64 protein-coding genes, 2 tRNA genes and 1 rRNA gene (1 of these 67 only partly in view) are annotated in these 56436 nt (G+C 40.7%); 21 read left to right on the top strand and 46 right to left on the bottom strand.

Annotation, left to right across the window (positions count from 1 at the left end):
- The 6 genes from GJU41_RS22745 to GJU41_RS22720 all read right to left on the bottom strand — a co-directional run.
- A protein-coding gene (locus tag GJU41_RS22745) for a transglutaminase TgpA family protein (protein ID WP_070875263.1) crosses the window boundary here: on the bottom strand, positions 1-1533 show its 5' portion. Its footprint begins 651 nt before the window's first position; the window shows 1533 of its 2184 coding nt (coding positions 1-1533); its start codon is at positions 1531-1533; its stop codon lies beyond the left edge, outside the window.
- Entirely contained in the window at positions 1530-2648 is a 1119-nt protein-coding gene (locus GJU41_RS22740; RefSeq protein WP_224771490.1) for a DUF58 domain-containing protein, read from the bottom strand. Before GJU41_RS22740 ends, GJU41_RS22745 begins: the two co-directional genes overlap by 4 nt.
- A gap of 101 nt (positions 2649-2749) precedes the next feature.
- Positions 2750-3712 (bottom strand): AAA family ATPase, encoded by a 963-nt coding sequence (locus tag GJU41_RS22735; protein WP_070875265.1) that lies wholly within the window; start codon positions 3710-3712, stop codon positions 2750-2752.
- A gap of 312 nt (positions 3713-4024) precedes the next feature.
- Positions 4025-6151 carry an SA1320 family protein gene (locus GJU41_RS22730; protein WP_070875266.1) on the bottom strand — a complete coding sequence of 709 codons (2127 nt, stop codon included), beginning with the start codon at positions 6149-6151 and terminating at the stop codon, positions 4025-4027.
- A gap of 23 nt (positions 6152-6174) precedes the next feature.
- The gene (locus GJU41_RS22725) at positions 6175-7107 is read right to left on the bottom strand and encodes a DUF1672 family protein (RefSeq protein ID WP_083328101.1); all 933 of its coding nucleotides are present in this window, start codon (positions 7105-7107) and stop codon (positions 6175-6177) included.
- A 314-nt stretch (positions 7108-7421) separates the two neighbouring features.
- Positions 7422-8471 carry an NAD(P)/FAD-dependent oxidoreductase gene (locus tag GJU41_RS22720; RefSeq protein WP_070875267.1) on the bottom strand — a complete coding sequence of 350 codons (1050 nt, stop codon included), beginning with the start codon at positions 8469-8471 and terminating at the stop codon, positions 7422-7424.
- 211 nt (positions 8472-8682) lie between these two features.
- Here GJU41_RS22720 and GJU41_RS22715 point away from each other — a divergent pair, with 211 nt between their 5' ends.
- The 7 genes from GJU41_RS22715 (at position 8683) to GJU41_RS22685 (ending at position 16878) form a co-directional block, all read left to right on the top strand.
- Entirely contained in the window at positions 8683-9528 is an 846-nt protein-coding gene (locus GJU41_RS22715; protein ID WP_070875268.1) for an ABC transporter ATP-binding protein, read from the top strand.
- Complete coding sequence (locus GJU41_RS22710) at positions 9479-10396, top strand: iron-hydroxamate ABC transporter substrate-binding protein (RefSeq protein WP_070875269.1); 918 nt, start codon at positions 9479-9481, stop codon at positions 10394-10396. Before GJU41_RS22715 ends, GJU41_RS22710 begins: the two co-directional genes overlap by 50 nt.
- A 72-nt stretch (positions 10397-10468) precedes the next feature.
- Positions 10469-11467: a FecCD family ABC transporter permease gene (locus tag GJU41_RS22705; protein WP_070875270.1), complete on the top strand. Its 999-nt coding sequence runs from the start codon at positions 10469-10471 to the stop codon at positions 11465-11467.
- Positions 11464-12471, top strand: a complete 1008-nt coding sequence (locus tag GJU41_RS22700) for a FecCD family ABC transporter permease (RefSeq protein WP_070875271.1) — start codon at positions 11464-11466, stop codon at positions 12469-12471. Before GJU41_RS22705 ends, GJU41_RS22700 begins: the two co-directional genes overlap by 4 nt.
- 222 nt (positions 12472-12693) lie before the next feature.
- Positions 12694-14454, top strand: a complete 1761-nt coding sequence (locus GJU41_RS22695) for a cache domain-containing sensor histidine kinase (protein WP_070875272.1) — start codon at positions 12694-12696, stop codon at positions 14452-14454.
- Positions 14455-14473: 19 nt separating this feature from the next.
- Positions 14474-15619, top strand: coding sequence for a response regulator (locus GJU41_RS22690; RefSeq protein WP_170292892.1), 1146 nt, complete (start codon positions 14474-14476; stop codon positions 15617-15619).
- Positions 15616-16878, top strand: a complete 1263-nt coding sequence (locus GJU41_RS22685; RefSeq protein WP_070875274.1) for an ABC transporter substrate-binding protein — start codon at positions 15616-15618, stop codon at positions 16876-16878. The genes GJU41_RS22690 and GJU41_RS22685 overlap by 4 nt, the downstream gene beginning before the upstream one ends.
- 282 nt (positions 16879-17160) lie before the next feature.
- Here the strand turns inward: GJU41_RS22685 and GJU41_RS22680 are convergent, their stop codons facing one another.
- From GJU41_RS22680 to GJU41_RS22670, 3 genes are read right to left on the bottom strand one after another with little or no spacing between them, the layout of a single operon-like run.
- Positions 17161-17487: an antibiotic biosynthesis monooxygenase family protein gene (locus GJU41_RS22680; protein ID WP_070875276.1), complete on the bottom strand. Its 327-nt coding sequence runs from the start codon at positions 17485-17487 to the stop codon at positions 17161-17163.
- Positions 17462-18052 carry a GNAT family N-acetyltransferase gene (locus GJU41_RS22675; protein WP_070875277.1) on the bottom strand — a complete coding sequence of 197 codons (591 nt, stop codon included), beginning with the start codon at positions 18050-18052 and terminating at the stop codon, positions 17462-17464. The genes GJU41_RS22680 and GJU41_RS22675 overlap by 26 nt, the downstream gene beginning before the upstream one ends.
- 42 nt (positions 18053-18094) lie before the next feature.
- Positions 18095-18328, bottom strand: a complete 234-nt coding sequence (locus GJU41_RS22670; RefSeq protein ID WP_070875278.1) for a cyclase — start codon at positions 18326-18328, stop codon at positions 18095-18097.
- A gap of 193 nt (positions 18329-18521) precedes the next feature.
- Here GJU41_RS22670 and GJU41_RS22665 point away from each other — a divergent pair, with 193 nt between their 5' ends.
- Positions 18522-19982 carry a glycoside hydrolase family 68 protein gene (locus GJU41_RS22665; RefSeq protein WP_070875279.1) on the top strand — a complete coding sequence of 487 codons (1461 nt, stop codon included), beginning with the start codon at positions 18522-18524 and terminating at the stop codon, positions 19980-19982.
- 77 nt (positions 19983-20059) lie between these two features.
- On the top strand, positions 20060-21628 hold the full coding sequence (locus tag GJU41_RS22660) for a glycoside hydrolase family 32 protein (protein ID WP_070875280.1): 1569 nt from the start codon (positions 20060-20062) through the stop codon (positions 21626-21628).
- Positions 21629-22492: 864 nt separating this feature from the next.
- On the opposite strand, the gene GJU41_RS22655 is transcribed toward GJU41_RS22660, so the two are convergent.
- Positions 22493-23209, bottom strand: coding sequence for a hypothetical protein (locus GJU41_RS22655; RefSeq protein ID WP_070875281.1), 717 nt, complete (start codon positions 23207-23209; stop codon positions 22493-22495).
- A 553-nt stretch (positions 23210-23762) separates the two neighbouring features.
- Here GJU41_RS22655 and GJU41_RS22650 point away from each other — a divergent pair.
- Positions 23763-24251, top strand: a complete 489-nt coding sequence (locus GJU41_RS22650) for a hypothetical protein (RefSeq protein WP_154319685.1) — start codon at positions 23763-23765, stop codon at positions 24249-24251.
- Positions 24252-24445: 194 nt separating this feature from the next.
- On the opposite strand, the gene GJU41_RS22645 is transcribed toward GJU41_RS22650, so the two are convergent.
- The 5 genes from GJU41_RS22645 to GJU41_RS22625 form a co-directional block, all read right to left on the bottom strand.
- Positions 24446-24769, bottom strand: a complete 324-nt coding sequence (locus tag GJU41_RS22645) for a hypothetical protein (RefSeq protein WP_154319684.1) — start codon at positions 24767-24769, stop codon at positions 24446-24448.
- A gap of 367 nt (positions 24770-25136) precedes the next feature.
- Positions 25137-25886 carry an ABC transporter permease gene (locus tag GJU41_RS22640; protein ID WP_154319683.1) on the bottom strand — a complete coding sequence of 250 codons (750 nt, stop codon included), beginning with the start codon at positions 25884-25886 and terminating at the stop codon, positions 25137-25139.
- Positions 25887-26648, bottom strand: coding sequence for an ABC transporter ATP-binding protein (locus GJU41_RS22635; protein WP_070875285.1), 762 nt, complete (start codon positions 26646-26648; stop codon positions 25887-25889).
- A gap of 128 nt (positions 26649-26776) precedes the next feature.
- Positions 26777-27130: a DUF1048 domain-containing protein gene (locus tag GJU41_RS22630; RefSeq protein ID WP_070875286.1), complete on the bottom strand. Its 354-nt coding sequence runs from the start codon at positions 27128-27130 to the stop codon at positions 26777-26779.
- A 45-nt stretch (positions 27131-27175) separates the two neighbouring features.
- Positions 27176-27496 (bottom strand): PadR family transcriptional regulator, encoded by a 321-nt coding sequence (locus GJU41_RS22625; protein ID WP_070875287.1) that lies wholly within the window; start codon positions 27494-27496, stop codon positions 27176-27178.
- Positions 27497-28025: 529 nt separating this feature from the next.
- Between GJU41_RS22625 and GJU41_RS25125 the strand changes: the two genes are divergently transcribed.
- Positions 28026-28412: a helix-turn-helix domain-containing protein gene (locus GJU41_RS25125; protein ID WP_224771489.1), complete on the top strand. Its 387-nt coding sequence runs from the start codon at positions 28026-28028 to the stop codon at positions 28410-28412.
- Between the two features lie 34 nt (positions 28413-28446).
- Here the strand turns inward: GJU41_RS25125 and GJU41_RS22615 are convergent, their stop codons facing one another.
- Together GJU41_RS22615 and GJU41_RS25120 are read right to left on the bottom strand one after the other, a co-directional pair.
- Positions 28447-29250 carry a hypothetical protein gene (locus tag GJU41_RS22615; RefSeq protein WP_154319681.1) on the bottom strand — a complete coding sequence of 268 codons (804 nt, stop codon included), beginning with the start codon at positions 29248-29250 and terminating at the stop codon, positions 28447-28449.
- 97 nt (positions 29251-29347) lie between these two features.
- Positions 29348-29737 carry a helix-turn-helix domain-containing protein gene (locus GJU41_RS25120; RefSeq protein ID WP_224771488.1) on the bottom strand — a complete coding sequence of 130 codons (390 nt, stop codon included), beginning with the start codon at positions 29735-29737 and terminating at the stop codon, positions 29348-29350.
- Between the two features lie 151 nt (positions 29738-29888).
- Here GJU41_RS25120 and GJU41_RS22605 point away from each other — a divergent pair, with 151 nt between their 5' ends.
- The 5 genes from GJU41_RS22605 to GJU41_RS22585 all read left to right on the top strand — a co-directional run bounded on the left by GJU41_RS22605 (position 29889) and on the right by GJU41_RS22585 (position 32679).
- Complete coding sequence (locus GJU41_RS22605; protein WP_154319680.1) at positions 29889-30266, top strand: hypothetical protein; 378 nt, start codon at positions 29889-29891, stop codon at positions 30264-30266.
- A gap of 13 nt (positions 30267-30279) precedes the next feature.
- Positions 30280-30483 carry a hypothetical protein gene (locus GJU41_RS22600; RefSeq protein ID WP_154319679.1) on the top strand — a complete coding sequence of 68 codons (204 nt, stop codon included), beginning with the start codon at positions 30280-30282 and terminating at the stop codon, positions 30481-30483.
- Complete coding sequence (locus tag GJU41_RS22595; RefSeq protein ID WP_154319678.1) at positions 30476-31621, top strand: FtsK/SpoIIIE domain-containing protein; 1146 nt, start codon at positions 30476-30478, stop codon at positions 31619-31621. Before GJU41_RS22600 ends, GJU41_RS22595 begins: the two co-directional genes overlap by 8 nt.
- Entirely contained in the window at positions 31618-32271 is a 654-nt protein-coding gene (locus GJU41_RS22590; protein ID WP_154319677.1) for a replication-relaxation family protein, read from the top strand. The genes GJU41_RS22595 and GJU41_RS22590 overlap by 4 nt, the downstream gene beginning before the upstream one ends.
- Before the next feature lie 72 nt (positions 32272-32343).
- Positions 32344-32679, top strand: a complete 336-nt coding sequence (locus GJU41_RS22585) for a hypothetical protein (RefSeq protein ID WP_154319676.1) — start codon at positions 32344-32346, stop codon at positions 32677-32679.
- A 99-nt stretch (positions 32680-32778) separates the two neighbouring features.
- On the opposite strand, the gene darG is transcribed toward GJU41_RS22585, so the two are convergent.
- The 15 genes from darG to GJU41_RS22515 all read right to left on the bottom strand — a co-directional run bounded on the left by darG (position 32779) and on the right by GJU41_RS22515 (position 42240).
- Entirely contained in the window at positions 32779-33819 is a 1041-nt protein-coding gene (gene darG / locus GJU41_RS22580; protein WP_154319675.1) for a type II toxin-antitoxin system antitoxin DNA ADP-ribosyl glycohydrolase DarG, read from the bottom strand.
- Positions 33820-33833: 14 nt separating this feature from the next.
- Positions 33834-34472: a type II toxin-antitoxin system toxin DNA ADP-ribosyl transferase DarT gene (darT, locus tag GJU41_RS22575; protein ID WP_154319674.1), complete on the bottom strand. Its 639-nt coding sequence runs from the start codon at positions 34470-34472 to the stop codon at positions 33834-33836.
- Positions 34473-34669: 197 nt separating this feature from the next.
- Positions 34670-34846, bottom strand: coding sequence for a hypothetical protein (locus GJU41_RS22570; protein WP_154319673.1), 177 nt, complete (start codon positions 34844-34846; stop codon positions 34670-34672).
- Between the two features lie 59 nt (positions 34847-34905).
- Positions 34906-35223, bottom strand: a complete 318-nt coding sequence (locus GJU41_RS22565; protein WP_154319672.1) for a hypothetical protein — start codon at positions 35221-35223, stop codon at positions 34906-34908.
- Positions 35224-35343: 120 nt separating this feature from the next.
- Positions 35344-35988 (bottom strand): hypothetical protein, encoded by a 645-nt coding sequence (locus GJU41_RS22560; RefSeq protein WP_154319671.1) that lies wholly within the window; start codon positions 35986-35988, stop codon positions 35344-35346.
- 202 nt (positions 35989-36190) lie between these two features.
- On the bottom strand, positions 36191-36622 hold the full coding sequence (locus GJU41_RS22555) for a hypothetical protein (RefSeq protein ID WP_154319670.1): 432 nt from the start codon (positions 36620-36622) through the stop codon (positions 36191-36193).
- On the bottom strand, positions 36622-37248 hold the full coding sequence (locus tag GJU41_RS22550; RefSeq protein ID WP_154319669.1) for a hypothetical protein: 627 nt from the start codon (positions 37246-37248) through the stop codon (positions 36622-36624). The genes GJU41_RS22555 and GJU41_RS22550 overlap by 1 nt, the downstream gene beginning before the upstream one ends.
- Before the next feature lie 93 nt (positions 37249-37341).
- Complete coding sequence (locus GJU41_RS22545) at positions 37342-37677, bottom strand: P27 family phage terminase small subunit (protein ID WP_154319668.1); 336 nt, start codon at positions 37675-37677, stop codon at positions 37342-37344.
- Between the two features lie 198 nt (positions 37678-37875).
- Positions 37876-38268 (bottom strand): ArpU family phage packaging/lysis transcriptional regulator, encoded by a 393-nt coding sequence (locus tag GJU41_RS22540; RefSeq protein WP_154319667.1) that lies wholly within the window; start codon positions 38266-38268, stop codon positions 37876-37878.
- Positions 38265-38720: an ArpU family phage packaging/lysis transcriptional regulator gene (locus GJU41_RS22535; RefSeq protein WP_154319666.1), complete on the bottom strand. Its 456-nt coding sequence runs from the start codon at positions 38718-38720 to the stop codon at positions 38265-38267. The genes GJU41_RS22540 and GJU41_RS22535 overlap by 4 nt, the downstream gene beginning before the upstream one ends.
- A 40-nt stretch (positions 38721-38760) precedes the next feature.
- Positions 38761-39048: a hypothetical protein gene (locus GJU41_RS22530; RefSeq protein WP_154319665.1), complete on the bottom strand. Its 288-nt coding sequence runs from the start codon at positions 39046-39048 to the stop codon at positions 38761-38763.
- Between the two features lie 15 nt (positions 39049-39063).
- Positions 39064-39258 carry a hypothetical protein gene (locus GJU41_RS22525; RefSeq protein WP_224771486.1) on the bottom strand — a complete coding sequence of 65 codons (195 nt, stop codon included), beginning with the start codon at positions 39256-39258 and terminating at the stop codon, positions 39064-39066.
- Positions 39259-39380: 122 nt separating this feature from the next.
- Positions 39381-41711, bottom strand: a complete 2331-nt coding sequence (locus tag GJU41_RS22520; protein WP_191559218.1) for a phage/plasmid primase, P4 family — start codon at positions 41709-41711, stop codon at positions 39381-39383.
- Between the two features lie 69 nt (positions 41712-41780).
- Positions 41781-41912 carry a hypothetical protein gene (locus GJU41_RS25330; RefSeq protein ID WP_263596936.1) on the bottom strand — a complete coding sequence of 44 codons (132 nt, stop codon included), beginning with the start codon at positions 41910-41912 and terminating at the stop codon, positions 41781-41783.
- A 40-nt stretch (positions 41913-41952) separates the two neighbouring features.
- Positions 41953-42240: a helix-turn-helix domain-containing protein gene (locus tag GJU41_RS22515; protein WP_154319662.1), complete on the bottom strand. Its 288-nt coding sequence runs from the start codon at positions 42238-42240 to the stop codon at positions 41953-41955.
- 163 nt (positions 42241-42403) lie between these two features.
- Here GJU41_RS22515 and GJU41_RS22510 point away from each other — a divergent pair, with 163 nt between their 5' ends.
- The gene (locus GJU41_RS22510; RefSeq protein ID WP_170292891.1) at positions 42404-43030 is read left to right on the top strand and encodes a helix-turn-helix domain-containing protein; all 627 of its coding nucleotides are present in this window, start codon (positions 42404-42406) and stop codon (positions 43028-43030) included.
- A 16-nt stretch (positions 43031-43046) separates the two neighbouring features.
- A complete protein-coding gene (locus tag GJU41_RS22505; RefSeq protein WP_170292890.1) occupies positions 43047-44219 on the top strand; it encodes a site-specific integrase in 1173 nt (390 codons plus the stop codon).
- A 96-nt stretch (positions 44220-44315) separates the two neighbouring features.
- Here the strand turns inward: GJU41_RS22505 and groL are convergent, their stop codons facing one another.
- Positions 44316-45944: a chaperonin GroEL gene (gene groL, locus GJU41_RS22500; RefSeq protein ID WP_070875288.1), complete on the bottom strand. Its 1629-nt coding sequence runs from the start codon at positions 45942-45944 to the stop codon at positions 44316-44318.
- Positions 45945-45994: 50 nt separating this feature from the next.
- Positions 45995-46279: a co-chaperone GroES gene (groES, locus tag GJU41_RS22495; RefSeq protein WP_070875289.1), complete on the bottom strand. Its 285-nt coding sequence runs from the start codon at positions 46277-46279 to the stop codon at positions 45995-45997.
- Positions 46280-46573: 294 nt separating this feature from the next.
- On the opposite strand from groES, the gene GJU41_RS22490 reads away from it, so the two are divergent.
- Together GJU41_RS22490 and GJU41_RS22485 are read left to right on the top strand one after the other, a co-directional pair.
- The gene (locus GJU41_RS22490; RefSeq protein WP_070875290.1) at positions 46574-47305 is read left to right on the top strand and encodes a CPBP family intramembrane glutamic endopeptidase; all 732 of its coding nucleotides are present in this window, start codon (positions 46574-46576) and stop codon (positions 47303-47305) included.
- A gap of 2 nt (positions 47306-47307) precedes the next feature.
- A complete protein-coding gene (locus GJU41_RS22485) occupies positions 47308-47505 on the top strand; it encodes a YdiK family protein (protein ID WP_070875291.1) in 198 nt (65 codons plus the stop codon).
- Positions 47506-47530: 25 nt separating this feature from the next.
- On the opposite strand, the gene tatC is transcribed toward GJU41_RS22485, so the two are convergent.
- The 4 genes from tatC to moaC are packed head-to-tail and all read right to left on the bottom strand — an operon-like array spanning position 47531 to position 49646.
- Positions 47531-48280, bottom strand: coding sequence for a twin-arginine translocase subunit TatC (gene tatC, locus GJU41_RS22480; RefSeq protein WP_070875301.1), 750 nt, complete (start codon positions 48278-48280; stop codon positions 47531-47533).
- Between the two features lie 18 nt (positions 48281-48298).
- The gene (locus GJU41_RS22475; RefSeq protein WP_070875292.1) at positions 48299-48475 is read right to left on the bottom strand and encodes a twin-arginine translocase TatA/TatE family subunit; all 177 of its coding nucleotides are present in this window, start codon (positions 48473-48475) and stop codon (positions 48299-48301) included.
- Between the two features lie 17 nt (positions 48476-48492).
- The gene (locus tag GJU41_RS22470) at positions 48493-49134 is read right to left on the bottom strand and encodes a redox-sensing transcriptional repressor Rex (protein WP_070875293.1); all 642 of its coding nucleotides are present in this window, start codon (positions 49132-49134) and stop codon (positions 48493-48495) included.
- A complete protein-coding gene (gene moaC / locus GJU41_RS22465; protein ID WP_070875294.1) occupies positions 49131-49646 on the bottom strand; it encodes a cyclic pyranopterin monophosphate synthase MoaC in 516 nt (171 codons plus the stop codon). Before moaC ends, GJU41_RS22470 begins: the two co-directional genes overlap by 4 nt.
- Positions 49647-49799: 153 nt before the next feature.
- Between moaC and GJU41_RS22460 the strand changes: the two genes are divergently transcribed.
- Positions 49800-51716, top strand: a complete 1917-nt coding sequence (locus GJU41_RS22460; RefSeq protein ID WP_154319660.1) for an ABC-F family ATP-binding cassette domain-containing protein — start codon at positions 49800-49802, stop codon at positions 51714-51716.
- 243 nt (positions 51717-51959) lie between these two features.
- Here the strand turns inward: GJU41_RS22460 and tsaD are convergent, their stop codons facing one another.
- The 8 genes from tsaD to rrf all read right to left on the bottom strand — a co-directional run bounded on the left by tsaD (position 51960) and on the right by rrf (position 56426).
- On the bottom strand, positions 51960-52979 hold the full coding sequence (gene tsaD, locus GJU41_RS22455) for a tRNA (adenosine(37)-N6)-threonylcarbamoyltransferase complex transferase subunit TsaD (RefSeq protein ID WP_154319659.1): 1020 nt from the start codon (positions 52977-52979) through the stop codon (positions 51960-51962).
- Positions 52976-53401, bottom strand: a complete 426-nt coding sequence (gene rimI / locus GJU41_RS22450; RefSeq protein WP_070875302.1) for a ribosomal protein S18-alanine N-acetyltransferase — start codon at positions 53399-53401, stop codon at positions 52976-52978. Before rimI ends, tsaD begins: the two co-directional genes overlap by 4 nt.
- A 49-nt stretch (positions 53402-53450) precedes the next feature.
- Positions 53451-54140, bottom strand: coding sequence for a tRNA (adenosine(37)-N6)-threonylcarbamoyltransferase complex dimerization subunit type 1 TsaB (gene tsaB, locus GJU41_RS22445; RefSeq protein ID WP_154319658.1), 690 nt, complete (start codon positions 54138-54140; stop codon positions 53451-53453).
- On the bottom strand, positions 54121-54594 hold the full coding sequence (gene tsaE / locus GJU41_RS22440) for a tRNA (adenosine(37)-N6)-threonylcarbamoyltransferase complex ATPase subunit type 1 TsaE (RefSeq protein WP_154319657.1): 474 nt from the start codon (positions 54592-54594) through the stop codon (positions 54121-54123). Before tsaE ends, tsaB begins: the two co-directional genes overlap by 20 nt.
- A gap of 9 nt (positions 54595-54603) precedes the next feature.
- A complete protein-coding gene (gene thiL / locus GJU41_RS22435; protein WP_154319656.1) occupies positions 54604-55587 on the bottom strand; it encodes a thiamine-phosphate kinase in 984 nt (327 codons plus the stop codon).
- Between the two features lie 370 nt (positions 55588-55957).
- Positions 55958-56033, bottom strand: a tRNA-Asp gene (locus GJU41_RS22430).
- A gap of 3 nt (positions 56034-56036) precedes the next feature.
- Positions 56037-56113: transfer RNA gene (locus tag GJU41_RS22425), tRNA-Met, on the bottom strand.
- Positions 56114-56310: 197 nt separating this feature from the next.
- A 5S ribosomal RNA gene (rrf, locus tag GJU41_RS22420) occupies positions 56311-56426 on the bottom strand.
- Between the last annotated feature and the right edge of the window lie 10 nt (positions 56427-56436).

Below are 56436 nucleotides of genomic sequence, written 5' to 3'. Positions count from 1 at the left end.
CGCTCCATCAGAATACCCTTTTACCCACCGGGCAGGAATATCTGCAGCCCGAAGCAAAACAATCATCGAGGTTGAAAAGTTATCACAATATCCTTTGAAAGTTTCAAAAAGGAATTGATCCACGTAATCCTCTTCCCCCCTCGGTACAGCGACGTCAGTTGTTTCATAAGTAAACTGCGACCCTCCGAGGTAGGTTTCAATGGATTTTGCTTTATCATAGTAATTTTCGTTATCGGATGTTAATTCCAATGCCAAATCGCGGACCCGCTTAGGAAGCTCTTCAGGCAGCTGAGTATAACGGGCACGAACATCCTCTGGTACACCATTATTTGATGTAACATTACGGAGCTCATCAATTTTAAAGTCCGGAAACTCATAGGCTGCCGTGTAGGATCCTGGCGAAAAGTTTCCTCTGTTCTCTGCCAGGCGCGGAGTCATGAGCCCGGTAAGAGGATTTACGTCTAAAATTGAATCCATGGGAAGAGTGACGGACTCAATTCCAGCAGGATATATGACATGGTCATATCGGTATCGATTATCAATCTCTACACTTGCTGTTAGCGGAACTGTGTCTACTCCTTCTTCCGTCGATAAAATGGTGATATTTTCAGGATCCATCTGAACAGAATCCGCATCAGGATCTGATACATCCCAGCCTTTTCCCGTGTAGACATCCTTTGTTTCCACTCTCCAGTAATGACGGTCTTCAGCAACTGCAGTAAAAACAGGGGTATCATCTGCGACAAAAGCTCCGCCAAGCTGTTCATCATTCGGGCCATAGCCAATTTTGTTAACCGTGCCATTCGGTCCTTCCTCCTGACTCCCATATGCCGTCAAATATGGAACAGGATCCGGCCATTGCGGTTCAGCCTTTGGTGCGAGAAAACCGACAAGAACAGCACAGCCGATTAAAGCGGAAAGCGGCAGCACCCATTTCAACGTCATATAACGCTCTCTCTTAATCCTTTCAAGAACCTTGATTCTTTCCAGATAAAGCAGCCCGATCAGCACAAAGCCAATGACGACAATTCTTACAATGGCAAAGCTTGCATCATACTCCGTAAATGTATCAAGCACAGTCACATAGACAATCGTAATGATAAAAAAGAACATGATGCGTTTTTGAAAGATGATCCAGTAATTAATCAGATACACTAACAGCCATAAAAGGACAAAGAACAGCAGCGTTCGGAATGGAGAGGAAATCTCCATCCATCTTGCTTCCATCATAACGGCCGCATTATTACTAATATCTCCCAAAAATAATCCCAGCCATGCAGGACTGAAAAAAGATCCCTCAAAAAACAAAAGATGCTGGACAAACAGAATGTATAGGATTTTCACTAAAGCCCCTATATACCAGCGAGCCTTAATGGATATGAATAAAAAGCTGAGGCCAATAAAAAGGACAAACACTGCGGTATTCCCTGTTTCCGTGAAATCCTGAAGCGGCCTCAGCCATTCCCACAGCAGCAGGAACGCAAATCCATAGTAGATATAGGCGGATGTCTGTTTTTCAAAGTTTTCACTCACAGCGTACTCACCTCTTTGAATGCTTCTTCAAATCTGCCTGCACTTACTGCTTTAATCATAATTCTCCGTTTCATCAGCCGTTCCATCATCACTTTTTCTTCGCTTGAAATCCGGTCTCCTTCTTTTTTTATCAGGAACACAAACGTTGAGTGATTCCGGCTTCCGATCAGTTCAAGCTTTCTGACTAAATCGAGTGATAAGCTTGCCGTTACAAGCAATGGCGTCACATTTTTTGATTGCCAAGCCGGCAGTTCGCTTTCCGTTACATCTGCAAACGACCGGCTGCTGTCACAATCGACTTTTGCCAGGTGATAGTTAATCTGCTGCAAGTGCTGTTCCGTTTCTTGCAAGTTATACACCGTTTTTTCCCGTCCGACGGAAACAAAGCCCATTTTTGCCCCGCTTTTTATAATCGCTCTTGCAAGCGAGGCCGAAAACGTGACGAGTTCTTCAAAAGCCTCAGAGTTTACCCGATCCATCATCACCACGACATCATGACTTTGCATTTGTTCAAACTCTTTCGTCATGATACGGTCTCTTCTTGCAGTTGCCTTCCAATCAATCCACGAAAAACGGTCACCAGGCTGATACTCCCTTATCCCGATTGCCATTGTGGTATCCTGCCAGAATTTCGCTTTAGAATTGGTTGCTCCCTGCTCAAACTGCTTCTCATGTTGACGGTAAGTCAAGTCTACTGAATGAGGATAAACGAGGAAGTAATTTTCCGCTTCAAATGTCATCTCTTTATCGATAAGGCCAAACAAATCTCCCGTTCGGACCCGCACTTCTGTAAAGCGGTGCTCGCCCCTTGGCATTCGCTTCAATTCATATTGCATGGTGATCGTTTTTTTTAACCATGGAAACAAAAGCCTCTTCGGTTCTTTCATTAATTTCTGCTCTGACAGCTTCTCAGGCAGAATGTCTTCTACTATTAAATAGAACAATGGAAAAGGCACGTTCCTTTTTATCGTGATTGTCCCGACTAACTGTTCCCCTACTGAAAATTGCTCCTGATTAATGGAGCGTGTTACTTGAAACGTTCTGATTGGGTAAATAGCAATCAACAGTGAATAAATGGAGATCGGCAGAAAGCTGTAGAATAAAAACCAGCTCACAAATCCCCCCTGAAACATGGCATATGCATATGTGACTGCCGTAAAGAACAAAAGGCTCACGAGCTTCCAGACATAGCGGATTTTAAGAAAAAAGGATTTCATTAACGGCTCATCGACCTTTGCACCGGCACAGAAGTTCTTGAAATGATTTCAGAGAGCAGATGTTCAGCAGACTTCCCTTCATATTTCGCTTCTGATTTTAAAATCATCCGGTGAGGAAGCGTATTTGGGGCAAGATATTGGATGTCGTCCGGAATAACATAGTCACGGCCATACAGGAAGGCATAGGCTTGAGCGGATTTCATAAGTGCGATGGATCCGCGGGGACTTGCTCCTAAGTAGACGGAAGGATGCTTGCGCGTCTTAGTGACCAGCTCGACTATATATCGTTTCACTGTCTCATCTACATAGACTGACTGGATTTCTTTTTGAAGCTCGACTAATTCTTCTTTAGTAATGACTGATTGGATATGATGGATGGGTCTTTCTTTTTCTGCGAGGTTCAAAATTTCAAGTTCTTCTCCAGGAGTTGGATAGCCCATTCTGATTTTGAAAAGAAAACGGTCAAGCTGGGCTTCCGGCAGCGGATAAGTGCCTTCGTATTCGATCGGATTCTGCGTAGCCATAACAAAGAACGGACGCCCGAGTGATTTCGTTACACCATCAACCGTCACATTTGCTTCTTCCATTCCTTCTAAAAGCGCCGATTGGGTTTTAGGCGACGTACGGTTAATTTCATCCGCAAGGACGATATTTCCCATAATTGGACCCGGGCGGTATTCAAATTCAAGTGTTTTCGGATTATAAATAGAAACTCCTGTTACATCAGACGGCAATAAATCAGGAGTGAACTGGATTCGTTTAAAATCTGCTCCCACTGATTTGGCAAGAGATCTGACCATCATGGTTTTACCGACGCCAGGGACATCTTCAAGCAAAACGTGGCCCTCAGCCAATATGGCAACAAGACTGAGCACGGCAACATCCCGTTTTCCGACCATGACGCGTTCTATATTTTCAATCACTTTACCGAGTTTAGGATGCATCATTTCATTTTGAGCCATTCTATTCCTCCTAGAACTAGTTATCGATAAGTTGCTTAACTATAATAGAGTTCTGAACGAAGCGACAAATTCCTGTTTGTTTTTACATATTTAATCTTTTCTTAACAAACCCGAAAAGCGGAGCCGACTGTTCAGCTCCGACAGGCAGATAAGGATCCGACAGTAAAGGCGCTTTTTGCCTTTGCTGGCGGATCCGTTCTGACCGAGGAGTTAGGAGGTGGAGCTAGACACCAATGTGCAAAATTTTATACTTTCTTATCTCTTGAAAAAAAACCGCTTCACTGGATTGAAGCGGCTTTCATGTCTACGCTTTTAGTTCATAGTCCCGCGGTCGACCTGCTCTCCCAGAATCCCCATATTGGACGTCACCTTTTGAGAAACGTCGCACAGAGCCTCGATGGCATTTGCTTTGTTTTGTCCGAGCTGCGTAACCACATCTGAAAATGTCATTTCCATTTCTCTTAGAATGGCAAAAGCCGCAAGATTGTATAATTGGACATTTGCATAACTCGTTGCATTGAAAATGGCTTGATCGAGGTACGGCCGGAAGTTTGAAACAAGGGTTGGAAATTGAATCATCAGCCTTTCCGCCCCATCTCTGATCCCTTCAACAGTAGCAGCCATCTCATCCAAGGGTTTAAGCGTGTTATGCACATATGCCGTAATTTTGTCATCAAAATCCGTAAACATGCCGATTAGTTTTCCAGGCAGTGTATGGTTCACTCCAAGGTATGCTGCTCCTTTTATTGCTGAAGAAATACCTTCAAGAGTGAGCTCAATCAGCTCCGTTAGCGTTTTTAAAGCAACGATGAACGGGAAAACCTTACTATAAGCAAAACCCGTAAACGCTGTGAACGCCAAATCAAGCTGTACCTCTTTGATGCGCATGCCCACTTTCAAATAAGGAGATTCCTCTAAAACAAAGGAGGTTGTTTTTGGGACAGGACCTGCTTCATCTGCTGCCTCAGTACCTGCTCTTATGCTTTCACCAATTGAATGATCTCTGCTCTCAAATGAATCAGCTGTGCCATTTACTTGAGTTTTAAATTGTTCAATATGTTCAACCAGTTTGTCTTTGTTTCCATTTATTATGTCAAAATGAGCTCTAAGCTCTCCTACTACCGCATCATACCAAAGGTCCGTTCCGCCTTTAAATAGATCCGGAATCAGGTCAGAAATCACGTTCCCGAGCATTCGAGAGAGTCCGTCTACTTCATCCCTCATCTCACAAAGCTGATTCCTGGCTTTTCCGAATAATCCTTCTACACTCACATCCACATTAAACACGTGCTCCATAAGTTCCGCCGGCGGGGAATTTAAAACAGAGTTAAGAGATCTGCAAGAACCTTCCGCTCGCTCCAGCAAAGAAATCAGATCATCTATTTCTCCTTTTAAACGGCTGCCTGCAGATGTAATCCCAATAAAAATAGGATCACCAATCGAATTTTCAAATGAATCCTCAAAAATCTGCTGCAGCATAGAAATCCGCTGATACAGCCTGATCCCCTCATCATCAATAATTTCTGCAGAATTTGCGAGATAATCATTTGCTGTTGCAACCCTTGCCTTCACCTGACTATCGATCCTTTCCGCAAGCAACATGAGATTTTCTTTATTGATTTCAATGTAATCTGTATTTCCTCCGTAGAGAGGACTTCCGGTCCAGAGGCTCGTCACGATATGTGCATCGGCATCTATAAAGATCTCTCCCGCTCCTGGCTGCCCTGGCATCCCAATTTTATAAGATTGAGACCCGTCATCTTTTCGCAAGTACCCTGTGTGATTTGTCCCTAAATGTTCAAACGCAGGTACTGGGATTCCATTGAAAATTTCATACTGATGGCCGGGAATTCGTGAATGAAGGTCAAGACCAGAGAGCCCTTTTGTTAAAGGGTCATAGCTGCTGAAGTAATTTGTAATATGGCTGTATTCCATGTCAGGTTCCATCATGCCTGCAGGAAGAAGGGCAGGGTTCAGAGTCACTGCTTTTACATCAGGGTGTTCAATGGCGACTGACCCCACAAGAGCTCCGCCGAGGGAGTTCCCTGACATCGACTTGATTCCGCCTGCTCTCTGATACTTTTTATCCATCTCATTAAAGTATGCTCTCGCATCTGCGATTTGTGCGGGAGTCAGATCGCTCATCAGCTGGAAATCTGTCAGGAGATCTTGTTTTTGACTCGGGTTTGTGCCGACGTAGACGACGGTATATTCTCCAGTTTCATAGTTTTGAACTGTTAAAGCGTCCAAACCGCTTTTTTGATTATATTTAGTGTTAACTACTGTATAGTTTCTTCCGTTTACAGTGATCGTCTCATCTACATCAAAGCTTCTATATGCATGGTAACCCGCTAGTTCTACTAAATCTTTATCACTTATTGTGGAATCAACACCGTTAACTTCATTAACTTTAACAGTCGATATACCAGGTTTTTTCATAGTAGAGACTCCTTTTTCATTACCTATTCTTTTACAATATAATCCGGGTTCGAACGCTCTAACGTATTGTCCTTCGTCCCTATACCGTTCGTTTTATCGATTAAATTATCATTAAGATAGACCGAATAAGAACCACGGGGGAATCCATCCCTATCTTCAAGATCATTTACAACCTTTTCAAAAACCTTTTGATCAGGCTTTGCACCTTCTTCTTTCATATAGAGATATAGAGTAATAATGACGCCTTTTGATGGGTAATCATTTTTTGTGAAAGTTTGTTTCCATTCTTCTTTTGACTTATCCGGATTTTGCAAATATGCGTTGTAAAGCTTGTCAAAAGCGGGATCTAATGTGTTTACATAGTAATATGGGGTGCTATATCCTCCTGCACGAACAGTTTCCAGTGCTTCCTGAGTGATGCCGACAACAGGATTTTCTTTAACAACATCTTCTACATATTGATCTAGGGCAGAAAATTCCTGATCAAAAACCATAGCAAAAATACCAGTCTTTATCGCATCTTCAACCTGCCCCTCCTGTGACCATACCTTATCCGTTAAAACCTTATCTCCTTCAATCGGTACAATCGCATACGTATAAAAATGCGGCTCCCCAACGGACTCCACAAATACTGTTGCCCCGTCTACAGCTCCTACAACATTGTGAACTGTCACTTCTGTCTTATATGTATCCTGAAAGAACGCCTTCACTGCCTGGTCAATCTCTTTACGGTTGGCTTCGGCAATTTTGTCGGCCTTCTCGCCGTTATCAAGCTCATACCCTTCTCCCTTGTAATCTTGGACACTTACATACACATCTTCCGTTTGCTTTTCTTGTTGCGCTGCTGTTTGTTTTTCAGTCTCTTTTTCAGTCCCTGCGTTATTCATGTCAGAACACCCTCCGAGCATTAATGATAAACCCATGCTAGATATGATTAGTTTCTTTTTATAGTTCACTCAGCTGTCCTCCTATTGGATGGCATCGAATCAATGATTTTCTTTTATTTTATCGGAATAAGGAAGGTTTTTACATGAAGGATTGGATTAAGCGTCGGAAATAAGTCTATGCTCATAGGTTTCTGGGAATATGAGCGCTACTTTCCAACTAGTAAAACTAAAGAACATATAAAACTTTTGTTATGCTGGTTATACGTGATATCCGAACTATCAATTGTATAATTACCCCATATTTTGAATTTTCAAGCATGTTGTTTAACTATTTACTAAAAAAAAGGACTTCCCTATACGGAAAGCCCTCTCAATCGATCCCTCTATTTCATCATCTCTTTAACTAACTCCCTGTTTCGCTCTTTAAAAACTTCATTATGAGAGGAAACCATCGCAGACTTATGTGCATCTGGCTGTATATACTGCTTTGCTTTGTTTACCGCATTGGCCGCATCCTGGAAAGCTCCCGCGATTAAGTGCAGCTTCCCGCTGTGCATGAGGATGTCGCCTGCAGCAAATAGTCCTTCAACAGAAGATTCGCTCGATTCATTGCCCGCAATATAGAATTCTTCTGCGAGAGCGATGTTCAGCTGACTTTTTTGAAGCAGAGCAGCATCCCGTTCATATCCATGATTGATGATCACCTCATCAATAGAGAGGTAAGATCTTTCTCCTGTTTCCTGATTCGTCAGTTCGACACGTTCTATTTTTTCATGGTCATCAGAGGCCATCAGTTTTGTAATAGATGTCTGAAATACGCACGCTGCTTTACTGTTCATCAGCTGGGACACTTGTGCCTCATGACCTTTAAGTGCATCCTTCCGGTAAACAACATACACCTTTTCAGCAACAGGCTCTAACTCAAGTGCCCAGTCAATAGCCGAATTCCCTCCGCCTGAAATGATGACCGTTTTATCTTTAAATCGCTTTAAAGATTTGATCGTATAGTTCAAGTTTGAGACTTCAAATCTCTCTGCCCCTTCAATCTCGAGTTTCTGAGGGTTTAAGATGCCTCCGCCTACTGCTGCAATGACCGTTTTTGAATAATGGGTGCGTCCGGATGCAGTCTTCATCACGAAAATGCCTTCTTCATTTTTTGAGATAGACTCTACTTTTTCATTCAGCACAACTTCCGGATGAAACGTTAATCCCTGTTTAACCAGCTGATTAATTAATTGTGCCCCTGATATGGGAGTAAGTCCCCCTATATCCCAGATCATCTTCTCAGGATATACATGAACTTTTCCGCCGAGCTGCGGCTGATACTCAATAATCTTAGTTTTCATTTCTCTCAGTCCGCTGTAAAAAGCCGAATAAAGCCCGGCAGGACCGCCCCCAATAACCGTCACATCAAAAATTTCATACCCCTCCACACTCAACACTCCCTCTATGCAAAACTCTTTATTTATAAAGCATTAATTATTATTGATTATCATTCTCAATTAAATATATCTTGTAATCTTAAAATTGACAAGTAAAACTGTTATTGACAATAGTCATAAAGAATTATAGACTTTTCTTATCCGATATTGATAATCATTATCAGTAAATATTACCAATTTTTCAGCAAATGGAGGGAGAAAAATGGTTCGCCTACTTACCGAGTCAGTAAACATTGGCTATGGTGAACGTCTAATAGTAAAAGATCTTAGCGTGAGTATTCCGGATAAAAAGATTACAACCATCATCGGTCCAAATGGCTGCGGAAAATCCACTTTGCTGAAAGCGATTACCCGTATTATCTCTCTTCAGTCAGGAGACGTTGTTCTCGACGGAAAATCGATTTCCAAAGAACAAACAAAAAAACTGGCTAAGAAAATGGCGATCCTTCCTCAAACACCTGAAAGCGCCGCCGGCCTTACAGTGGGCGAGCTTGTCTCATACGGCCGTTTTCCTCACCAAAAGGGCTTCGGCAGATTAACGAAGAAGGATTATGAGGTCATTCAATGGGCTCTTGAAGTAACTGGAACTGCCGACTTTAAATACCGTCCTGTCGATTCGCTGTCTGGCGGTCAGCGCCAGCGTGTATGGATAGCGATGGCCCTCGCGCAGGAAACAGACATTATCTTCCTTGACGAGCCTACTACATATCTTGATATGGCTCACCAGCTTGAAGTGCTTGAACTGCTACAAACATTAAATGCTGAGCAGGAACGCACCATTGTCATGGTTCTTCACGATTTGAATCAGGCAGCCCGCTTTGCAGACTACATCATTGCCCTCAAAGACGGCGAAATCGTGAAAGCAGGATCATGTGAAGAGGTCATTTCCCGTGATGTGCTGAAAGAAGTTTTTCATATTGATGCTGTGATCGGAAATGACCCGCGCACCAATAAACCAATGTGTATGACTTATAACTTAATAAAGGGAGAAAAAGAAAATGAAGAAATTAATGATTCCATTCCTGCTGCTGCTCTTAGTCTTGCTTAGCGCTTGCGGCAATGAAGCAGCTAAAGATACAGGCTCAGAAAAGAAAAAAGAAGAAAAAAGCACCATCACTTACGAGTCAGAAGCAGGACCTGTTGAAGTACCAGCAGATCCAAAACGCGTTATTGTTCTTTCCTCTTTCGCAGGAAATGTGATGGCGTTAGATACAAAGCTTGTCGGAATTGATTCATGGTCAAAAATGAATCCGCGCTATGAAGCATTAGAAGGTGTAGAAGAAGTGACGGATGATAATCTGGAAAAAATCATTGAACTTAATCCGGACTTGATTATTGGCCTTTCAAACATCAAAAACATTGATAAGTTAAAAGAAATCGCTCCTACAGTTACTTATACTTACGGAAAAGTTGATTATTTAACTCAGCACCTCGAAATCGGAAAACTTTTAAACAAAGAAGAAGAAGCACAGGCTTGGATTGACGACTTCAAAAAACGCGCTCAAACAGCCGGTGACGACATCAAAGCAAAAATCGGCGAAGATGCAACAGTTTCTGTTATTGAAAACTTTGATAAACAGCTTTATGTTTTCGGCGACAACTGGGCACGCGGCACAGAAATTCTTTATCAGGAAATGAAATTGAAAATGCCTGAAAAAGTGACGGAAATGGCATTGAAAGACGGATTTTATGCTATCTCTGCTGAGGTTCTTCCTGAATATGCGGGCGACTATATGATTTTCAGCAAAAACACAGACGGAGATACTTCCTTCCAAGAGACTGAAACATATAAAAATATTCCTGCCGTTAAAAACAATCAAGTATTCGAAGCAAACGCAAAAGAATTCTACTTCAACGATCCAATCTCACTTGACTACCAGCTTGAATTCTTTAAGAAAAGCTTTTTAGAAAACTAATGCAAAAATGAGGGATTCTTACTAGTAAGAATTCCTTTTCCTTTATTCCAAAAAGAAGAGAATGATTGACTGATGACAAAAAACATGTTGTTCCCACTAAAAATGACCGCTTGCATTCTCGTATTCATAGCTGCTTTTACTGCGGCTATGATTTTCGGTGCCGCAGACACGACTCTGAAAGATGTCTGGCTTGCCATGACGAGCACAGAACTCAATGATAAGGCAACCATGATTCAGGAAATCCGCCTGCCGCGTGAGCTCGCGGCCATTTCAGTCGGCGCTGCCCTTGCAGTATCCGGTGCCATCATGCAGGGGCTGACGAGAAACCCGCTCGCTGACCCTGGATTAATCGGACTGACAGCAGGCGGTACGGCAGCGCTTGCCGTCACACTCGCTTTTTTTCCTTCAGTGAATTATTTTGGCATTATGATTGCCTGCTTCATTGGCTGTGCAGTTGGAGCCGTTATGGTTTTTGGTATAGGTTCGATGAATAGAGGCGGATTTTCGCCAATGCGCATCGTATTAGCTGGTGCTGCCGTCTCTGCTTTCCTATTTGCGGTCGCCGAAGGAGTCGGCATTTATCATAAGCTTTCAAAGGATGTTTCGATGTGGACTTCAGGAGGCATGGCAGGCACATCGTGGAATCAGCTTCAGTTCATTGTCCCGTTTATTGCGGCTGGCATTGTGATTTCCCTGATGCTTTCTAGACAGCTTACTATTCTAAGTTTAAGTGAAGAGGTTGCTGTAGGATTAGGCCAAAAAACGATTTATATTAAGGCAATTCTTTTTGTTGTCATCGTTTTGCTTGCAGGCGCAGGCGTTGCTCTTGCAGGCAATCTGGCTTTTGTCGGTCTGATGATCCCGCACATCGTCCGGGCGATAGTCGGAACGGACTACCGTTATATCATTCCAATGTCAGTTGTCACGGGAGCAACGTTTATGCTGCTTGCTGACACGCTTGGCAGAACCATCAATGCTCCTTATGAAACACCTGTGGCAGCAATTGTCTCCATTCTCGGTCTGCCTTTCTTTCTCTTTATTGTCCGAAAAGGAGGCCGTGATTTCACATGATTCATTCTGCTTTAGTAAAAAAACAGCGAATCACCATTTTGATCTTGTTTATCCTGCTTTTAACGACCATTATTGCCGGAATGGGGCTTGGCTACGCTTCTCTTTCTTATGACAGGCTGATTCCCGTTCTGACGGGACAGGGTACATTTAAAGAAGACTTTATTCTCTATTCCATTCGCCTTCCGCGGATCATCATCACGATTCTCGCTGGAATGGCGCTTGCTCTATCTGGTGCCATTTTGCAGGGCATCACAAGAAATGATCTGGCTGATCCCGGCATTATCGGCATTAACTCCGGCGCAGGAGCAGCTATCGCTGTATTCTTTTTGTTCTTTCCAATTGACGCAGGTTCATTCGTTTATATGCTTCCTTTAGTTGCATTTGCGGGAGCCCTGCTGACCGCTATTCTAATCTATGCTTTTTCGTACAGCCGCACTGGGGGCATGCAGCCAGTCAAACTCGTATTGACTGGTGTGGGATTTTCTATGGCCCTCTCAGGTCTGATGATTGTCCTGATTTCATCTGCTGATCGCCAAAAAGTGGACTTTATCGCAAAATGGCTGTCAGGGAACATATGGGGTGCGGATTGGCCGTTCATTTTGGCCATCCTTCCATGGGCTGCCATTCTTATCCCTTACACCCTGTACAAAGCGAATCGGCTGAATCTTCTTGGGATGAGTGAACCTGTGCCTATTGGCTTAGGTGTCTCAGTTGAAAAAGAAAGGGTGGTCCTGCTGCTGACTGCGGTTGCGCTTGCAGCTGCTGCTGTCTCTGTCACAGGAGGCATCGCCTTCGTCGGACTTATGGCTCCTCATATTGCAAGAGCGCTTGTCGGCCCCCGAAACCAGCTCTTTCTTCCGGTGGCGATTCTGATTGGTGCCTTTCTCCTGCTTTTAGCGGATACGATTGGACGGAACATCATTGAACCAGAAGGTATACCTGCAGGAATCATGATTTCGCTGATTGGAGCTCCGTATTTTATGTATTTACTGCTAAAAAAATAGGATAAATCGATTCAAAAGCTGAAGGTCTCTTCAGCTTTTTTGTTTGCCCATCATTTCGGCAAGGGAACATAATATAAGATCTCCCTGCGAAAAATATAAGGATAATTGGCCTTTTACAAATCCTACTTGTGCACGATTGACTTGGATTTTGGGTTTGATATAGTTTTAGGATGCTAAAGAGAGAAAGCCGTTTTTCAGCCTTCCGCGAAAGGAGTGACTCCTGTGAAAAGCATACAAAGCCGCCTGTTGATCATGCTGCTGATTTTCATTGTTCTGCCCTATTTCCTGTCTGTTTTTTTCATCTACACCTATACAAAAAGCAGTGTTGAGCAGCATGAACTTGAAAACAGCCGGGAACAGCTTCAGAAGAATGCGGATGAGCTGGAGCAGTATTTTGACGGCATGATCGATTTTCCTTACATCCTTTACCGGAACCCTGATCTTTTCAGGATTTTTAACAACGGCTTTGAAGACTCCATTTATTTCAGTCCCAAGACGATGGAAAAGAGTCTCGAAACCTTTTACCTGATGAGAAACGAAATCAGGCAAATTAGGTTCTATATTAATAAAAACAAAGAATCATTCACGCTGTACAATGCGATGATCAGCACACGCAGATATCAGCCTGAATTTCTTAAGCAGAGTCCAATTAAAGAGCTGTATGCTTCTGATTCGAATTATCTAATAGAGCCTCCCCACCCGCTTGTCAATTACAACAACGCAGCAATTGTTCCAAAGTCAGACAAAACGATGGTGATGACGTTTCATCACAAGATTACAGATGTCCTCTCCAGGAAATTTCTCGGGATCATCACGATTGACATTGACATGGGCGGCTACGCGCGCATCTGCAATAACCTTGTGCAGGGTGATGAATCTTCTGTTCTGCTTATTGATTCTGAAGATCGTGTTCTGTATTCAAATGACCGTGAACGGATTGGAAAACCTCTTTCTAAGCAGCTTCTGAACGGAAATGGGAGCGGCAAGGATGACAATATTCTGCTTTCAAAAGAGCTATCCGGCTCATTAAACGGCTGGAAGCTGATCAAAATCACCTCCAGTCAGGCCTTATATGAAGATGTCAGAAAAACCGCGTATACGAATATCCTTGTCGGACTTGGCGTAGGTTTGCTGGGCCTCCTGATGATTGGCATTATCTCAAATCGAATTACCCGCCCGATCGCTAAGCTGAGCAGCAAAATCCGTTCCATTGAAGGCGGAAATCTAAATGTGCCGTTTGATGATGATAGAGATGATGAAATCGGCCATCTTGAATCTCACATGAAAGATATGATGAACCGGATTAATTCCCACATTGACCGGGAATATAAGCTTGAAATTGAAAACAGGAAAAATCAGTTCAGAGTATTAAAATCACAGATTAACCCGCATTTCCTGTTCAATGCCCTGCAATCAATTGGAGCAGTTGCTTTAAGGTCAAATGCTCCAAAGGTGTATCAATTGATTACCTCCCTTTCCAGAATGATGCGCTACTCCCTGCAGGCGGATCAATGGGTGCGGGTGCGGGATGAAGCTGACTACACAAAAGCATACCTGTCTCTGCAATTAGAACGATTCGGTGAAACGGTCGGCTATTCAGTTGATATCGATGAGTCCATATTGGAGATGACTATTCCAAGTATGATTCTGCAGCCGCTCGCTGAAAATTTCTTTAAACACACATATGAGGATGGCTACAGCAGCGCTCACCTGTCCATTATTGGAAAGAAAAGTGGGGACCATCTGCATTTTCTTGTGGAGAATGACGGCCCGGGCATTGCACCAGATGAGCTTCAGGCCCTGAGGAACAATATCTGCACACCTCCATACGAAGGGACCTATTCACATGAACATATCGGCCTGAAGAATATCCGTGACAGATTGCTGCTGAGGTATGGGCCTGGTGCCGAATTTAACGTTGATTCAAAAAACGGAAAAGGTTTTTCAGTAAGCATGAAAATCCCGATAGATGTCTCCCAATGAAGGAAAGGAGCTGAACACAGTGAAAGCACTGATTGTCGACGATGAATTCAATGTGCGGGATGTCATCCGCCATTTAGGCCAGTGGGAACAGCACGGAATTACCAAGCTGCTTGAGGCAAGCAACGGCAAGGAAGCGAAGAAATGGATTGAAAAAGAAAAGCCCGAGCTGATTTTTACAGATATCAAAATGCCAGGAATTACCGGAATGGAACTGATTGAGTGGCTTGATTCGATTTCATACCCGGGAAAAGTGATTTTTATCACTGGATACAACGATTACTCCTATATGCGAAAGGCCATCCAGCATAGCAGCTTCGACTATTTGCTGAAGCCGATTGAATATGAAGCGTTCAATCATACCCTGGAAAAATCCGTACAGGCCTGGAAGGATGATTACCAGCATGCAGAAGTGCTTGAAGACGCGAAAAAACTGAGAAGAAATCAGCTGGCCACTGCGATCTGTCTTGGAGAGCGTCCCGACGCAGACAGCTTAACCGAGTTTCTTCCTGAAGCGGAGGGCTATGAACTGACACTCCTCTCCTTTTATCAGATGCATAATCCGGATTCTTATGTCGAAAAATTAGCAGATGAACTGATAGAACGCAAATTAGGAAATGCATTTTCCCTTCAGACAGATTTGAATCTCTGCCTTGTCATCACAATCCGCGACCAGTGGCTGTCTGCAGAAGAATGGATCAGCCAGGAAATCGATGTTCCTGTAAGACTTGTTACCGGAGAGCCGATTGGGTCGCTGCCTGAAATCCGGACTTCTTATCAAGCATTGGAGAAAAAGCTTGAGGAGCAGGATTTCAGATCGATTCACCGGCTGGATGAAATCGATGCCGCCCGGCGCTTGGAGGATATCGTTTCCTATGTTGAGACGTATTACATGGAGGATTTGAGTCTGGAAAAGCTGTCGAACGTCTTTTTTTTAAGCAGAGAGCATATCTCACGTAAATTCAAGCACGAAACCGGAATGACCCTTTCCAAATACATTACCGATCTCAGGATCAAACAAGCAAAAACATGGCTGCGGGGAACGGAAAAAAGCATCTATTCCATCGCGACCATGCTCGGCTATCAGGATGAAATCTATTTTTCTAAGCTGTTTAAAAAAGTAGTCGGCATGACGCCGTTTGAGTTCAGGAAGGGAGCAGCAGAATGAAAAAGATCATTTTTCTTATAATGGCCAGCCTGCTGCTTTCTGCCTGTCAGAACGAAGCAAAGCCTGAAAACCCTGAAAAGAAAGAGACGCAGATTACGCTTGATCTAAGAAATCCAAAAGTAGAGGTCTCCACCCAATTTGAAGAAATGACGCGCGCATATGAACAGGAAAATCCACATGTGAATATCCGCGTGCATACCGTTGGAGGCGCCATGGATGACCTGTCCGATCTCAAGGCGGAAATGGCGACTGGCGCCGGACCGGATATTTTCACAAACACCGGCTATGAAAATACCAAGCTGTGGCAGAACTACCTTGAGGATCTGTCAGAAGAGCCATGGATAAATCAGGCATATCAGGAAGCACTGAAACCGGTCACGTTGAACGGCAAGGTTTACGGAATGCCGATTAACCTTGAAGGCTATGGATTTATTTATAATAAGGAACTGTTTAACAAAGCCGGCATTACCGAACCGCCTGACACTCTTACTGAGCTTGTGGCAGCTGCCGAAAAACTGAAGAAGGCGGGCATCACTCCATTTGCAACAGGCTACTATGAAGACTGGAAGCTTGGCGATCACCTGATGAATGTCGCATTCGCCCAGCAGGAGAATACAGAAGCGTTTATCCAAAACCTGAATGACGGAACGGAAAAAATCAGCACGAATCAAAACTTTGAGGACTTGCTTAACCTGCTCGATCTCACCTTAGAATATGGAAACGATAATCCTCTGACTACTGACTACACGATGGAAGTCAATCTCTTTACTTCTGGAAAAGCAGCCATCATTCAGCAGGGCAACTGGATCCAGCCGATGATTGATCAAGCTGCGCCGAACATGAACATTGGTTTTATGCCAATACCGATTAATGATCGTCCCGTTAAGGAAGCCCTTGTAGTCAGTGTTCCAAACTACTGGGCCGTCAACAAACAGTCCAGTCCAGATAAGAAAAAAGAGGCAAAAAAGTTTTTAAATTGGATGGTGTCTTCCGAGCAGGGCAAGCGGTACATGACGGAAGAATTCAAATTCATCCCTGCGTTCCATCATATCAAGTCTAATAATCTGGGCCCGCTTGCCGAAGAAACGTTGCGCAATTACAAAAATGGCAACACCGTCCCTTCTAACTGGTTCCACTTTCCCGTCGGAATCCGGGAAGAATTCGGCGCCGCCACTCAGCTCTATGTCGGAAAACAGCTGAACCGCACGCAGCTGCTTAATGAATATCAGAATTCCTGGGAGAGGTTTTCGGGGGAATAGGCATACCGCTTTTGGGAGGCGGTATGCTTTTTTTCTTATAGGTGAGGCTGAATCGGTGAAGATAGTGTTGCAAAACCGGGTTTGACGCACTTTCTTCGGCATTTCCGGTGATGATTGTGTTGCAAAACAGGGTTTGACGCACTTCCTTCGGCATTTCCGGTGATGATTGTGTTGCAAAACCCAGTTTGGCGCACTTTCTTCAGCTCAACTGCTGTTGAAAATGTTCCAATACGGCGATCAGCGCACTTTCTCAGATCCGCCGCAGATAAAATCTCTCCAATATTACATCTCAAAAAAACTTTGTCTCTCAACTTTGCACACCCTAAGAGAAAACGCTTTGTACCATTCCGCTTTTCCTCGATCTTGGGCTGCCAAATGAGCAGACTGCTCCTTCCACTTTTGGATGGAGTCCAGCGAATTCCAATACGAAACGGTAATCCCCAGTTCTTCATCCCGCGCGCTTTCCACTCCTAAAAATCCGCTCTGATGAGAGGCGAGCTCCACCATCTTATCCGCCATTCTTCCGTACCCATTGTCCTCGTCCGTTCTCTCTGATGCAAAAATCACTGCATAATAAGGCGGTTCAGGTGTTCTGGCAATTCCGCTCATATGTACTCATTTCCCCCCTTTTCATCCAATCTTCCCTTGTCAATTTCATATTAATCGAATCGATCCATTCCCCTTCAAACTCTAATTCATTTTTATCTACACTACATGTAACAAACCCCAGCTTCTCATACACGTTCATCGCCCGCGGGTTAAAAGCAAAAACACTCAGAGTCAGACAGTTCAGTGCTGTACTTTTAAAAACATAGTCGATGATCAGCCGGGATGCTTCTGTACCCAGTCCGCGGTCTCTGCCTCTCGGACCAATGAGAATTCTGAAATTCATGCTTTGCTGCTTCTCATCATAAAGATTGACGACAGCTTCTCCCACCAGAACATCTTGAGCCTGATCAATAATCGCAAGATCCAGACGCTCTATTTGCTCATGTCTGGACTTATACCACTTGTAAACCTCTTCTCTGTCGTAGTCGTCTGAACTGCCAGTATATTTTTGAACGACAGGATCCTTTAAACATTCTTCTATATAAGGTAAATCTTCATCTGCTTTAAACGGTCTAAGAATCACTCTTTCTCCTGTAATGACCGGCTTCATGCTCAAATCCACCATTTTTTTCTCCTCTCTTCACCAATCCAGAATCTAAAAACACATTTATTGACCGGCATTTTCTTCAGCAGATTTTCGTTTATGTTTTTCCGCAATGATTTTTTTGTTAAAAATCCTCACATCGCCAACCATCAGCAGCCTCATATCTTCTACGATATATTTGGCCAGATCCTCATTAGAAATGTCTTCTCCTTCAATATCAAGCCGAAATTCCTGCCCCTGAAGTCCGCCCCCGTTAGTAAACTCGATTTCAAAATCGAATTGAACTCTTTTATCCATTTGACGCCTCCTTAAACGTTTGGTTAAATCTCAATGTCATTGTAACTTCCACAAAAAGAGCATTAACCCTTCTTTCAAGCCAATATCAATATACGACTAAATTCCAATCAATATGTGCCATACCTCTTCTTTTAGGACTAGCCTATAATTCTAATTGTACTAATAAAACAACATATAACGAGGAGGAAGACTTATGAACTTTAGCAGGCTTGCCAAACAGGCAACAGCAGTAACACTCAGTACTGGCATTCTATTAAGCGGTACTGTTACCCAGTCTTTTGCGGCTCCAAAGGATCCGGCAGATTACAAAGAAACGTACGGTACTTCACAAATCACTCGTTCCGCAATGAAAGACATGATTAACCAGCACGGTGATGCACGATATACAGTCCCTAAATTTGACGAATCTACGATTAAAAACATCCCTTCTGCCAAAAAAGTAACCGAATCAGGCGAAACAATTGATATGGATGTATGGGATACATGGCCTCTCCAAAATGCAGATGGCACTGTAGCAGAATATAAAGGCTATCATATTGTTTTCGGATTAGCCGGCGATCCTAAAAACGCAAACGACACATTCATCTACCTGTTCTACAAAAAAGCAGGCGACAACTCTCTTGACGCTTGGAAAAATGCGGGACGCGTATTCGATAACAATGACAAAAACGTTCCAAATGATCCTTACTTAAAGCATCAAGCAGAAGAATGGTCAGGTTCTGCAACATTCACTGCAGACGGCGAAGTCCGCTTGTTCTATACAAACCGCGAACCATATACAGCTGATACAGGTCATTACGGGAAGCAAACCCTGACGACTGCTCAAGTTAATCTTTCTCAGCCTGATTCTAAAACATTAAAAGTTGATGGTGTTGAGGATTATAAATCCATCTATGAAGGCAAAGACAGCAAGTACTATCAAACGGTAGACAAGTTTGTAGAGGACGGAGCACCTTCTGATAACCATACGTTCAGAGACCCTCACTACATTGAAGAAGACGGCCGCAAGTATCTTGTATTTGAAGCTAATACAGGCACAGAGTATGGCTACCAAGGAGAAGAATCTCTTTACAATCAAGCCTACTACGGCAATAGCAACAAATTTTTCCAGGAAGAAAAAACAAACCTTCTGAACAGTGACAAGAAACAGCTGGCTGAAGTAGCAAACGGCGCAATCGGAATCATTGAAATCAACGACGATTATTCTCTTAAAAAAGAAATGAAGCCGCTGATCGTATCAAACACAGTAACTGATGAAATTGAGCGTCCAAACATCTTCAAAAAGGACGGCAAATGGTACCTGTTCACAAGCTCACGCGGATCTAAGATGACGATTGACGGAATGGACAATCAGGATATCTACTTGTTAGGCTATGTGTCTAATTCCCTTACTGGCGACTACAAGCCGCTAAATAAAACGGGAATTGTGCTCCATCAGGACCTGGATCCAAATGATATCACTTGGAACTATGCTCACTATGCCATTCCTCAAGAAGGCAGCGACAATACAGTGGTCACAAGCTATATGACAAACAGAGGATTCTTTGAAGACCACAAATCAACATTTGCTCCAAGTTTCAAGCTGAACATTAAAGGTAACAAAACTTCAGTTGTAAAAGACAGTATTCTTGAACAAGGCCAGATTACAGATTAAGTAAGAATCAAAGAAAAAAAGAGAAAGAAAATGTCACTTGGCATTTTCTTTTTCTATTTTAAAAAGTGGTGAATGTAATGAGCAAAAAACGAGTTTTCAAAAAAAGCTACAAGATTGCCGGCATCATAATCATTGGATTGTGGATGGTAATCAGCACCGGATTTTTAATTCAAACATTTTTTGAAACAAAAGAAGTGCCCCCAGAGGAAAAAGAAGAGTATTCCTACCGGGCAGCCTATCATTTTACGGCACCTGATCATTGGAAAAACGATCCGCAGAAGCCGGTTTACTATGAAGGAACGTATCATTATTACTATCTGTATAACGGGGACTATCCGGATGGCAACGGAACAGAGTGGCGCCACGCCACCTCAAAAGACCTTGTGCACTGGAAAGACGAAGGCGTTGCCATCCCGAAATACACGAATGAAAATGGAGATCCATGGTCTGGATCTGTTGTCATAGATAAAGAAAACACGGCCGGGTTCGGAAAAGATGCTTTTATCGCCGTCGTAACCCAGCCATCTAAGAACGGCCAGAAGCAGGAACAGTTCCTCTGGTACAGCACAGATAAAGGCAAAACGTTTAAGCCATACAGCGAAGAGCCGGTCATGAAGAACCCAGGTCCAAAGGATTTCAGAGATCCCAAAATCATCTGGGATGACACCCATCATAAATGGATCATGACCATGGCAGAAGGCAGCAAAATAGGCTTTTATGAGTCTGACAACTTGAAAGATTGGCGCTACACAAGCAGCATTTCCACCGAAAACCTCGGCGTGCTTGAATGCCCTGATCTCTTCCGCATGCGCGCCGATGACGGCACTGAAAAGTGGGTGCTGGGCTTCAGCGCAAACGGAAAAATTGCAGGCAAACCAAACACCTACGCCTATTGGACAGGATCGTTCGACGGTTCCGAATTCAAACCGGACAGCCAAGAACTCCTATGGCTTGACTACGGCTTTGACTGGTACGGCGGCGTTACATTCGAAGACGCAGAAGGCGATCAATTGAAAAAACGCTACGCCCTCGCCTGGATGAACAACTGGGCCTACGCCGACAATACGCCAACAATGGACGAAGACTTCAACGGCTTAGACTCCATTGTGCGTGAAATCGAACTGAAGCATGAAGGAGAAGATCAGTATTATCTTTCTTCACAGCCCATAAAAGCATTAGATGAATTGTCAAAAGTATCGAATGCTTATGACGAAATCAAAGTGAATGGCTCGAAAACACTTGATGTGAAGGCTGATGCCTATCAATTGGAGGCAGACATTTCATGGTCTGATCTTTTGCATGCAGGCTTTAGGCTGAGAGAATCAGCAGACAAGAAACGCCACGTTGACGTCGGGATATCATCTGAAGGGAATTACTCGTTTGTTAATCGGGCGTTTACAGATCATCCTGATAAAACAAATCAATTCGTTGAAAGCACTGCACCATTTGACGCTAGTAAGAAGAAGGTTCATTTAAAGATTCTTGTTGATAAAACTAGCATTGAAGTTTTTGTGGATGATGGAAAGGCTGTACATTCAAGTTTGGTATTCCCTCAGCCTGATGATAAAGGGATTACTCTCTTTTCTGAAGGTGGAAAAGCAGTTTTTGAGAATGTGAAGGTTAAGCATTTTGATTCGATCCATTGAACCTCGTCTGCAAAGAAATTATTCTTGGTGTATTTTTAAAAAACACAAAATTAAAATGCGTCAAATCCTTTTAAATTAGGGTTTGACGCTTTTTTATAGAATGAAATAACATCATAAAGCTCCTGATTTTGTCGATATCTAATCAGAATATGTAGATATTTCCCGGGAATTAGTCGGAATATGAAAAATAGTGATGTAGAATATTGGTTGATGTGTATCATGTATCGCTATTTGTTACACTGATTCTTTCTAACTTTCTGTTGATATACACGCCTTCTAGTTTTATCGTCTAGAGTATAACCATATCGAGTAACGGTATAAGCGTTGAATGACTGATTAGAAACGATATTACTATTTAAAACTCATTAAGGTTCTGGGGATATATTTGCAAGTTGTATCGCCCTGCGATACGAAACCCATCAGATAAGATGACCCTGTCTGAGTTTTATTCAATTGGGTTAAATCATCATTTGTTTTATTTATTGCAATCTGTCTTTAGCTTAATCGTCTAGGTTCTTTCCATATCGCCTCCTGCTACAAGCGATTCAATACCTTATGGAACAAAGATACACCAATCCCCATCAAAAACTCAGTTGTGTCTCAATATCAAACCTACCTTTCTATTAAAGGTGAAGGTTCTGGGGATTCATACGCACGTTATATCGCCCAGCGATACGATACAAAAAAAGAGCCGATTCCCCCCTTTCTTGAACAACTCCATTAATGATGATGTTCTTGAAAGAAGGAATCGCCTCCAATTCTTAGCTGACCCTTCGTTTGCTTTGTAAGAGCGCGGTGATACCATGTTATCCACACGCTCTTACAAAGCATGCACCCAAACCTGTTAATTAATGAACTATGATTTTATTCATTCTTATTCCGGAATAAAGAAAAAAGCCAGCTCCAATTTTCTCTAGGTTTTTGTATCGCTTCTTCTAAGCGTTTATTAAACTCATTTTGGGAGTTCCACTCTTGCTTTTGTTCATCGTGCATCGTTTGAATTTGTTTTTGCAGGAGCTCACTTTTTTGTTTTTCCTCCTGCAGCAATGTTTCGTAGTGATCCGTTTGCTGCTGAAGCAGTTTTTCAATTTTGGCATTCGTTTTATGTGACGAATTTCCAATCGTTGAACTTATTACATGATGATCTTGCTGGAGCCGGGAAACCGATGTTTTGAGCTGTGTTAGATCGTTTTTCAGCGCCACATTCATTTCACGTGCAGCTGCAAGTTCATTGACCACATACATAAATGCCTCTTTTAGCTGACTGGGATCATTTGGTAAATGATTATATGTATCTGGTATCGCAATCTCTGATGTATCGGATCCTTCTAATCTCTCTTTTTGTTCATAAACAAGGTCTTTGGCTGTATCGTCCAGTGGCTTGTCCGTATCGCGCAGCGCTATAAGCGCTCTGATGTCAGATTGAACAAAGATTCGCCGTTCGCCATCTTTCAGAAACTCATAACCGTTCCGCTCTAATATTTGGCCATATTTACGAACAGTGGGAGTGGCAATCCCAACTTCTTCAGCCGCTTCCTTTGAAGAGAAAGCTCGTTCATTCGGTTGTATATCACGTCGCATATCGGACCTCCTTTACTATTAAATATGAAGGCTTTTAAACCTTTTTGCAAGCTGTATCGCCGGGCGATACAAACAGTTCTATAAAAATAAGTTCGAGAACGAGTTGTTATTTATGGCTTGCCGGCAATTATTTGAAATTAATCTGATTTAAAATATTTGCTTTCTTATAATGAATGATGGATTTACGCCATACCTGCGTAATGTCAAGGCAGAGCAAGTTGCGATTTTGTTAGAGCGGCATCTATGATCTGCGTATACTTCCCAGAAAAATAAAACAGCGTCAAATCCCCAAAAATTAAGGTTTGACACTGTTTTGAGGGCTAATAATTTACAACATGCCACACCTAAGAAAGGGATGTAATCAAGTTAATGAAACATCTGCACCTAAAAGTTCATAAAAATTCCATAATTCATTTAATTAACAATAAGAATGACAATGAAAAACACCGCTTCAGCATCTATAACGGTTTTCCCTCATTATGGGCATCCGCACACTCATTTAGGTATCTGCCCGCATAAAGTACATAAGTGTACGAAGGATGGAGGCTTATGTATGATAAATTTTTATGCGTTTCAAGGAATTGTCACAGCGATCAATGATTTTAACACAGGACAAAGCGGCGAAGGCTGCTTCAAAGTATTCTCAGTAGAAAATCAATCGGGCACCACTGTAAATTTCATTGTGTCACCTTCCACCTATATTGTCGACTATGCAATGGTATCTGCCGGAGACCTGGTGACTGGATATTATGACGGAAATGCTCCTGTCCCCCTCATTTATCCGCCCCAATATCAGGCGCTGGTGGTAGTAAGAGAAAGCCAGAATCAAAATGTGAAGGTATCTTATTTCAACAATCAGCTGGTGAGCAGCGATGGACAGCTGAAGCTGAATCTATCACCCTTTACACAGACATTGCTGACAAACGGCCAGGCTTTTACTGGCAATCCCGCTAACCGTGATCTTGTTGTGATTTACGGGGCTTCCACGAAAAGCATTCCTGCTCAGACTGTTCCTTACAGGGTGATTGTATTGTGTTCATAAACGGAAAAAACACATGCTCCTGCTTAACGAGAAGTAAGAGCATGTGCCTTTTAAAATCGTATTACTAGATATTCTGCAGCCGATACATAAATTAAATCGAAGTGAGTTGTTACATAAATGGAAGATGACTCTTTTGAGGGAATAGCTTTGCAGACGAATGAAGAAGCGGATTGGGGAAAATCAGTAAACAGTCGTTATCCAAAATAAACGGAAACACTTCCTTCTTTTTTCACTATAGACAAACAGTTCAATAAAAAATCAAAAATTTGTTTTTTATCCCAACTGAAACCTTCTGACTGCAAAGCCTCATTTTTAAAGAAGAGATGACAGTCGTTTAAAGCTTGTTCAATCTGCTGCAGAGAAAAAACGGAGTGGCCTCCTGATCCGCTTACTCCTGCATTGAATTCATCAGCCCCAAGTAAACCGTACAAGATTCTGAAATTATAATTCCCCATACTGAAACGTGCGTAAGCAATTTCTTCTCCTGCTTTATTGTACCCTGAGATATCGTGACCCATATGTTTCCTCCTTTGAGATCAAGTACAATTGAATAAACGTTTGTTTACAAATGAAATCACCTCCTTGAAAAAAAGAGTTTGCGATGCGGATTTTTTGAGTTCTTGAAAAAATGGAGGAGTACTTCTAAACGTTCAGCCTATTTTAATCGTTTACACAGAGAGGATTTTTGGGAGTTTAGCAGGGAGATTTGCACAGGAGAAATGACACAGGTGTCTGCTTCAATCATTACATTTCCTGCAGTTCCAGTCAATAAACGGGCAGAAAATTTACCTAACTTTTACAATTCATCTCCTTTTTACCTTATTCGAAATGCAAAGACTGCTCAAGCATGTGAGCAGCCTTTTATATGACAATGACTTGCCTTGCTTACCCCAGCTTGCGTTTAAATTCTTTACTTGCAAAAAAGGAAGCGATGACCATGATGCAGAGGCACCAGGCAAGCGCGCTCCAGATGTCGTTTCCAGCGGAACCTTCGTACAAGAGAGCACGCAGCGTATTTACAATTGAAGTCACAGGCTGGTTTTCAGCGAAAACGCGGACAACTTTCGGCATAGTTTCAGTGGGAACAAAAGCCGAACTGATAAATGGCAGAAAGATCAGCGGGTACGAATAAGCAGTCGCCCCTTCCATAGACGATGCTTTTAATCCAGGTATGACAGAAAGCCATGTGAGCGCCAGCGTAAACAGCCCGAGTATTCCGGCTGCCGCCACCCAGCCCAGGATATCCGCGCCGGAACGGAAGCCCAGCAAGAGCGCAACGAATATGACCGCCAAGACAGAAAGAGCATTGGAAATAAGCGAGGTCAGAACGTGAGCCCACAATACCGACGACCGCTTAATGGGCATGGTCATAAAACGTGCCATCAGACCGCTTTTCACATCCGTATACAGCCGCAGGGACGTGTACGCGACCCCGGATGCGATCGTAATCAGCAGAATTCCCGGCAGCAAATAATTGACGTAGCTGTCCGTGCCTGTCTCTATGGCACCGCCAAATACATAGACAAACAGCAGCATCATCATAATCGGCGTAATCGCCACAGTAATAATGGTATCCGGACTGCGCATCATATTGCGCAGCAGACGCCCCAATAATACACCTGTATTGCTCTTCATTTACATCTCCTCCTTTTTACCGGTGATTGTGAGGAAGATTTCCTCCAATGTCGGCTGCTTCTCGATGTACTCCACTTTCACCGGCGGAAACATTTCTTTGAGTTCAGAAAGAGTACCGGTAGTGATGATTTTCCCCCCATGAAGAATGGCAATACGGTCAGCCAGTTGTTCCGCCTCCTCCAGGTACTGAGTTGTCAGGAAGATCGTCGTTCCGCCTTCCGCAAGCTCCTTGACGGTATCCCAAACTGCTTTCCTCGCTTCTGGATCAAGCCCTGTTGTCGGTTCGTCGAGAAAAATGACTGCAGGCGGCCCTATCAGGCTCATGGCAATGTCAATCCGGCGCTTCATCCCGCCGGAATAGTGATCTGCACGGCGGCTGGCCGCATCGGTCAAACTGAATCTTTCAAGCAAATTGTCTGCGACTTGAGCAGGATGGGAAACTCCACGGAGCCTGGCAATCAGCATCAGGTTTTCACGTCCGGTGAGCATGCCGTCCAAAGCTGCGAACTGACCTGTCAGGCTGATGCTCTGCCGGACATGAGCCGGCTGCCGCATTGCGTCAAAGCCGCAAATACATACTTCGCCGTCATCAGCCTTCATAAGCGTCGAGAGAATGTTAACCGCAGTTGTCTTGCCCGCTCCATTCGAACCCAGCAGTGCGAAAATTTCTCCGCGCCGCACTTCAAAATCCACCCCCTTCAGAACCTCTTTGTCTTTGAAGGATTTTTTTAACCCTTTGACAGAAATGGCAGTTTGATTCATCATTTTTCCTCCTTATTCTATGAACTGCATCCGCTATTTAGTGAGACTGATATTCTGTATCACTTACTACTAGTGCAAAAAATATCTGAACAGCAAAAGCGGACATTAGTCCAGCTATTCAGTCAAAATTATTTATTAAACTTCTCTTTTCCCAATCGCTTCATGATACTCTGATTCAAATCATCGCGATGTTTAGCCGTATACGTTCTCGCGGTTGCCACCAGGTCGTCGGCAAAGGTCGCTACGTCTTCCCCTGTGATCTCGAGCACCTGTCTGCCTTCCGCCGCTCCGCTTTCGAACAATTCGATCAGCTCATACTGGATATGCAGCATATCCATCCCGCTGCCTGCCGAGAAACTCCACATGTAATTCTGGATTTTCTTAAAGACAAACTGATAATCCTCAGGCAGGGCTTCAACCCGTGCCATCATCGTCCTATACTCTTTTTTATCACCTATCATTTTTCTAAACCATTCCATCATGCTGTTTTTCCTCCTTTTTATAAAACTGATTTATTGTTCATCCTGCTAATTGGACTTCAAGACATTGATTTTTGCAGATACAAAATCCCACTTTTTCCAAAACAGGTCAAGTTCCACCCGGCCAGCCTCATTGAGTGAATAAAACTTTCGTGGGGGTCCCATATCCGACGGTTTTTTTTCAATGTTCACCAGTTTCTTCTTTTCTAATCGAACAAGGATGGTGTAAACTGTCCCTTCCACTACTTCAGTAAACCCGAGTTCATTCAGACGGCGGGTTATCTCATAGCCATACGTTTCATGGCGGCTGATAATTTCCAGCACGCATCCTTCAAGCGATCCCTTCAGCATTTCCGTTAAATTTTCTATGTTGAGAACCTCCTTTGTTTTGTTTGACTTATAAGCCCTGTATAAAAAAGCATTTAGCTATTAAGTATTGCTTACTACTTATATATAGTATTACTAAGTAGTCGTGGTGTCAACTATTTGTAAAAATTTAGTTTTGGTATTTATTTCACTCGGTCAAAATCAAAAAGTTCCCTCCAAGATTATTTGATATGCTTTTTGTTGAATCATCGCTTCTGTATTTCCGTCTAATGAAGATTAGGATACAAAGACGACGGCACAACAAAAATAATGAAAAAAGAGGCTTCCCAAAACCTATTGGGAAACCTCTCATTTTGTTTCTGACGATAGCATATTATGCTATTTCAGGTTTCGGGGCGATGATTACATCATGCCGCCCATTCAGCGACGAACCTAATAGAATGGAATAGGACTTAATAAAACGCTAATTGACAAGCTTTCATGTTTTTTGAATATTTCATATATAATAGTTATAATTTTATTTGCGGACAAATCCGCGGACAAAAAGTTAACTGGAGGAAATCATTAAAACATGATCCAAACGATATTTAATGCTGCCACTTCTTTTCAATGTTTATCTTGTAATATCATATTTGGAGTTAACGGTCATGTAACTAAATTGCATTGTCCTTCATGCAGTTCATCAGTGCAATTATTAGGTGATGGTTTTCTTGCATACAACAAAGAAATGATTAATTTACAGACTAAAGAAGACGTTACTAATCCTCAGGAGAATACAGAGCGCCTCAAATACCCAATGGTTATGTCAGCAAAAGATGTGGCAGAGATATTGGGTGTTAATGTAAAGTTTGCATACGAAATAATGGACCGTGAAGATTTTCCTTTGATCAGATTAGGGAGAATTAAAAAAGTAAATCGAGATATGTTCTTTACATGGTTAGAGCAAGGACACGTTTAAGCCCCTCTCATAATAGAGAAGGGCATTTTAATGTTTATTGGTATTTATCTCTATTTGAAACTAATTCTTGTTTTATTTCTCTGTAATCTTTTCCTAACATAAGTAAAACCGAAATGGTCTTTTCTACTTTTACCACTTTCCTTAAGTCTTCAGTAGTAAAAGCATCTCTTAGAGCCTCTTTTCTTTCAAGTTCATAAAGTACTCTGAGTTCATTTGCAGTCATATCAAAAATGGTGTCATATACTAAATTCGTAAACTCAGCATACTCAAGTCCTTTGTTACCTCTCTTGAGTGTACCCATGTAAAATTCCTGAATAGCGTCGGTAAGTTGCCGCCTTTCACGCTTGCCAATTTCACGTTCAATTGCCCATCTTTTTTGTTCTGCATCAGATATTTCTTCAACATTAAGGAGATAACTTCTAACGGATTTTGCTACCTCAGATTCAGTAAGCAACATCCCTAATCTAAGTAATCCTCTCTTATTCACTAGGGTTAGAGCATTTACACCTTTAAAGAGAAGTTCATCCTGAACTTCTGTCTTAAAATCCTGTAATGACTTACCTTTTAAGATTCTGATTTCTCCATAATCATTAAATTCATTACGATTTCTTTTGACAAGGGACCGAACTGTCTCCACTGGCACCTCATAATACTCCGCTGCCATTTCCGTAGTTATTTCTAAACTATTCGGCAATTGTGGAAGCACTTTTACTTTCTCTAAAACCTCATCACGATAAACATGCTGATCTCTCATAGTTCTACTTTCAATAAGAACCAATTCATTTTCTTCATTTAAACCTGCTTCCAGTTGTTCCTTTTTGGATTTATTTTTCGGCATCTATTATCACTCCTTTGCGCCTATTACTTTCGACACAAACAGAATGAAAACCTTCCATTTTTATCCTTATTTATTGATTTTTTTACTTTTTCTAAAACTACATACTCCAAAAATCATCATAATTGACCTTATCATCCAGCTTCCGCAGCCCCTTTAATATCTTCCTAGCTGTGCTCATATTAGGCTGATGATCGTCATCCGAACAAAGCCTGGTGACTGTCGGCCGGGAAACCCCACTTATCTTGGAAAACTCCGATTGTGAAACACCGTGCCGATCTAACCACTTACCTAATTTTGATCTTTTTTTTCCTAATCCAAACCAATCCATTTTTCCACACTCCTCATACATTTCTACTTGTCCACCAGTCTGTCCAAAAATTTCATTTTTAAACTTTCTGCTCAAAAATTTAGCAACTTGTACAAGCAGGGCTACATAGAATTTACCAAGGCAGTTGATGAGGTAGTTAGAAAATTTTGACCAAAGCAATTACCCAAATACCTATCACGGTAAGCCTACCAAAGTAATGAAGCCTTTAAGAGTTGATATAAAAAGAAAACAAAAAGTGTTTAGTGAGAGAGGAGAGTGAAGGAACGAAGGGGGAGCGCGAGGGGGATTTAAATAACAGGGAGGCTGAAACATGGATACATGGAAAGAGATAGGAAACACCTTAAAGTACAAATATGAAAATTTGCAATGGCAGCAGGTGAACACCCCACCTTATGACATGTTCAAAGATATGGACGGTATTAAAGCAATTTGCGGAAATCCAACCCTTCCGGATAACTTAGGATGCTGGCTTGATGTCTATCACTGGAGCATCATAAAAAAACATCCTCTGTCTGAAGACATATATCAATTCATAACACACCGTGCAGCTGTTGTAAGGAATGGATTTGATAAGGAAATATCTAATTTTCAAATAAACATGGAGGCATTACCTAAGATAAAGGAATTCCCTCCACTTGAAGCATTAACAAACAGCATTGAGCTTGTATTCAATCTAATTGCTTTTTAAGGGGGAAATCATCATGATTGAACTTCTATGTGTGGGCGTTATTGGTACCTCTGTGGTCGCTGTGGCCATTGCTGAGGATAGATTGATGTCTAAGGGTATGTTTGTACAGTCAGACACACTAAGAGCCATTGTAACGGCTATATTGACTACTGGAGGAATTGGAGCGACAACATGGTTTCTATTTGAAATGACAAGGAGGTTTATCCTGAATGTTTAAAACATTTTCTTTAAAAGCTAAGCTGTCGAATGCCTTTAAAATGGCTGATGTCTCACATACTGTGCAGCATAAAGACTCTGTAAGGAAAAGATACCCGGCTATCCTGAATGCTAAAGAAAATGATGAGTATATTCTGTATGCTTTCATGATTCCTCCAGGTATGAATCCAAAGGACTTCTCGAAAAAAGAGTATATTTTTACCCAAATATTCGGCTCAAGTTATGAGCTTAAGGGCGATGGCCTGAAATATTCACTTAAAATCCACAAGAAGAAACTTGAAAAAGAACTCAAGTACAAATTTGAAGAAATTGAAGCGATCATAAAACAAGAAGGGTTTCACATGCCTATTGTTGCAGGGATGGACCCAAGCGGAGAAATGCGGGTCTATGATGCTACAAACAATCCTAATTTGTTGATATTCGGGGAACCTGGAAGCGGAAAGAGCTCAATTCTGCACGTAATTTTAACAACTCTTATCCAATTCTTTTCTCCAAAAGAATTTAACCTTTACTTAGCTGATTTTAAACAAAATGAACTATGTGTTTACGAAGGAGTTGAACACGTAAAAAACGTAAGCTATCTTGTTGATTCCTTTGCTCCAGTTCTTAAGTTATTGAAAAATGAACTAACTATACGCGGAGAATTGCTCAAAAACAACCGTGTTAGACACATAAATAAGCTACCGAAAGATAAAAAGCCACCCTATATAGTTCTTTGCATTGATGAGTTTGTAATGATTAAGAATGATGACATTATGGCTGACTTATTACAAATTGCTTCCCTTGGAAGAGCATATGGAATTTACCTCATACTTTCTATGCAGCGCCCTTCACACAAAATATTGAGTACGGATGTTCGAGGAGTTTTATCTGTAAGAATGGGCTTTCGGACTGTCGATTTGAGAAATGCAATGATTGGGGAAACTCCCGGAAGTGAAAAAATTAATGAGCCTGGTAAATACTTACTGAATCTTGATGCGTTAACGCCAATTAAAGCCCCATATTTAAATGAGGATGATGTTGAGAAGATATTGGATGTGTTTAGGTGTCCCAATCCTCCAGAAGTCGCTAATCCCCCTTTAAAGGCTCCTGAGGATGATGAATCATATGAAGACGTATTAGGAGGGCTAGACGAATGAAGAAAAGAGACCTGGCAATTTTGAAGGATCTGCAGCGTTTTAGATGTATGTCCCGAGACGATATAATCGATCTTCACTTTTCAGGATTAAAGAAGCCGGTCACCAGCTGCAACACCGTTTTAAAACGGTTAAGGAGAGACGGACAAATAGAAGTGAATGCAACCCGGCAGCCTTTCATGTATTTTTCTTCACCGGCATCAATCAAAAAAGACTCGGCAAAGATTCCTCATTTCCTGAAAATTGTTGAGTTCTATAAATCGTTGCTTCCGCATGAGCAGCCAAAATCTTATATTGTTGAGCCGAAATACGGGAAAGGTTATATGGAGCCGGACGTATTCATGAGATGGAAAAGGACCCCTTGGTTTGTGGAAATTCAGCGTTCTGTTTATTCTGAGAAGGTTATGCTTGAAAAGTACAGTCGATATCTAAGCTACTTCATGAGCAATGATTGGCAAAAAGAGCCCTGGCAACCTGAGAAAAAAATATTTCCCAAGATTATGATCGTTACCGATACGAGGTACAAATTACCTCCACATGAGCAAATGAAATTCATTCAAGTACAAAATATAAGTGAATTCATTGAAAAAACTACCCCTAAACAAAAAGAAATTCCTTCAAATATGAAGGGAATAACGGTGAAAATAGGTTAAGTGCCTGAATCGGTGCTTAACCTATTTTTCTTAGCATATAAATTTGAATAGATTTTTCTAGGAGGAATGACTATGGCCATAGTTACATTGTTAGAACACCTTAGAAATACAAAAAAGAAACATACAATTCTTGTAGGACCTGTTACCTTGAGTAGAATAGTTATTGACACATACAGTATAAGTGAAACAACCCTTTGGATATTGACTGATCAAAATCACGAAATTCAGGTTAATATCGAAAACTTCAAAGTAATCGACTTTGATGCAATCGTTTCTAATGCGCAATCAAGTATTCAAATGTTTCAATGTTTTACTAAACTTAGTGACACAGGAAAATATAATGCATATGTTCGAGATAAAAAGAATAATTGCATTATAGAGTTTTATCACATCAATTCAGATTACTAACAATAAAAACCACCTTCTATAATAAGAATGGTGGTTTTTTACACATTTCATTAATCATATTAACGGGTGTCAATGTCTAATGCTTTGCGGTTGTTAACATTAGACATTGACATTTGGTTCAATATTTTGCAAGTGATTAATAACTGCGATTATGTGATCATTTCGGAATAATCTCTTTTTTCTAGAATTCCAAGATTGAACTTTTTTTACAACTGTTTCAGGGGAATTAATTAGATCTTTGTCTTCTTTTATTAGCCAGTGTACAGTAGATAATAATTCCATACCATATGGGGTTTCAAATCCTCTTATCAACTCACTAACCTTTTTCAAAGTTTCTTGTCCTACAGGATCTTCAGACAAAAATGAATTAGCTTCCTCAACTGCACCCGGGAGTAAATAAATTTCTGCATCCTTACTTCTATCACCGTAGCCTCGAATATAATGACCTTCTATTCTTAATAAAACATGGTTTAAGTTCTCAGCATATGGACCATAAATGTATTTCTTGTAATCCAGACGAAGGGGTTCTCCTAGTTCTTGAAGAAAATAACCAATCTTTTGTATTTCTAATAAAGATAATTTATATCCTGGAGCCATATATTCATTAATTGCCGATATAAATAAAGCTCGTGATTTTGTCATATTTGGTTTAGTTGTACCTATTTTCATTTCATCTTGCTTAGGTGCTCCACCTGGTTCATACACATGAATATCTACATCTTTAAGTTTTTCTAAATGTTTTTCAATTAAGGGTTTAACATCTTTCCAGTTCAATCCCCCATTTCCACATCCTAGTGGTGGTACGGCAATTGATTTTATTCCTAAATCGCTTATTTCCTGAGCAAGTGCTACTAAACCACTTTCAACATCTTCAATTTTAGATTTATTCTTCCAATGTCTTTTTGTTGGAAAATTAATAATGTATTTAGGATTTTGAATCATGCTAACTGAAACTGTTAACATGTCTCCTGGTTTTAATAATTTTTGATCACATGATTTTTTATACTCTTTAAAGTTTTGTGGGAAGGCTTGTTTAAACTGTAATGCAATTCCTTTACCCATAACTCCAACAGTGTTAACTGTATTTACTAAAGCCTCAACATCAGCTTCTAATAAATTCCCTTTAGTATAATGAATCAATTCGACTCACCACCTTAATAGTACCAATCATCTTTAACTAGTACTGGAATATTGGTTACATTATGAATTTCCAAAAGTTTATTTATGTCATCTTTTATTGAATTATTTATTACACAAATTGCTTTTATAGAATTTAATGGGAGAAAGCTATGAATCAAAAACTCAGCTTGGCGTCTCCTTTTTCGATCATTATCTTCAGGAGTGTCGCTCCAATACTTCATTTTCATTACTTCCCAATCAATTTGATTAAGAAAAGTCAGCTCTTTATAATAATTTGTGAAATACATAATACCATGACCGTCAGTAAAACAAAATGGAATTGATTGTTTCTCGATTTCTTCAATAGTTGTAACAAGATAAACAATAGGCTTTTGACCATCGCTATAACCTGTGACATTACCCCTGTGAATTGTATATAACATAGGCGATCTTGGTGCAAAATAAAATGGAACATATTCGTGTAGTGTACCAAATGGGTCAACCGGTACAACAGTTGTTGCCCTTAGATCTTGTATACTATTATGTGCAATATTAGTATAAGAATTACTTTTACTACTCAGACTTGAAACACAGTGCAAACCTTTTGAATTGATAATTTTTTCTAAATTATTTTTATGTGTAATATGAAAAATTGGTGTTGGTTTAGTCTTCATTCTGCCCCTCAAAATATAACCTATTAGGTTTTTCTTTATTTTAACATAGGATTTCAAATTGCAGATTTATTAACCATAAATTTATTTTTAAAGATAGCACCCTTTTGGGTGCGCTCCTCGTTCTTTTAAATTTCAATACTTAGAATAAAGGCGAGCTTGTTATATTCTCGTCTTTAAGCCAGTAAAACCTTCTATCATTAATCATCTTCGTAGCAAGCATGAACGGCAGCGGCAATCTCCTTTAATATTGGGTTACCTTTTTCCCATTCATCTCTGAACCACTGCTTTCTTTCTTCACTAGACATGACCACAAGAGGGGAATGGACGATGATCGTGGTATTCCCAATCATAAACTCTTTTTTAGGTTTTTCCACTTACTGACCTCCAAAGAATCTTTTTCAATAGCTCTTCTAATTTCATCGAATTGCTTTATTCAGTCATTTTTTATCAAATTGGTTAATTTCTTTTCAGCTGCTGAAAGGATTATCTCGAATTCAGATGCCGTGAGATCCGTTCGGTCCCGCTCACCTTGGTACCGGATTAGAATGACGTCCAATTCCTGTTCAGTCAATTGAGCTGTGGCAGCATTGAACATGGCTGACTTTCTTCTCTCTTTTGCAATTTTGAACTCATATAGCTCTTTCTCCGCCAAGATTTTCAAAGCGACTCTCACAGTATCTGATTTCATCTTGTACATTTTGCACTGAACATAATCAACACCGATGAGGGTTGGAGCAATTTCGTCGTACAAGAACTTAAGAAACGCATCCTTCCCACTGACCAATCTGGTGAGTCGCTTATGCGCAAGAGCGTACTGCTGTCCGCCATTCATTTTATTTTTTTAAAAGCACTATAATAGCAGCTCCAACTTTTAGTAATTAAATTCTTCAATTTTTCCTAATTTCTGATGATTGACGACATATTCAATACCTTTGGTTATCAATTCGCCTTTATAACCCACTGCATTTTCTTCTAAGATAGCCAAAATATATTCCGGATCAACTTCCGTTTTAAATAGTTTCTTATCTTCCATTAGTGAAACAGATTCGGAAAAATGACGTGCCATTTCTATTTGTGGTGTCCATGACATTCCCTTCATAAATAATGGCTCTATACCTCTATATAGTGTTATGGGTTCGGTGGGTAGTGTTTCATCAATATTTGAGATAAAACCTACTTCCTCAAAATAAGGTAACCACCAATCAAATCCATAAAGGTTCCCATCTGCCTTGTTAAACCATACATGAATTAAAAAACGTTTCTTATCATAATCGTTTAGATCTTCCCACCATTTTTGAAGATGGTATTGTTTGTCAAAGTAAGGTGCATTTAAAATTGCATATTCTGGGTCTTTTGAATCCAAACATTTCTCCCTTTGATTATTAACTCTTTTCCAATAAAGACTTTCTTCTATAGTGTTTGGATTTTCTGGGTCAAACCCCATAATTAAACGGTGTTTATACCAAAACATATCTAAACTGTTGTTTTTCCACCACTTTTCAAAAACTTCACTCAATTATTTGCACCTCCAATTTCATTTTAAAAAAGGGATAGAATAATTTACCCACCCCCTTTGCAATTACTTATAGATCCTTAAAAAACTCTTTTTCATATGCTCTTATTCTAACCTGGACTACCATATCGAGCCGTTCTGCTTCCTCATTCTTTCCCTTTTGGGCTTCTGCTTTTCCCACAAGTGGTAGCGTTGCTGCCATCCCTTACAATGTTTTTATATCTTCAAATGTCAGTGACTGTGGCTGCTCATGAATAATTTTTTCACCAACTTCAATTTTAAAATCTTTACCTTCATGCAAAGTTACATAATAGCTTTTAATACCGCTATCATGATGAAATACTCCGGGAACACCACTTTCCGTCATTTTCCAAATAGCTCTTGATTTAGTTTCTCTTATGAAGTTCGCTTCATTTGGATCATCAAAAGGAAAAGATACCATCCCAACAAAGGGTTTTTTTTCAACATTTAGATACTTTTTAACTGTGTTCGCATTACTCTCCATAGGGCCTGATTTTTTGTTATGCTTAGCAAATGCGATCTTTGCCTGATCAGAAAGTGGAATTACCTTATAGGGATAGCTGCAAAAAATAGCTGGATTTTCTCTTTTTAAAATTTCTTTTTCAAATGCGTACATTATTTTTTACCTTTTTTCAAAAAGCTTAATAGTCCTTTTGTTTCCACAGGAGGCTCAACCTTTTTAAGGGCACTGATGGTTTCTTGCAAGGCTAACAAGGCATCTCTTGATTTTGTTTCATGCTGAGTTGGATTAAATACCTTAAGTCGATAGTAAACCGGGAAAGGTACACCTTCACCAATCTCACTATCTAAAATCAAATTGATTTGATCAGGGACCTTCTTCATTTTCTCTAACTGATTAATATTTCTAATCAAAGGGACTAACTCATTTTCTAAGTACTCAATGTGTTGTTTCAAAAGTGCTTTTAACTCATTTGACTTTGTATCAGCTGCAAGTTGTTCGATAACTGCATTTCTTTTTATTTTTTCTTTATACTCCTCGGGTACTGCAGGTTCTGTAAGCTGATGAAAGCGAACCTTTCTTTCAAGCTCTTTTTCAAGCTTTTCCAGTCCATCGTATTCTTCTAATGATCCGGTTTTACTCTTTTGTTCCTTCACCAATAAAAGCTTGTCCATTGCTTTCATTTGTTTATTAAGCAGCTCTTCTCTTTCCAAAACAACTTGAATGGCCTTCTTTGATTCAACATAGTATATTTTTTCATCAATTAATGTCATATTTTCCAAGGGTATTACCTCCGTTATATTTTAACGCTCGATTGAGCTGAGCTTCTATGTGTTTTTCGAAACGAATATATTCTTCAACGTGTTGGTTTCGAATCATAGAAGATCATAAGCTGAACGTTTGTTTTTTGTTTCATCTTCTTTTTCGACTGGCGAGGCTTTCAATCCAAGTGCTTCTAAAATCTTAATCATTCGATCATTGGTCTTATGCAAATCGTTTATGGCTGGGTTTGATTTTGGCCCATGCATCCCAGAAACTTTTATTCCATTTTCTTCAATATCATCTAACAATTCACACTTTAAATCCCATAGTGATATATAATCCTGTAGTAAATCTTCATAGTGGTTACCGAAGATTCCTTTTTCTTTTAGCTGCTTAGTTAGATCTTTTTCTATACGTTTTCTCAGCGTTTCTCGCTTTATTTTTGCCATTCTCACTCCCTCCTCCCTTTTGAATTTATTCCCAATTTAACACTATCGTGAGAAATGGCTCATAAATTTAGGGAATCGACCCCCCGCCCGGTCCCCGGGCTTTGAAAAAAAGCTGAAATATTTGACCGGGGGGTTATTTGTACCAGGTTATTTGTACCAACCACCCCCTTTAAATTTTCATTTTAAAAACTGATTGAATTAGCCCATAGTTTGAAAGCTTGGCTTGAAAATTCCGAGACTAATTGCAAAATCACGATAAGCTTTTGGTTTTGCCCTTTGGTGGTAATACCATTCACTTAATCCAAGATTGCTATAAACTTCATAATCAAAAATATCTTCTTCCTTAAAATGTTTTTGGATAATTAATTCTCGACTCTTTTTTGTTAATCTGTTTATCGCCTGCACAATTCGGTTCAAGTACTCATGCCTTTCTCTTTCAAAGTCAGATATATCTTCATCTGTTAAAGCCGGCATAAGTAATTTGAACTCTGATGTAAACTTTGGCATCTGATCTTCTGGAGTGGTAAGAAGATAAAACTTATATCTCTTTAGTTCAGATTCAACAGCAACGCTTATCTGTTTCTTATTCATCTGTTGCCTCCCATCTTTAATATGTCATCAGGTAATGCCAGGCCGAAAACTACAGCTAACTTCATGAATGCTTTGTCCTTTAACTTGTAATACTTACTCTCACTAAGCAGCATCTCACTGTACACTGTGTAGTCGTACTCTTCCTCGTGATCCATGTATCTTCGGACAATCAGCTCCCTCTCATATTTATTCAGGCGATTGACTGCCTTCCACAATCGATTGATGTACTCGATTCGTTCCCTCTCGAAATCCACGCGCTTTATGGCTATTGATTCTGTCTGGGAACTGAACTGGTTTGATTGAACCGGAGGAACGATGGAATATGATGCAGTTATTTGCGGCTGCCAATCACTGGGTAATGCAAGTAAATATATCCGATACTTCTCAAGCATTGATTCAACGTCTTGTTTAAGGGCCTTCTTATCTTTTTGGGTCAGTGTATTAGCTGCCATATTCCCCTCCACAATTTAGATGATTGTTAGAAAGAGTCCATCATCCATAGACCCTTTCAAATGTAGTTCCGTAAAAATGATACAACCCATTTATCGTTCTTGTCTGCCCAATATCTAAGCTGCTCGTATAGAAATATTTGTCATCAACCATTAAATTTATTTCCTCTTTTGTCTTCGAAATAAGATTAAATGATTCAATGATTTCGTTATTTTCATCTATGAAGAGGATCATTGGTTCCTTTACTTCATCACTCAAATTCTGATCGAATTTTCCAAGTCTTAAAAAATCAATCGTATTTTTGATAACCCATGTTTTCATTTCATTCATTAATAAAACCTCCTCTTATTTTGATGGTTTATAAGTTACTTTTTTTAAGATGTAACCAGTTTTTTCGAATGGACTATTGCCATCTATACAATGCGCTACTTTGTGTCCTTCTTCTTTACCATGATGGTGAAAACGGGCGCAGAATGGGCACCAGGCGCTTAACATACCGTCTTTATCGCGCTCAAAAGCTTGAAGAACTGGATAATTCATCTCTTCGACCTCCATGTGACAAAATGACAACTATGACGTAAAATCGGTAAACTTTTACTTATCTATTTATCTCTATAAGGACTTTCCTATTTTTTTGTCAGACTTGTCACTTTGTCATATATTTATATTTTCTTTCTTGATGTTGAGGAAAAATAATTAGAATAAGAGAAATCTGACTTTATTCCAATTCCTTGAAAGTAATGACCGCTGCCATCTTTCTTCTTTTTGAAGCCTCTTTCTTCAACTTTCCTGTTTAACTTAACCTTTGTAAGAAGGTGTTCCCCGGTCTCGTCACACCAGTCTTCATACCTCCTATATAAGTCTTTCACATAACACTTCGCACGTTCTCCTACTGTGCAGTATTCATTCAGAAATGTGCCTACTGTATCCATTTCATTGCGATAGCCCTCAGTGGCATCTTTAATTTCTTTTGGATATCCTAATCCTTCTTTTTTCCATTTCAAGCAACCTTCCAATGCCCAATTAAGAATTCCGGGCATTTCTTGCTTTAACAATTTATCCGGTAGGTACTTGTCAACTTTTTCGTCTGGAACTGTAACAGTGAAAGGAATTAATCTGATCCTGCGCCATATTCCTTCATCAGATCCACCAATCACAGGGCGGTAATTAGTCATAAAGAAAATCTTGAATTGTGGAGTAAAAACAAAGGGATTTCCATACAAGAACCTTGCCTGAATTGCATCTCCTCCAGTGAGCTGTTTTATTAATGATTCAGCTAATTTAGCTCCTTCTTCACTCTCTGCAGCTGCTACTAATCTAGAACCCTTTAAAGCTGCTAAATCACTTCGCACAGAATCATTTTTCTTAACAGTGAAGCTATCTGTATTCGCTTGTGTTCCATAGTCCCCGACTAGATAGCGGATTGTATCAAGGAAGGTGCTTTTTCCGTTTTTTCCTTTACCATAAAGAACGAACAAAACTTGTTCAGATGTATCACCTGTTAATGCATAACCAATAGCTTTTTGTAAAAAATCAATCAAATCATGTTTCACATTGCCTGCATCATCCTGCATAATATCTTCGAGAAACCTCATCCATAATGGACACTTAGCATCCGGATCATAAGATACCGGTGAAATCTTATTCATATAGAACTTTCGATCATGCTGCAGTAACTTCCCAGTCCTTAGATCCACCACACCATTCGCACAATTGAAAAGCCATTTATCTTTATCTAGATCATCTGGAAGGATAGGCACTTCAGATTGTGCAAGAGAAATCATTGATTCTATTCGCGGCCTTGATTCTGAAGCAGTAGCATGCTTTGAGATTTTTTGCCTAACATCATCTTCTTCCTCTTGAGAAGCTTCTTCATAAATGCTCCGGACAGTTTTCTTTGCAAATTGCTTTATTTGGTTTGTTAAGTCCGCTTCCCACCTTTTACCGTCCCATAAATACCAAGAGTTAAATGAGTTGTTGTATCGAATATCTTTTCCATACTGATACACCAAACGCTCGGCATTTCCCAAATCTGTACGTTTGAAATTTGGTCTTTTTTTCTTAACTTGTTCTTCACCTTGATTTATTTGAATCTCATACTTCTGATTATCAAAGGAATCAGATATTTTATTATGTGTTGACTGGATGGCATTATCTATTGTCATTTGTCCGTATGTACGGCCATCCGATGAATGCTGTCTTTCCCATTTTTCTCTATAAAGATTTGTTTCTCTAAACATTGAATCCATTTTTGAAGCGTCTTTATCTGTCCAGAATGCTAAGTGATTACATAAAGCAATATCTGTGGAAGAATGATCCCCATTTACGAGCTCCCCCAAGAATAATGATTTGATAACTTGTCCTTTTTTGCTGTTGAACATTTTCTCCCACAATTCATTATTTGTAAGATTGAGATTTCTTTTAAAAGAGCTTTGGGCTTTCTTCTTTGATACTTCTTTTTCTTTAAGGTATTTCTTGAAAAGTTCCTTTAATTGATCTGATCGTTCATTAACCTCGATGTCATTTACTTTATTACCAGTGAAAGTGAAATATCGTCCGTGCCGGTATACCTCTAATCCGAGTGATGGATTTTTCTTACCAGTTCCAATCCCTCTTAGTGGTAAACTACCTTTTGTAATAATGTGGATGCCTTTTCCACTTGGAGAAAATTCAGCATAACTGTCCACAAGATTAAGGATTTCATTAGAGAAATCATTTAGCTTTTCGTCTGCTACGCAATGATCAATATCTATCCCCACGAAGGGATCATCTTTCGAAAACATAAAGCCAATACCATGAAAATCTTTCTCAGAATAGGACTTTACTGCGGTATGAAAAGTGGACCAGGTACGCTTATTATTTGATTGAGCCATTTCACCGTTTACTTGATACGGAACCTTTGTGGGTTTACCTTCTCGATCTTCTGCTCTCCACACAATCCATTGAGGAGTATTTTTAAGTTCTGCAGGAATATTTTCAAATTTGTAATTCAAGCTTGTCCCCCCTCCCTTCTTCATATTTCAGAAGGGTAAATCGTGTATTTTATCTTCCGCTGCAATTTCTTAGCATTCCAAATTAGTATCTTGTATGGATTCACTTTTTCCAGTTCCAATGTAAATTTCATTTTCAAATTCTAAGGAGATACCCTCAGGTAAAACGTTGCTATAAATCACTTGTTTCTGATTGGGATTCATTGAATGTTCCTCCCTTCTTTTTAAATTTCATTCCAATAATCTAAAGATTTATTACATGCCCCTTTTTCCTTATGTTGATTGACCATTCATCAATGTACTTTTGAACTTCTTTCCGGTTGAAAATCCATTTCTTACCTATTCGCATACTCGGAAAATTCGGATCGTGTAGAAATAACTTTTCCACTGTTGGCCAAGATAGACTTAGTAGTTTACACAACTGCTTACTATCCAATAGCAGCGTTTCCGATTCAATTTCCTTAAGACGATTCTTTACTTCACTGAGATACATTTCTTTTAACTCATCTTCATTTAATGAAATCTTAATCATATTTTCACCTCACAAGTTTCTTTTTATGCAACTTTTTAACTTAATTCCTATTCTATTCTATTGAAGTTGCATTGTAAAGAACTTATTTAAATTTTATTGCATTTTTGTTTGTTTTAATGCAACATATAAGCTAATAAGGAAAATGTTAATAGGAGTGATCACAATGTTCTCTGGAGATAGATTAAAAGCAGTTAGGAAATATAAAAATTTGACTATGGAGGATTTAATACAAAAATTAGAAAATGAGAGTAATTTGAAAGTGAATAAAGGAATGGTTTCACGGTGGGAAAATGAAAAGGCATCACCAAGAGAAGAAACTGTAAAAGCATTAGCTTCTATCTTGGATGTGGACGTTAATTATTTAATGGGTGTTATGACCTTGGAATATGTGATTCAAGAACAAAGGTATTTAAATAAGATGACAACAGAAGAATTAAGTAAAAAAAGCGGAGTTGCTCATAATACCATTTATTTAACTGAATTGAATATTGATACACCTAATAAGGAGGAATTGCAAAAAATCGGAGAGGCATTAGGGATATCTGACTTCCGTTCATACTTATTAGAAAGAGATATAATTGTTTTTCCAGAAGACATTAATAATCTTTCTTCAGCTTTGAATCTAGCTAGGAATAGCCTTATAAAAATAAAAAATGCTGAAAGTAACCTAGATCTTCATGTGGTTTTGAGCAGTGATAAAAATGTTTTTTATGAAGAACATTTATTTACCGATACTGAAAAACTAAAAATAAAAAAAATGATTGAAATTCTAATTAATAAAGAAGTTTGAAAGGAGAAGAACTGAAGTGGCTCACTATCGTAAACGAGGGAAAAAGGGTGCTGAAAAATGGACATACATTATCGATCTTGGAATAGATCCACTTACAAAAAAACGAAGACAGATCTCAAAAGGTGGATTTGATAAAAAATCTGATGCCAGGGATGCAGCACTTAAAATAGAGCATCAAATCGCTAACGGACTATACACAAATGAGTCAAATATTTCATTCCAGATGTTTGCCCAAGATTGGATAAAATCATATGCACTCTCCGCTAAAGTAAGTAGCGTACGGGCCCGTAATAAGGAGATGAATCATTTTATTGCAGAATGGGGTAAATACCCGCTTAAACAAATTAATAAGAAGATGTATCAAGAAAAATTACTGGAGCTTTCAACAAAATACAGCCCTAATTATCTGAGTGGTATTCACGCTTGTGGACGAATGATCTTTAGACATGCAGTTAACCTGGGCTATATTAGTCAAAACCCAACGGAACATGCTCAGCTGCCTAAACGTCAAAAAAAGGTTGAAGAGATTGAAAGCCAGGAAGAAGTATTCAAATTTCTTGAAAAAGAGGAGCTAGCCCATTTCCTGCGCTTAGCAGCAAAAGAGGGTTTGGAAATGGATCATCTTTTATTTACAACTCTTTCTTATACAGGGCTTCGAATCGGAGAGCTTCTTGCTTTGAAGTGGAGTGATTTTGACAGAGAAAAGGGTACACTGCGGGTTACAAAAACTTTGTATAATCCAAACAATAACTTTAGAAATTATGAACTTTTAACCCCAAAAACAACAGGATCCATCCGGACACTTCGTATTGATGAAGGGCTCGTTAAAATGTTAAAGCGTCATGAGATTCACCAGAAAGAAATTAAAATGAAAAACAGAAACATGTATAGAGATAACCATTTCATCTTTGCCAGGGATGATGGATATCCACAATTGAGGAAAGTTTTTGAGGTAAGACTTAAGAGGTTATTAAAGAAAGCCGGCATTACGAAAAACATTACCCCTCACTCATTCAGACACACTCATACGTCATTATTAATTGAGGCTGGAGTAGGTATTAAAGAGATTCAGCAGCGTTTAGGGCATACGGATATAAACACCACAATGAACATCTACGCTCATATGACCGCAGACATGGAAGAAAAGGCCTCCCAACAGTTCAGTAAACTGATGAAAGACCTTCTCTAAGTAATATTTTTTTGTTCACTTCTGCGGACAAATATGCGGACAAATATTTCATCCACCCTTTAAAACCCTTGTTATATAAGGGTTTTATTAGGTTTTTTACATCATGCCGCCCATTCCACCCATGCCGCCCATATCAGGCATTGCAGGAGCGTTTTCTTCTGGCTTGTCAGCAACTACTGCTTCAGTAGTCAAGAACATAGCCGCTACAGATGCAGCGTTTTGAAGAGCTGAACGAGTTACTTTCGTTGGGTCAACGATACCAGCTTCGATCATGTTTACCCATGCGCCAGTTGCAGCGTTGAAGCCAGTTCCTACTTCAGCATGCTTTAGGCGCTCAACGATAACTGAGCCTTCAAGACCAGCGTTGTGAGCGATTTGACGTACTGGCTCTTCAAGAGCGCGCAATACGATGTTTACGCCTGTTGCGAAATCGCCTTCGCCTTCTACTGATGCTACTTTGTTGTATACATTTACAAGGGCAGTACCACCGCCTGATACGATACCTTCTTCTACTGCAGCGCGAGTAGAGTTAAGGGCATCTTCAATGCGAAGTTTGCGCTCTTTTAATTCTGTTTCTGTTGCAGCACCAACTTTGATAACTGCTACACCGCCAGCTAATTTAGCTAGACGTTCTTGTAATTTTTCTTTATCGAACTCAGAAGTTGTTTCTTCTAATTGAGCACGGATTTGTTTTACGCGGCCTGCAATTTTGTCAGACTCTCCAGCACCTTCAACGATTGTTGTGTTTTCTTTTGTCACAACAACTTTAGAAGCGCGGCCAAGTTGAGTGATGTTCGCTGATTTAAGATCTAGGCCTAAATCTTCAGTGATCACTTCTCCGCCAGTAAGAACTGAGATATCTTCAAGCATTGCTTTACGGCGGTCACCGAATCCAGGAGCTTTAACAGCTACTGCATTGAATGTTCCGCGAAGTTTGTTCACTACTAATGTAGCAAGTGCTTCACCTTCAACATCTTCAGCAATCAATAATAGAGGCTTGCCTTGTTGAACAACTTGCTCTAATACAGGCAGGATCTCTTGAATGTTCGTAATTTTTTTGTCAGTGATTAAGATGTATGGGTTGTCAAGGACAGCTTCCATTTTATCTGAATCAGTAACCATATAAGGAGATGCATATCCGCGGTCGAATTGCATACCTTCAACTACTTCAAGCTCAGTTGTGAAGCCTTTTGATTCTTCGATTGTGATAACGCCGTCGTTTCCAACGCGCTCCATCGCTTCAGCAATCAATTGGCCTACTTCATCGTCAGCAGCAGAAATCGCAGCTACTTGAGCAATCGATTCTTTGCTTTCGATTGGTTTAGAGATCGCTTTTAATTCTTCTGTTGCAATGATAACAGCTTTTTCGATTCCTTTGCGGATACCCATTGGGTTAGCGCCAGCTGTTACGTTTTTAAGACCTTCGCGGATCATTGCCTGAGCAAGAACCGTTGCAGTTGTTGTTCCGTCACCGGCAACATCATTTGTTTTGCTTGCAACTTCAGCAACAAGCTTTGCACCCATGTTTTCGAATGCATCTTCAAGCTCGATTTCTTTTGCAATTGTTACACCGTCATTTGTAATAAGCGGAGAACCGAATTTCTTTTCAAGAACCACGTTGCGTCCTTTTGGTCCAAGCGTAACTTTAACTGCATTAGCAAGTGCATCAACCCCGCGCAGCATTGCGCGGCGAGCGTCTTCACTGAATTTAATGTCTTTAGCCATGTTCCATTACCTCCTAAGAATGATGTTCTATGATATTGGAAATTTATAAATTAGCTGATAACTGCTAAAATGTCGCTTTCGCGTAAGATTAAGTATTCAGAACCCTCATACTTCACTTCTGTACCAGAGTATTTTGAGAAGATGATACGATTGCCTTCTGCAACTTCAAGAGCAACACGCTCACCGTTGTCAAGCACACGACCAGTACCTACTGCCACTACTTTACCTTCTTGCGGTTTTTCTTTCGCACTATCCGGCAGCACGATCCCACTAGCAGTTTTTTCTTCAGATTGTACAAGCTCAATTACGACACGATCACCTAATGGCTTTAACAAGTGAAACAACCTCCTCAAGATTTCATTAATTTAAATTTTCATTTTATTAGCACTCATATGTCTTGAGTGCTAACACAAGTACTATATTATATAATCTCTCATTCAAATTCAAGTAATATGTTAAAAAAAATTGAAATCCTTTTCCTTAAGCCGCTTTCACATGTTAATAGCCAATCCGGCATACCCTAAGGGCGTTATCTTCCTACATCCGCTCTTATTTATGGTACAATTATGCCTAGCTGAAATTTTGCTTTTGCTGACTTAAACATCCGGCAAGTTAAAGGAGTCGTTCATTTGAAGAAAGAATACTGGCTTATTATTTTGACATATATCGTCATGCAGTTTTCAGGCATTCTTGGCATTCCGCTTCTGCTTAAGCTTGGCGTCGGTGATGACGAATCGATGCGCATGGCGCAGATAACAGCATCAGGCTATTGGACGGTATTCAGTTTTGCAGCAGCCTTTGTGATCATACTTCTTCTCCTTCGCAGCCATTTTAAAAGCAAAGATCTAAGGGGCGATGCTGCTCCAGCTGGTCCATCCATTTTATGGGCTGTAGGCGGTGTGTTCATGGCGCTGTCTGTACAAGTGATTGCCGCTAATATAGAAATTCAGGTATTTGGCATTGAAGGTGAATCAGAAAATACAAAGGTCATCATGGAAGTATTGAAGGTAACGCCTTTGCTTATAATCGTCACTTCCATCATCGGCCCAATCCTGGAAGAAATCATTTTCAGAAAAATTTTATTCGGCGCTTTGTATCAGCGCATGAATTTCTTTTTGTCCGCACTGATCAGTTCGATTGTATTCGCGCTTGTTCACGGTGAACCTCAGCATCTTCTTCTTTATGGATCCATGGGGTTTGTGTTTGCTTTTCTATATGTAAAAACAAAGCGCCTCATGGTACCTATTTTTGCCCATGTTGCGATGAATACGTTTGTTGTCATTCTGCAATCAAACCGTGAGCAGCTTGAGGAAATGATGAAGAAGGCAGAACAAATGCAATTTATTTTTGGAGGCATGTAAGCATGAGAACAAGCCCAACTTCAATGGGAGTCTTTTACTTGGCAATGGGTATTCTGTTTACCTATCTTGCCGTAAACAGTTCAGAAAGCGGGATTTGGTCGTTTCCGACAATTCTGCTTATGTTAATCGCTACGTTTGATCTTGGAGTAGCATTTAGAATGTTTAATCTCTCTTTCAAAGTCAAAGCGAAGAAAAAATAAAAGAAGGGTGATCCTGCAAACAGGATCACCCTTCTTTATTTGCTTCTTCAAACTGTGTACGCTGCGCCTTGCGGTAAGCAAATCTTGAGACAACGATGCTTATTTCATAAAGGATAAACAGCGGCACGGAAACCATGAGATGCGACACAAGCTCCGGCGGTGTAATCAACGCTGCAATGACGAGAAGGGCAAAGTACGCATATTTCCTGATTTTCGAGAGGAACATCGGTGTTACTATGCCAAGCCTCGTTAAGAACATGATGACAACCGGAAGCTGAAACAGCAGTCCAAACGGCACCGTCAGCTGAATTAAAAACTGAAAGTATTCGTTGATGCCAATGACTTGATTAATCTCTAAGTCATTGGAGATCCCCTCCATGAAATCCACGACAAATGGAAAGAGCAAAAAGTACGAGAAGCTGATGCCGGCAAGAAACAGTCCAATGGAGATTGGAATATAGCTCAGCGTGACCCGTCTTTCTTTTTCATAGAGACCTGGACTAATGAATGCCCACAGCTGATAAAGAATAATTGGAGATGTAATAATAAATGCAATGATAAACGCAAATTGCATATAGACCATAAGCGGATCGGTCATTCGGAATGAATTCAGCGTTAAGTTCTGAGCTTCATTCGTATGCTGTAAATAGATGATAATCGGCTTTGCTAATAAAAAGCCTGCAATCACAGAGATGAAAAGGAAAAAAACCGTAATGATCAGCCTTTTCCGCAGTTCGGCAATATGATCGTAAACCGACATTTCGTTTTGTTTCATGACAGCTTTCATCCTATCTTACTTCTCTTCTTTCTTTTTATCTTCATCATCATCCGCGAGACCCTTCGTTGCATGCTTAAATTCACGCAATGAATTTCCGACCGCTTTTCCAAGCTCAGGCAGTTTCTTTGGCCCGAAGATTAAAAGTGCAGCAAAAACAATCAGCAATAAACTTCCAAAACCGATAGTAGGCATAACATTCACCTCAATTCTTAAGCGTTAGGATAGTGTTTCAAAAAGTACACGAGTGATTGCAGTTCTACTGCAAGATCAATATGATGAATTCGTATTTCCTCGGGTACATTTAACCGTGCCGGAGTAAAATTCAGAATCCCTTTAATTCCTTTTGCAATCAGCCTGTCCGTTATGGGCTGGGCAGCCTGTGCCGGAACCGTTAAAATCGCCACGGTCACATCATCAGGAAGATGTTCCTCAAGATCATCCAGATTATAAATAGGCACATCTCCGATTTCAGTGCCGATCTTTTTCTCATCGACATCAAAGGCAAGTGAGATTAACGTATTATTATTCTTAGTAAAATTATAATGCAAAAAGGCTGTGCCTAGATTACCGACACCAATTAAGGTAACTTTTGTCACTTCGTCCTGATCGAGCGTTTTTCTGAAAAAAGACAGAAGATAATTAACATTATACCCATATCCCTTTTTGCCAAGGGCTCCAAAGTAAGAAAAATCCCTGCGGATCGTTGCAGAATCCACTTTTACCGCATCGCTCAGCTCTGCTGAAGAAACACGCTGTTTCCCTGATGCATGAAGATTCTTTAAAAAACGATAGTATAAAGGCAAGCGCTTAGCAGTAGCTTGCGGAATTTTCGATTGTTCGATGTTGTTCACATTCTATCCCCCACATTCAAAGCTACATCTTCGTCTCGTGTATAATCTCCGCTTTTCCCGCCAGTTTTTAAAGATAAATAGGCAGGTCCGATGATTAACCCTTTATCAAGTGCTTTACACATATCATACACGGTCAGGGCACAGACTGAAGCGGAAGTTAGCGCTTCCATTTCCACACCTGTACTTCCTGTTGTTTTCACAGATGCAGCAATCATCAGATGGAAAAGATCGTTCTCTTTTTTCCATTCAAATTCAATATCAATTCCCTTAAGCGGAATCGGGTGGCACATTGGAATGATGTTCCAAGTGTTTTTGGCAGCCATGATGCCTGCTACCTGGGCAACAGCCAGCACGTCCCCTTTTTGGAGCTTATTATTTACAATTTGTTCATATACATGTTCTTTCATGACAACGCTTGAAACAGCTACAGCGGTGCGCACAGAATCATGCTTGTTTGATATATCAACCATCTTGGCTCTGCCCTGCTGGTTAAAATGAGTAAAATTTGACATCTTTTAACGCCCCTCATACTAGACTATACACTATTTTTACAAATCTGTCTTTTTACTTATTGTGACAAATGTCTGCACCCTGAAAGCTACAATCATTGCGGCTCTCTCTTCTATAAGCTACACTTAAACTATCATAGCCTGAGGTGAAAATACATGATTTTGCTACAAATTAACCAGCTGACGAAATATTTTGCAGCTGATCTTATATTATCTAATATCAAACTTGAAGTTCAAACAAGGGATAGAATTGCTCTTGTCGGCCGAAACGGAGCCGGAAAATCAACCCTGCTCAAAATCATTGCAGGTCAGCTTTCTTACGAATCCGGAGAGATCATCAAGCCAAAAGGTGTCTCAATCGGGTACCTTGCGCAGGATACGGGTCTCGAATCCAGTCTATCGATTTGGGATGAAATGGTTTCTGTGTTTCAGTTTTTAAAAGATATGGAACAATCCATGTGTGATCTTGAGCAAAAAATGGCCAATACTGATCCCGCACAGCGCGAATTTGACCAATACTTAAAAGAATACGACCGTCTGCAAATTGAGTTTAAAGAAAAAGGCGGATATCAATATGAAGCGGATATCCGCTCAGTACTCCACGGACTGGGTTTCGCGGAATTCGATGTCACTTCTCCTATCAAGCGTCTGAGCGGAGGCCAGAAAACGCGTCTGGCACTAGGCAAGCTGCTTTTGACAAGCCCTGACTTATTAGTGCTGGATGAGCCGACGAACCATCTGGATATTGAAACATTGTCGTGGCTCGAGCAATATCTGCAAAGCTACAGCGGAGCGATTTTAATCGTTTCCCATGACCGCTATTTTCTAGATAAAGTCGTAAACCAGGTCTACGAAATTTCGAGAAACACCAGTATTAAATATGCAGGAAACTACAGCCGCTACTTAGAGCAAAGCGCAGAAAACTATGAGCGTGAATTAAAACTCTTCGAAAAACAGCAGGATGAAGTGGCGAAGCTGAAAGATTTCATCCAAAAGAATATGGCCAGAGCGTCTACCACAAAACGCGCTCAAAGCCGCAGAAAAAAACTGGACCGCATGGAACTTATGGACAGGCCTCTAGGTGATGAAAAATCTGCTCACTTCCGTTTTGATATTGAAAGACAAAGCGGCAATGATGTGCTAAAAGCCAAGGATATAGCCGTTTCATATGATGGTGTGCAGCCAATCATCTCAAACGTTTCTTTTTCCATCTCAAGAGGTGACAGCATTGCTCTTGTCGGCCCAAATGGAATAGGCAAATCTACGCTTCTAAAAACAATCATTGATAAGATGGCACCATTTAAAGGGGCATTTGAAATAGGTTCAGGAGTGAAGATCGGTTATTACGATCAAGAGCAGGCGAATTTAACTTCAAACAAACGCGTGCTTGATGAATTGTGGGATGAATATCCGATGCTGACTGAAAAAGAAATCCGTACCGTACTCGGCAATTTTCTATTTTCAGGCGACGATGTTTTAAAGAATGTATCAACTTTAAGCGGCGGACAAAAAGCACGACTCGCTCTTGCCAAGCTTATGCTGCAAAAGGCAAATCTGCTCATCCTTGATGAGCCGACAAACCATCTCGATCTTGACAGTAAAGAAGTTCTGGAAAATGCCCTGATTGATTATCCAGGCACGATCCTATTTGTTTCCCATGACCGATATTTCATTAATCGCATTGCGACCAAAGTATATGAACTATCAGCAAACGGCGTCTATGAATATCTGGGCGACTATGATTATTATCAATCTAAAAAGGCAGAACAGCATGAACTTGCAGCTCTTGATGCAGTTCCTGATCTGAAGCCTAAAGAAAATCAAAACAAGCTATCTTATGAACAAGATAAAGAAGCAAAAAAACTGGCAAGACAAAAACAAAGAAGATTGCAGGAAGTAGAAGAGCGAATCTCCTTCGTTGAACAGCAGATCGAGAAAAATGAAGAGCTGTTATGTGATCCGGAGATTTATCAAAACCATACGATAGTGCAGGAAATCAACACCGAAAACGATGGTTATCAACAAGAACTCGAACATCTAATGAATGAATGGGAACAGCTTCAAGAGGATTAACAGCTTATACACATAGTTCATGAATCAAAAAAACTCAGTGCCGATGATAGCACTGAGTTTTCTAGTTATCCACATGAAAAAATCTTATTTTATAAGGTTTCCACTCTTTTATTCACATTATCCACAAAATAGCGCATTTTTATCCACATTATCCACAGGTTATCCAATGCGTATTCCACAAGCTTTTCGAAAAGCGAAAAAATGTTATTAGACTGCATGTGGATAACATGTTAATACACCTTATTAACTAGGCAGTTCCATTCCAGGATTCGCATTCATTCTCAAATTGCCTCTATGTCCTTTTTCAAAAAGAACGCTTCCAGCAGCAGCAATCATCGCTGCATTGTCTGTACATAGAGATAATGGCGGTATCAGCAGCTCTACATCCTGAAATTCTTTAAACTTCTCTTCTAAAGCTGCCCTTAAACCGCGATTGGCTGCTACACCCCCAGCAAGAAGAACCTGCTTTACCTTGTATTTCTCTGCTGCTGATGCTGTCTTTGTGACAAGAACATCAATAACGCTCGCCTGAAAGCTTGCAGCTAAATCATTGGGATCAATGACTTCACCCCGCTGCTCTGCATTGTGAAGAGTATTGATGACAGCTGATTTCAGGCCGCTGAAGCTGAAGTTGTAAGAATCCGGCTCAAGCCATGCTCTCGGTAAATTGATGACAGGAGACCCTTCCGCTGCCATCCGGTCTATATGAGGTCCACCCGGATAAGGCAGATGAAGCGTTCTTGCCACTTTGTCATACGCTTCTCCTGCAGCATCATCAAGCGTTTCTCCGATTACTTCAAATGATCCATGTTCTTTCATATAAACAAGTTCAGTATGTCCCCCGGATACAACAAGCGAAAGCAAAGGAAACTGCAGTTCCGAGATCAGCTGGTTAGCGTAAATATGACCGGCAATATGATGAACGCCTATTAATGGCAGCTGGTGGGCAAATGCCAGCGCTTTTGCCGCATTGACTCCAATCAATAGCGCACCAACAAGACCTGGTCCTTCCGTAACTGCGATGGCATCCAGGTCTTTAAATGTCATTTCAGCCTGCTGCATCGCTTCTTCAAGCACAAGTGTCAGCTGCTCAACATGATGTCTTGATGCGATCTCAGGTACAACGCCGCCAAAACGTTTATGGCTTTCAATTTGAGTGGCGACAACATTCGAAATGATTTCCCGCCCGTTTTTCACAATCGATACAGCCGTTTCATCACAACTCGTCTCTATTCCTAATATATATTGATCTTTTCCAGTCATTTTAAATTCACCCACATTACTAACGCATCTTCCCCGTTATCAGTATAATACCGTTTTCTAATTCCGCCAGGCTGAAAACCGAGCTTGGTGTACAAAGATTGCGCTACATGATTTGAGACTCGTACTTCTAGAGAAATTTTCCCTGCTCCATATTCCTTCGCCATTCCGATAGCCTGTTTCAGCAGTGTTTCTCCAACCTTGTTCCCTCTATAGCCAGGCAAAACGGCAATGTTCGTTACTTGAGCCTCATCCATAATGATCCATAGTCCGCAATAGCCGATAATTTTCTGGTCAAATTCTACAACAAGGTATTTGGCAAAATGATTTTGAGTCAATTCATTGTGAAAGGATTCCTTCAGCCAAGGTGTTGCAAAGGATTGCGTTTCAATTTCATAAACAGCCTCAATGTCACCTACATTCATAAGCCTGATCCTGATTGTATCCAGTTCCTGTTTCAACCTTCTCACCCACTTATTTCTGTTGTTCGAGCCACTTTACTTCCGCCTCTGCTAAGCGGATATAGTTCGGCACGAAGGTATGTATATCCTCAGGCTTTTTCATCAAGCCGAGTTTTCCAAGCATGGCCGGTCTTGGATTATGCTCGGTTATACTTGCAATCACTGCCTGATCACCAAGCACTTCAATGATTAACTCCTGATGCAGGCTAACATCATTTCCGATAAAAAGAATTTGCTTCTCTTCCTTTTTTAATTCTAAGAGCCAGTCAGACAGCAGGAGATTCTGATCGTTTCTTCTATTCATAAGCTCCCTATCTGCATACTCGTACAGTCCGGTATACACCCGACCGCGCCGGGCATCAAAAATCGGACAGATAAAACCATTAAAATAGCTTCCGCCAGCTGCAAGCACCTCAAGACTTGAAACACTGGCTAGAGGAATGTTTAACGTCCATGCAAGTGTTTTAGCAATGCTGACACCAATTCTGAGGCCGGTATAAGATCCAGGACCTCCCGCAACAATGACACGATCCAGTTCACCAGGCGTGATTCCGCATTCCTGCATAAGCCATTCAACAGCAGGCATTGCCCGGACAGAATGATTCTGCTTAATGTTTGTTACATATTCTCCAATCACTTTGGTGTCTTCCACTATAGCCACACCAAGTGTCAAATTGGACGTATCAATCGCAATTGCTTTCATAGATAAGCTCCTTACATAAACCAATATAGTGATCCCCTATAGGTTCAAAAATTATCTCACGGGACTCATCTTCCACACGAAGTATACGAATACCAAGACGATCTGGAGGAAGCTGCTCCTGAATAAGATGTGCCCATTCAACCACTGTGACACCCTCTCCTTCAAAAAACTCATCAAACCCTAAATCCTCTTCACTGTCTTCCATTCTGTATACGTCCATGTGGTATAGAGGCAGTCTCCCGTCCCTGTACTCCTTCATAATCGTAAATGTCGGGCTGTTTACGTTTTTTCGGATCCCCATTCCTTTTGCTAAACCCTTTGTAAACGTAGTTTTCCCAGCTCCCAAATCGCCTTCTAATGTAATCACATCTCCAGGATTCACAAGTTCACCAAGCCTGACGGCAAGCTTCGTTGTTACCTCAGGGCTATTTGTTCTCACTGTATGCTTCGTCATATACTCACCTTACTTAAAATGATTGTATCCAGATTTTTCGAGCTTCGTTTTCTTGCCATTATGCAGAAGCAGCACCTCGGATGAGCCTGCTTCTACATGCCCAATCCTTGTTAGAGAAATGCCTTCTTCGCTGCACTTCTTTTGAAGAGAGTCAAATGCTGCGGGAGGAACCGTGCCAACCAGCTCAAAATCTTCTCCTCCATATAAAATCCACTCATCGAGCTGCTCAGAATGTAAAGAACGCAGAGAATCACTGAGTGGAACACGGTCTTTTTCTATGACCATTTTAACACAGCTTGCCTCGCATAATTCATTAAGTTCACTTGCAAGGCCATCACTGATATCATTCAATGAAATGCGCTCAGCGGAAGACATAAGCTGTCCTGCTTTAACCTGCGGCACTGGACGCTTATGGCGATTCACAAGAAATGCAGAATCGTTTTCTTCATGAACTGAGAGGTTTCCAAGCAGTATTTGGAGCCCTGCAGCTGAATCACCAATTGTCCCTGTAACAAATACCGCATCACCTGGACGTGCATCCTTTCTCAAACGCTGTTTCCCTTGCTGAACTTCTCCTATGACCGTAACCGTAATCACAAGCTTATCTGAGGTTGAAACCGTATCTCCTCCGATAAGATCCATCTTGTATGTAGAAGCAATCTCATCCATCCCTGCATAGAGCTCCACTAATTCCTCTTCAGACCAGGTTTTAGGCACAGCAATGGTGACGAGATAGTACTTTGGAACGCCGCCCATAGCTGCAACGTCACTGATATTGACAGCCACAGCTTTATAGCCGATGTCCTTTGGAGAAGAAGCATCTTTGAGAAAATGAACACCTTCTGTCATGGTATCAGCGCATACAATTTCTAAATAATCGGATTTTGCTCTATACAAAGCAGCATCATCCCCTATGCCTTCTATTAATTCCGGCTGACGATTCTTACTTTGCCTGATTTTATCTATAAAATGAAATTCATCTTCGATGGTCATGTGCTGCACCGCCTTTTCTGTCATAAAAGTCAGATGTAGCCTCGAACAGTCTGCTACCTTATAAGAAAAGCGCAAGCGCCCGTTTAGCGATGGCAGACAGATAAGGATCCGATAGAAAAGGCGCTTTTTGCCTTTACTTTCGGAGCTGTTCTGGCCGAGGAGCCTGAGCGTTGGAGCTAGACACCAATGCGCCAAAATTTTATAACTTTCTTATCTCTAAAAAAACCTTAGAACCCTGCAGTTCTAAGGACCGTTACCTGTTATCAAGTGTATCGCATCTAACTAGTTTGTCCAAGTTTCATTAACAGTCTACCCTAAAAAATGCATAAAAAAAACGAAACACGTAGTTTCGTTGTCGTTTATGTAATAATGGCGGTCCCGACCGGGATCGAACCGGCGATCTCCTGCGTGACAGGCAGGCATGTTAACCGCTACACCACGGGACCATTTGGTTGCGGGGACAGGATTTGAACCTGCGACCTTCGGGTTATGAGCCCGACGAGCTACCAGACTGCTCCACCCCGCGATAGTAATAAATATTTCTGAGCTTTTATGCTCATTGATTGCGTTGACCGTCCCGATTTCAGAAAGCTTAGCCAAGGTGCGGCTCAATCGGTACGCTGAAGCTGATTCGAAGAAGTTGATTCGATCGTGCTCCACCCCGCGATAATAATAAATATCTTTGATCTTTTATGCTCATTGATAAAATATATAATTGATACTGCCTGGCAACGTCCTACTCTCACAGGGGGAAACCCCCAACTACCATCGGCGCTAAAGAGCTTAACTTCCGTGTTCGGCATGGGAACGGGTGTGACCTCTTTGCCATCATCACCAGACAATATGCAA

Origin of the sequence: Metabacillus idriensis (genome assembly GCF_009674765.1) — a bacterium.
GTDB classification, from domain to species: Bacteria; Bacillota; Bacilli; order Bacillales; family Bacillaceae; genus Bacillus_P; species Bacillus_P idriensis.
Note: the sequence above shows the minus strand (reverse complement) of the source record. Positions and strands in the feature narration are given on the sequence as shown.

What these genes read in the sequence shown, in the direction of transcription:
- GJU41_RS25125 (WP_224771489.1), top strand. Translation starts at nt 28,026, where the DNA reads ATGATCCAAACGATATTTAATGCTGCCACTTCTTTTCAATGTTTATCT.
- GJU41_RS22630 (WP_070875286.1), bottom strand. Translation starts at nt 27,130, where the DNA reads ATGATGGAATGGTTTAGAAAAATGATAGGTGATAAAAAAGAGTATAGG.
- GJU41_RS22545 (WP_154319668.1), bottom strand. Translation starts at nt 37,677, where the DNA reads ATGGCAAAAATAAAGCGAGAAACGCTGAGAAAACGTATAGAAAAAGAT.
- GJU41_RS22705 (WP_070875270.1), top strand. Translation starts at nt 10,469, where the DNA reads ATGACAAAAAACATGTTGTTCCCACTAAAAATGACCGCTTGCATTCTC.
- tsaB (WP_154319658.1), bottom strand. Translation starts at nt 54,140, where the DNA reads ATGAAAGCAATTGCGATTGATACGTCCAATTTGACACTTGGTGTGGCT.
- GJU41_RS22730 (WP_070875266.1), bottom strand. Translation starts at nt 6,151, where the DNA reads ATGAAAAAACCTGGTATATCGACTGTTAAAGTTAATGAAGTTAACGGT.
- rimI (WP_070875302.1), bottom strand. Translation starts at nt 53,401, where the DNA reads ATGAATGTAGGTGACATTGAGGCTGTTTATGAAATTGAAACGCAATCC.
- tsaE (WP_154319657.1), bottom strand. Translation starts at nt 54,594, where the DNA reads ATGACGAAGCATACAGTGAGAACAAATAGCCCTGAGGTAACAACGAAG.
- GJU41_RS22650 (WP_154319685.1), top strand. Translation starts at nt 23,763, where the DNA reads ATGATAAATTTTTATGCGTTTCAAGGAATTGTCACAGCGATCAATGAT.
- GJU41_RS22510 (WP_170292891.1), top strand. Translation starts at nt 42,404, where the DNA reads ATGTTCTCTGGAGATAGATTAAAAGCAGTTAGGAAATATAAAAATTTG.
- GJU41_RS22710 (WP_070875269.1), top strand. Translation starts at nt 9,479, where the DNA reads ATGAAGAAATTAATGATTCCATTCCTGCTGCTGCTCTTAGTCTTGCTT.
- GJU41_RS22660 (WP_070875280.1), top strand. Translation starts at nt 20,060, where the DNA reads ATGAGCAAAAAACGAGTTTTCAAAAAAAGCTACAAGATTGCCGGCATC.
- GJU41_RS22670 (WP_070875278.1), bottom strand. Translation starts at nt 18,328, where the DNA reads ATGGATAAAAGAGTTCAATTCGATTTTGAAATCGAGTTTACTAACGGG.
- GJU41_RS22615 (WP_154319681.1), bottom strand. Translation starts at nt 29,250, where the DNA reads ATGCCGAAAAATAAATCCAAAAAGGAACAACTGGAAGCAGGTTTAAAT.
- GJU41_RS22525 (WP_224771486.1), bottom strand. Translation starts at nt 39,258, where the DNA reads ATGAATTATCCAGTTCTTCAAGCTTTTGAGCGCGATAAAGACGGTATG.
- tatC (WP_070875301.1), bottom strand. Translation starts at nt 48,280, where the DNA reads ATGAAACAAAACGAAATGTCGGTTTACGATCATATTGCCGAACTGCGG.
- GJU41_RS22595 (WP_154319678.1), top strand. Translation starts at nt 30,476, where the DNA reads ATGTTTAAAACATTTTCTTTAAAAGCTAAGCTGTCGAATGCCTTTAAA.
- GJU41_RS22700 (WP_070875271.1), top strand. Translation starts at nt 11,464, where the DNA reads ATGATTCATTCTGCTTTAGTAAAAAAACAGCGAATCACCATTTTGATC.
- GJU41_RS22600 (WP_154319679.1), top strand. Translation starts at nt 30,280, where the DNA reads ATGATTGAACTTCTATGTGTGGGCGTTATTGGTACCTCTGTGGTCGCT.
- GJU41_RS22640 (WP_154319683.1), bottom strand. Translation starts at nt 25,886, where the DNA reads ATGAAGAGCAATACAGGTGTATTATTGGGGCGTCTGCTGCGCAATATG.
- GJU41_RS22585 (WP_154319676.1), top strand. Translation starts at nt 32,344, where the DNA reads ATGGCCATAGTTACATTGTTAGAACACCTTAGAAATACAAAAAAGAAA.
- GJU41_RS22605 (WP_154319680.1), top strand. Translation starts at nt 29,889, where the DNA reads ATGGATACATGGAAAGAGATAGGAAACACCTTAAAGTACAAATATGAA.
- GJU41_RS22540 (WP_154319667.1), bottom strand. Translation starts at nt 38,268, where the DNA reads ATGAATAAGAAACAGATAAGCGTTGCTGTTGAATCTGAACTAAAGAGA.
- GJU41_RS22715 (WP_070875268.1), top strand. Translation starts at nt 8,683, where the DNA reads ATGGTTCGCCTACTTACCGAGTCAGTAAACATTGGCTATGGTGAACGT.
- thiL (WP_154319656.1), bottom strand. Translation starts at nt 55,587, where the DNA reads ATGACCATCGAAGATGAATTTCATTTTATAGATAAAATCAGGCAAAGT.
- GJU41_RS22655 (WP_070875281.1), bottom strand. Translation starts at nt 23,209, where the DNA reads ATGCGACGTGATATACAACCGAATGAACGAGCTTTCTCTTCAAAGGAA.
- GJU41_RS22635 (WP_070875285.1), bottom strand. Translation starts at nt 26,648, where the DNA reads ATGAATCAAACTGCCATTTCTGTCAAAGGGTTAAAAAAATCCTTCAAA.
- GJU41_RS22475 (WP_070875292.1), bottom strand. Translation starts at nt 48,475, where the DNA reads ATGCCTACTATCGGTTTTGGAAGTTTATTGCTGATTGTTTTTGCTGCA.
- moaC (WP_070875294.1), bottom strand. Translation starts at nt 49,646, where the DNA reads ATGTCAAATTTTACTCATTTTAACCAGCAGGGCAGAGCCAAGATGGTT.
- GJU41_RS22665 (WP_070875279.1), top strand. Translation starts at nt 18,522, where the DNA reads ATGAACTTTAGCAGGCTTGCCAAACAGGCAACAGCAGTAACACTCAGT.
- GJU41_RS22680 (WP_070875276.1), bottom strand. Translation starts at nt 17,487, where the DNA reads ATGAGCGGAATTGCCAGAACACCTGAACCGCCTTATTATGCAGTGATT.
- GJU41_RS22685 (WP_070875274.1), top strand. Translation starts at nt 15,616, where the DNA reads ATGAAAAAGATCATTTTTCTTATAATGGCCAGCCTGCTGCTTTCTGCC.
- GJU41_RS22555 (WP_154319670.1), bottom strand. Translation starts at nt 36,622, where the DNA reads ATGTACGCATTTGAAAAAGAAATTTTAAAAAGAGAAAATCCAGCTATT.
- GJU41_RS22645 (WP_154319684.1), bottom strand. Translation starts at nt 24,769, where the DNA reads ATGGGTCACGATATCTCAGGGTACAATAAAGCAGGAGAAGAAATTGCT.
- GJU41_RS22735 (WP_070875265.1), bottom strand. Translation starts at nt 3,712, where the DNA reads ATGGCTCAAAATGAAATGATGCATCCTAAACTCGGTAAAGTGATTGAA.
- GJU41_RS22675 (WP_070875277.1), bottom strand. Translation starts at nt 18,052, where the DNA reads ATGGTGGATTTGAGCATGAAGCCGGTCATTACAGGAGAAAGAGTGATT.
- tsaD (WP_154319659.1), bottom strand. Translation starts at nt 52,979, where the DNA reads ATGACTGGAAAAGATCAATATATATTAGGAATAGAGACGAGTTGTGAT.
- GJU41_RS22590 (WP_154319677.1), top strand. Translation starts at nt 31,618, where the DNA reads ATGAAGAAAAGAGACCTGGCAATTTTGAAGGATCTGCAGCGTTTTAGA.
- groL (WP_070875288.1), bottom strand. Translation starts at nt 45,944, where the DNA reads ATGGCTAAAGACATTAAATTCAGTGAAGACGCTCGCCGCGCAATGCTG.
- GJU41_RS22460 (WP_154319660.1), top strand. Translation starts at nt 49,800, where the DNA reads ATGATTTTGCTACAAATTAACCAGCTGACGAAATATTTTGCAGCTGAT.
- GJU41_RS25330 (WP_263596936.1), bottom strand. Translation starts at nt 41,912, where the DNA reads ATGAATCCCAATCAGAAACAAGTGATTTATAGCAACGTTTTACCTGAG.
- GJU41_RS22535 (WP_154319666.1), bottom strand. Translation starts at nt 38,720, where the DNA reads ATGGCAGCTAATACACTGACCCAAAAAGATAAGAAGGCCCTTAAACAA.
- GJU41_RS22485 (WP_070875291.1), top strand. Translation starts at nt 47,308, where the DNA reads ATGAGAACAAGCCCAACTTCAATGGGAGTCTTTTACTTGGCAATGGGT.
- darT (WP_154319674.1), bottom strand. Translation starts at nt 34,472, where the DNA reads ATGAAGACTAAACCAACACCAATTTTTCATATTACACATAAAAATAAT.
- GJU41_RS22530 (WP_154319665.1), bottom strand. Translation starts at nt 39,048, where the DNA reads ATGAATGAAATGAAAACATGGGTTATCAAAAATACGATTGATTTTTTA.
- GJU41_RS22515 (WP_154319662.1), bottom strand. Translation starts at nt 42,240, where the DNA reads ATGATTAAGATTTCATTAAATGAAGATGAGTTAAAAGAAATGTATCTC.